At 62.3% G+C, this 53,326-nt stretch carries 65 protein-coding genes, 1 tRNA gene and 1 pseudogene (1 of these 67 cut by a window edge); 48 read left to right on the forward strand and 19 right to left on the reverse strand.

The genetic code is table 11. The features are described from left to right. The 28 genes from AAIH46_RS20665 to rplQ form a co-directional block, all read left to right on the forward strand. The coding region (locus AAIH46_RS20665) for an EF-Tu/IF-2/RF-3 family GTPase (RefSeq protein ID WP_430307958.1) at positions 1 to 528 on the forward strand (528 nt) is incomplete at its 5' end. A gap of 317 nt (positions 529 to 845) precedes the next feature. Then, positions 846 to 1,154, forward strand: a complete 309-nt coding sequence (rpsJ, locus tag AAIH46_RS20670) for a 30S ribosomal protein S10 (protein ID WP_003547547.1) — start codon at positions 846 to 848, stop codon at positions 1,152 to 1,154. Between the two features lie 37 nt (positions 1,155 to 1,191). Next, the gene (gene rplC / locus AAIH46_RS20675; RefSeq protein ID WP_430307959.1) at positions 1,192 to 1,833 is read left to right on the forward strand and encodes a 50S ribosomal protein L3; all 642 of its coding nucleotides are present in this window, start codon (positions 1,192 to 1,194) and stop codon (positions 1,831 to 1,833) included. A 13-nt stretch (positions 1,834 to 1,846) separates the two neighbouring features. Beyond that, positions 1,847 to 2,467, forward strand: coding sequence for a 50S ribosomal protein L4 (gene rplD / locus AAIH46_RS20680; RefSeq protein WP_430307960.1), 621 nt, complete (start codon positions 1,847 to 1,849; stop codon positions 2,465 to 2,467). Beyond that, positions 2,464 to 2,757: a 50S ribosomal protein L23 gene (locus tag AAIH46_RS20685; RefSeq protein WP_430307961.1), complete on the forward strand. Its 294-nt coding sequence runs from the start codon at positions 2,464 to 2,466 to the stop codon at positions 2,755 to 2,757. The genes rplD and AAIH46_RS20685 overlap by 4 nt, the downstream gene beginning before the upstream one ends. A gap of 17 nt (positions 2,758 to 2,774) precedes the next feature. Then, a complete protein-coding gene (gene rplB / locus AAIH46_RS20690; RefSeq protein WP_430307962.1) occupies positions 2,775 to 3,611 on the forward strand; it encodes a 50S ribosomal protein L2 in 837 nt (278 codons plus the stop codon). A 15-nt stretch (positions 3,612 to 3,626) separates the two neighbouring features. Beyond that, positions 3,627 to 3,905: a 30S ribosomal protein S19 gene (rpsS, locus tag AAIH46_RS20695; RefSeq protein WP_028735901.1), complete on the forward strand. Its 279-nt coding sequence runs from the start codon at positions 3,627 to 3,629 to the stop codon at positions 3,903 to 3,905. Between the two features lie 2 nt (positions 3,906 to 3,907). After that, positions 3,908 to 4,297: a 50S ribosomal protein L22 gene (gene rplV / locus AAIH46_RS20700; RefSeq protein ID WP_062457763.1), complete on the forward strand. Its 390-nt coding sequence runs from the start codon at positions 3,908 to 3,910 to the stop codon at positions 4,295 to 4,297. Further along, positions 4,297 to 5,031, forward strand: a complete 735-nt coding sequence (gene rpsC, locus AAIH46_RS20705; protein WP_430307963.1) for a 30S ribosomal protein S3 — start codon at positions 4,297 to 4,299, stop codon at positions 5,029 to 5,031. Before rplV ends, rpsC begins: the two co-directional genes overlap by 1 nt. A gap of 38 nt (positions 5,032 to 5,069) precedes the next feature. Further along, on the forward strand, positions 5,070 to 5,483 hold the full coding sequence (gene rplP, locus AAIH46_RS20710) for a 50S ribosomal protein L16 (RefSeq protein WP_165220144.1): 414 nt from the start codon (positions 5,070 to 5,072) through the stop codon (positions 5,481 to 5,483). A gap of 12 nt (positions 5,484 to 5,495) precedes the next feature. Continuing rightward, positions 5,496 to 5,696: a 50S ribosomal protein L29 gene (rpmC, locus tag AAIH46_RS20715; RefSeq protein ID WP_046792688.1), complete on the forward strand. Its 201-nt coding sequence runs from the start codon at positions 5,496 to 5,498 to the stop codon at positions 5,694 to 5,696. 12 nt (positions 5,697 to 5,708) lie between these two features. Further along, positions 5,709 to 5,945 (forward strand): 30S ribosomal protein S17, encoded by a 237-nt coding sequence (gene rpsQ / locus AAIH46_RS20720; RefSeq protein ID WP_430307964.1) that lies wholly within the window; start codon positions 5,709 to 5,711, stop codon positions 5,943 to 5,945. A gap of 235 nt (positions 5,946 to 6,180) precedes the next feature. Further along, a complete protein-coding gene (gene rplN / locus AAIH46_RS20725) occupies positions 6,181 to 6,549 on the forward strand; it encodes a 50S ribosomal protein L14 (protein WP_007770138.1) in 369 nt (122 codons plus the stop codon). Positions 6,550 to 6,562: 13 nt separating this feature from the next. Then, entirely contained in the window at positions 6,563 to 6,871 is a 309-nt protein-coding gene (gene rplX, locus AAIH46_RS20730; protein WP_430307965.1) for a 50S ribosomal protein L24, read from the forward strand. Next, on the forward strand, positions 6,864 to 7,421 hold the full coding sequence (gene rplE / locus AAIH46_RS20735; protein WP_430307966.1) for a 50S ribosomal protein L5: 558 nt from the start codon (positions 6,864 to 6,866) through the stop codon (positions 7,419 to 7,421). The genes rplX and rplE overlap by 8 nt, the downstream gene beginning before the upstream one ends. A 32-nt stretch (positions 7,422 to 7,453) precedes the next feature. Next, a complete protein-coding gene (gene rpsN, locus AAIH46_RS20740; protein ID WP_430307967.1) occupies positions 7,454 to 7,759 on the forward strand; it encodes a 30S ribosomal protein S14 in 306 nt (101 codons plus the stop codon). Positions 7,760 to 7,772: 13 nt separating this feature from the next. Next, positions 7,773 to 8,171: a 30S ribosomal protein S8 gene (gene rpsH, locus AAIH46_RS20745; protein ID WP_430307968.1), complete on the forward strand. Its 399-nt coding sequence runs from the start codon at positions 7,773 to 7,775 to the stop codon at positions 8,169 to 8,171. A 42-nt stretch (positions 8,172 to 8,213) separates the two neighbouring features. Further along, positions 8,214 to 8,747, forward strand: a complete 534-nt coding sequence (gene rplF, locus AAIH46_RS20750) for a 50S ribosomal protein L6 (protein ID WP_430307969.1) — start codon at positions 8,214 to 8,216, stop codon at positions 8,745 to 8,747. 12 nt (positions 8,748 to 8,759) lie between these two features. Then, complete coding sequence (gene rplR, locus AAIH46_RS20755) at positions 8,760 to 9,122, forward strand: 50S ribosomal protein L18 (RefSeq protein WP_430307970.1); 363 nt, start codon at positions 8,760 to 8,762, stop codon at positions 9,120 to 9,122. Between the two features lie 138 nt (positions 9,123 to 9,260). Continuing rightward, positions 9,261 to 9,830: a 30S ribosomal protein S5 gene (rpsE, locus tag AAIH46_RS20760; protein WP_430307971.1), complete on the forward strand. Its 570-nt coding sequence runs from the start codon at positions 9,261 to 9,263 to the stop codon at positions 9,828 to 9,830. 14 nt (positions 9,831 to 9,844) lie between these two features. Continuing rightward, positions 9,845 to 10,054 (forward strand): 50S ribosomal protein L30, encoded by a 210-nt coding sequence (gene rpmD / locus AAIH46_RS20765; protein ID WP_430307972.1) that lies wholly within the window; start codon positions 9,845 to 9,847, stop codon positions 10,052 to 10,054. Positions 10,055 to 10,070: 16 nt separating this feature from the next. After that, positions 10,071 to 10,544, forward strand: coding sequence for a 50S ribosomal protein L15 (gene rplO, locus AAIH46_RS20770; RefSeq protein ID WP_430307973.1), 474 nt, complete (start codon positions 10,071 to 10,073; stop codon positions 10,542 to 10,544). A 233-nt stretch (positions 10,545 to 10,777) separates the two neighbouring features. Next, entirely contained in the window at positions 10,778 to 12,118 is a 1,341-nt protein-coding gene (gene secY, locus AAIH46_RS20775) for a preprotein translocase subunit SecY (RefSeq protein WP_430307974.1), read from the forward strand. Then, the gene (locus AAIH46_RS20780) at positions 12,115 to 12,765 is read left to right on the forward strand and encodes an adenylate kinase (RefSeq protein WP_430307975.1); all 651 of its coding nucleotides are present in this window, start codon (positions 12,115 to 12,117) and stop codon (positions 12,763 to 12,765) included. Before secY ends, AAIH46_RS20780 begins: the two co-directional genes overlap by 4 nt. A gap of 242 nt (positions 12,766 to 13,007) precedes the next feature. Next, positions 13,008 to 13,376, forward strand: coding sequence for a 30S ribosomal protein S13 (gene rpsM, locus AAIH46_RS20785; RefSeq protein WP_430307976.1), 369 nt, complete (start codon positions 13,008 to 13,010; stop codon positions 13,374 to 13,376). A 129-nt stretch (positions 13,377 to 13,505) separates the two neighbouring features. Beyond that, a complete protein-coding gene (gene rpsK / locus AAIH46_RS20790; RefSeq protein ID WP_430307977.1) occupies positions 13,506 to 13,895 on the forward strand; it encodes a 30S ribosomal protein S11 in 390 nt (129 codons plus the stop codon). A 177-nt stretch (positions 13,896 to 14,072) separates the two neighbouring features. Beyond that, complete coding sequence (locus tag AAIH46_RS20795; RefSeq protein ID WP_430307978.1) at positions 14,073 to 15,083, forward strand: DNA-directed RNA polymerase subunit alpha; 1,011 nt, start codon at positions 14,073 to 14,075, stop codon at positions 15,081 to 15,083. A 45-nt stretch (positions 15,084 to 15,128) separates the two neighbouring features. Further along, positions 15,129 to 15,554, forward strand: a complete 426-nt coding sequence (rplQ, locus tag AAIH46_RS20800; RefSeq protein WP_430307979.1) for a 50S ribosomal protein L17 — start codon at positions 15,129 to 15,131, stop codon at positions 15,552 to 15,554. 120 nt (positions 15,555 to 15,674) lie between these two features. On the opposite strand, the gene msrQ is transcribed toward rplQ, so the two are convergent. Together msrQ and msrP are read right to left on the reverse strand one after the other, a co-directional pair. Continuing rightward, entirely contained in the window at positions 15,675 to 16,340 is a 666-nt protein-coding gene (msrQ, locus tag AAIH46_RS20805; protein WP_430307980.1) for a protein-methionine-sulfoxide reductase heme-binding subunit MsrQ, read from the reverse strand. A 1-nt stretch (position 16,341) separates the two neighbouring features. Next, positions 16,342 to 17,289, reverse strand: a complete 948-nt coding sequence (gene msrP, locus AAIH46_RS20810; protein ID WP_430307981.1) for a protein-methionine-sulfoxide reductase catalytic subunit MsrP — start codon at positions 17,287 to 17,289, stop codon at positions 16,342 to 16,344. Positions 17,290 to 17,528: 239 nt separating this feature from the next. Between msrP and AAIH46_RS20815 the strand changes: the two genes are divergently transcribed. From AAIH46_RS20815 to AAIH46_RS20830, 4 genes are all read left to right on the forward strand, one after another. Then, positions 17,529 to 17,951: a DUF4112 domain-containing protein gene (locus AAIH46_RS20815; protein WP_430307982.1), complete on the forward strand. Its 423-nt coding sequence runs from the start codon at positions 17,529 to 17,531 to the stop codon at positions 17,949 to 17,951. Between the two features lie 173 nt (positions 17,952 to 18,124). Next, a complete protein-coding gene (gene ilvD, locus AAIH46_RS20820; RefSeq protein WP_430307983.1) occupies positions 18,125 to 19,960 on the forward strand; it encodes a dihydroxy-acid dehydratase in 1,836 nt (611 codons plus the stop codon). A 99-nt stretch (positions 19,961 to 20,059) separates the two neighbouring features. Next, the gene (locus AAIH46_RS20825; RefSeq protein WP_430307984.1) at positions 20,060 to 20,284 is read left to right on the forward strand and encodes a DUF433 domain-containing protein; all 225 of its coding nucleotides are present in this window, start codon (positions 20,060 to 20,062) and stop codon (positions 20,282 to 20,284) included. Then, on the forward strand, positions 20,284 to 20,613 hold the full coding sequence (locus AAIH46_RS20830; RefSeq protein ID WP_430307985.1) for a DUF5615 family PIN-like protein: 330 nt from the start codon (positions 20,284 to 20,286) through the stop codon (positions 20,611 to 20,613). Before AAIH46_RS20825 ends, AAIH46_RS20830 begins: the two co-directional genes overlap by 1 nt. Positions 20,614 to 20,628: 15 nt before the next feature. On the opposite strand, the gene AAIH46_RS20835 is transcribed toward AAIH46_RS20830, so the two are convergent. Beyond that, positions 20,629 to 20,994: a lysozyme inhibitor LprI family protein gene (locus AAIH46_RS20835; RefSeq protein ID WP_430307986.1), complete on the reverse strand. Its 366-nt coding sequence runs from the start codon at positions 20,992 to 20,994 to the stop codon at positions 20,629 to 20,631. 288 nt (positions 20,995 to 21,282) lie between these two features. Between AAIH46_RS20835 and AAIH46_RS20840 the strand changes: the two genes are divergently transcribed. Continuing rightward, a complete protein-coding gene (locus tag AAIH46_RS20840; RefSeq protein ID WP_430307987.1) occupies positions 21,283 to 22,683 on the forward strand; it encodes a DegQ family serine endoprotease in 1,401 nt (466 codons plus the stop codon). Continuing rightward, on the forward strand, positions 22,680 to 23,996 hold the full coding sequence (locus AAIH46_RS20845; protein WP_430307988.1) for a replication-associated recombination protein A: 1,317 nt from the start codon (positions 22,680 to 22,682) through the stop codon (positions 23,994 to 23,996). Before AAIH46_RS20840 ends, AAIH46_RS20845 begins: the two co-directional genes overlap by 4 nt. On the opposite strand, the gene AAIH46_RS20850 is transcribed toward AAIH46_RS20845, so the two are convergent. Continuing rightward, on the reverse strand, positions 23,997 to 24,317 hold the full coding sequence (locus tag AAIH46_RS20850) for a DUF1883 domain-containing protein (protein WP_430307989.1): 321 nt from the start codon (positions 24,315 to 24,317) through the stop codon (positions 23,997 to 23,999). 266 nt (positions 24,318 to 24,583) lie between these two features. Further along, entirely contained in the window at positions 24,584 to 25,672 is a 1,089-nt protein-coding gene (locus AAIH46_RS20855; protein WP_430307990.1) for an acyltransferase family protein, read from the reverse strand. A gap of 264 nt (positions 25,673 to 25,936) precedes the next feature. Between AAIH46_RS20855 and AAIH46_RS20860 the strand changes: the two genes are divergently transcribed. The 4 genes from AAIH46_RS20860 to AAIH46_RS20875 all read left to right on the forward strand — a co-directional run bounded on the left by AAIH46_RS20860 (position 25,937) and on the right by AAIH46_RS20875 (position 29,798). Then, positions 25,937 to 26,626: a superoxide dismutase gene (locus AAIH46_RS20860; protein ID WP_430307991.1), complete on the forward strand. Its 690-nt coding sequence runs from the start codon at positions 25,937 to 25,939 to the stop codon at positions 26,624 to 26,626. A gap of 135 nt (positions 26,627 to 26,761) precedes the next feature. After that, positions 26,762 to 27,190 carry a c-type cytochrome gene (locus AAIH46_RS20865; protein WP_430307992.1) on the forward strand — a complete coding sequence of 143 codons (429 nt, stop codon included), beginning with the start codon at positions 26,762 to 26,764 and terminating at the stop codon, positions 27,188 to 27,190. 246 nt (positions 27,191 to 27,436) lie between these two features. Continuing rightward, positions 27,437 to 28,075: an outer membrane protein gene (locus AAIH46_RS20870; protein WP_430307993.1), complete on the forward strand. Its 639-nt coding sequence runs from the start codon at positions 27,437 to 27,439 to the stop codon at positions 28,073 to 28,075. Between the two features lie 910 nt (positions 28,076 to 28,985). Next, a complete protein-coding gene (locus tag AAIH46_RS20875; protein ID WP_430307994.1) occupies positions 28,986 to 29,798 on the forward strand; it encodes an SDR family oxidoreductase in 813 nt (270 codons plus the stop codon). A 56-nt stretch (positions 29,799 to 29,854) separates the two neighbouring features. On the opposite strand, the gene AAIH46_RS20880 is transcribed toward AAIH46_RS20875, so the two are convergent. The 4 genes and pseudogenes from AAIH46_RS20880 to AAIH46_RS20895 all read right to left on the reverse strand — a co-directional run bounded on the left by AAIH46_RS20880 (position 29,855) and on the right by AAIH46_RS20895 (position 35,644). Next, positions 29,855 to 30,253 carry a hypothetical protein gene (locus AAIH46_RS20880; RefSeq protein ID WP_430307995.1) on the reverse strand — a complete coding sequence of 133 codons (399 nt, stop codon included), beginning with the start codon at positions 30,251 to 30,253 and terminating at the stop codon, positions 29,855 to 29,857. A gap of 34 nt (positions 30,254 to 30,287) precedes the next feature. Then, positions 30,288 to 30,636: pseudogene (locus AAIH46_RS20885) on the reverse strand (helix-turn-helix domain-containing protein). Between the two features lie 69 nt (positions 30,637 to 30,705). Next, positions 30,706 to 31,875 carry a hypothetical protein gene (locus AAIH46_RS20890; protein ID WP_430307996.1) on the reverse strand — a complete coding sequence of 390 codons (1,170 nt, stop codon included), beginning with the start codon at positions 31,873 to 31,875 and terminating at the stop codon, positions 30,706 to 30,708. Then, positions 31,832 to 35,644: a vitamin B12-dependent ribonucleotide reductase gene (locus AAIH46_RS20895; RefSeq protein WP_430307997.1), complete on the reverse strand. Its 3,813-nt coding sequence runs from the start codon at positions 35,642 to 35,644 to the stop codon at positions 31,832 to 31,834. Before AAIH46_RS20895 ends, AAIH46_RS20890 begins: the two co-directional genes overlap by 44 nt. Before the next feature lie 665 nt (positions 35,645 to 36,309). Here AAIH46_RS20895 and AAIH46_RS20900 point away from each other — a divergent pair. Further along, positions 36,310 to 38,217 (forward strand): methyl-accepting chemotaxis protein, encoded by a 1,908-nt coding sequence (locus AAIH46_RS20900; protein WP_430307998.1) that lies wholly within the window; start codon positions 36,310 to 36,312, stop codon positions 38,215 to 38,217. A gap of 141 nt (positions 38,218 to 38,358) precedes the next feature. Next, positions 38,359 to 38,949 (forward strand): DUF1349 domain-containing protein, encoded by a 591-nt coding sequence (locus AAIH46_RS20905; protein WP_430307999.1) that lies wholly within the window; start codon positions 38,359 to 38,361, stop codon positions 38,947 to 38,949. Between the two features lie 112 nt (positions 38,950 to 39,061). On the opposite strand, the gene gpt is transcribed toward AAIH46_RS20905, so the two are convergent. The 3 genes from gpt to AAIH46_RS20920 form a co-directional block, all read right to left on the reverse strand. Continuing rightward, positions 39,062 to 39,559, reverse strand: coding sequence for a xanthine phosphoribosyltransferase (gpt, locus tag AAIH46_RS20910; protein ID WP_430308000.1), 498 nt, complete (start codon positions 39,557 to 39,559; stop codon positions 39,062 to 39,064). Positions 39,560 to 39,837: 278 nt separating this feature from the next. Then, positions 39,838 to 40,692 (reverse strand): universal stress protein, encoded by an 855-nt coding sequence (locus tag AAIH46_RS20915; RefSeq protein WP_430308001.1) that lies wholly within the window; start codon positions 40,690 to 40,692, stop codon positions 39,838 to 39,840. A gap of 114 nt (positions 40,693 to 40,806) precedes the next feature. Then, complete coding sequence (locus tag AAIH46_RS20920) at positions 40,807 to 41,577, reverse strand: competence/damage-inducible protein A (RefSeq protein WP_430308002.1); 771 nt, start codon at positions 41,575 to 41,577, stop codon at positions 40,807 to 40,809. Between the two features lie 229 nt (positions 41,578 to 41,806). Between AAIH46_RS20920 and wrbA the strand changes: the two genes are divergently transcribed. After that, positions 41,807 to 42,406 carry an NAD(P)H:quinone oxidoreductase gene (wrbA, locus tag AAIH46_RS20925; protein WP_430308003.1) on the forward strand — a complete coding sequence of 200 codons (600 nt, stop codon included), beginning with the start codon at positions 41,807 to 41,809 and terminating at the stop codon, positions 42,404 to 42,406. Between the two features lie 104 nt (positions 42,407 to 42,510). On the opposite strand, the gene AAIH46_RS20930 is transcribed toward wrbA, so the two are convergent. Together AAIH46_RS20930 and AAIH46_RS20935 are read right to left on the reverse strand one after the other, a co-directional pair. Beyond that, a complete protein-coding gene (locus tag AAIH46_RS20930) occupies positions 42,511 to 42,966 on the reverse strand; it encodes a response regulator (RefSeq protein ID WP_430308004.1) in 456 nt (151 codons plus the stop codon). Between the two features lie 78 nt (positions 42,967 to 43,044). Beyond that, positions 43,045 to 43,320 carry a hypothetical protein gene (locus AAIH46_RS20935; protein WP_430308005.1) on the reverse strand — a complete coding sequence of 92 codons (276 nt, stop codon included), beginning with the start codon at positions 43,318 to 43,320 and terminating at the stop codon, positions 43,045 to 43,047. A gap of 198 nt (positions 43,321 to 43,518) precedes the next feature. On the opposite strand from AAIH46_RS20935, the gene AAIH46_RS20940 reads away from it, so the two are divergent. Beyond that, a tRNA-Leu gene (locus tag AAIH46_RS20940) sits at positions 43,519 to 43,603 on the forward strand. Between the two features lie 82 nt (positions 43,604 to 43,685). Here AAIH46_RS20940 and AAIH46_RS20945 read toward each other — a convergent pair. Beyond that, a complete protein-coding gene (locus AAIH46_RS20945; RefSeq protein ID WP_430308006.1) occupies positions 43,686 to 45,140 on the reverse strand; it encodes a TrkH family potassium uptake protein in 1,455 nt (484 codons plus the stop codon). A gap of 122 nt (positions 45,141 to 45,262) precedes the next feature. Here AAIH46_RS20945 and ilvA point away from each other — a divergent pair, with 122 nt between their 5' ends. Beyond that, positions 45,263 to 46,513 carry a threonine ammonia-lyase gene (ilvA, locus tag AAIH46_RS20950; RefSeq protein ID WP_430308007.1) on the forward strand — a complete coding sequence of 417 codons (1,251 nt, stop codon included), beginning with the start codon at positions 45,263 to 45,265 and terminating at the stop codon, positions 46,511 to 46,513. A 92-nt stretch (positions 46,514 to 46,605) separates the two neighbouring features. After that, positions 46,606 to 46,932, forward strand: a complete 327-nt coding sequence (locus AAIH46_RS20955; RefSeq protein WP_430308008.1) for an HlyU family transcriptional regulator — start codon at positions 46,606 to 46,608, stop codon at positions 46,930 to 46,932. 212 nt (positions 46,933 to 47,144) lie between these two features. Here AAIH46_RS20955 and AAIH46_RS20960 read toward each other — a convergent pair whose 3' ends face one another. Further along, on the reverse strand, positions 47,145 to 47,759 hold the full coding sequence (locus tag AAIH46_RS20960) for an FMN-dependent NADH-azoreductase (protein ID WP_430308009.1): 615 nt from the start codon (positions 47,757 to 47,759) through the stop codon (positions 47,145 to 47,147). Positions 47,760 to 47,946: 187 nt separating this feature from the next. Here AAIH46_RS20960 and AAIH46_RS20965 point away from each other — a divergent pair, with 187 nt between their 5' ends. Together AAIH46_RS20965 and AAIH46_RS20970 are read left to right on the forward strand one after the other, a co-directional pair. After that, on the forward strand, positions 47,947 to 48,915 hold the full coding sequence (locus AAIH46_RS20965) for a LysR family transcriptional regulator (protein WP_430308010.1): 969 nt from the start codon (positions 47,947 to 47,949) through the stop codon (positions 48,913 to 48,915). A 90-nt stretch (positions 48,916 to 49,005) separates the two neighbouring features. Beyond that, positions 49,006 to 49,371, forward strand: a complete 366-nt coding sequence (locus AAIH46_RS20970) for a hypothetical protein (protein WP_430308011.1) — start codon at positions 49,006 to 49,008, stop codon at positions 49,369 to 49,371. 5 nt (positions 49,372 to 49,376) lie between these two features. Here the strand turns inward: AAIH46_RS20970 and AAIH46_RS20975 are convergent, their stop codons facing one another. Continuing rightward, positions 49,377 to 49,658, reverse strand: a complete 282-nt coding sequence (locus AAIH46_RS20975) for a hypothetical protein (RefSeq protein WP_430308012.1) — start codon at positions 49,656 to 49,658, stop codon at positions 49,377 to 49,379. Between the two features lie 185 nt (positions 49,659 to 49,843). On the opposite strand from AAIH46_RS20975, the gene AAIH46_RS20980 reads away from it, so the two are divergent. Further along, positions 49,844 to 50,599, forward strand: coding sequence for a Crp/Fnr family transcriptional regulator (locus AAIH46_RS20980; protein ID WP_430308013.1), 756 nt, complete (start codon positions 49,844 to 49,846; stop codon positions 50,597 to 50,599). A gap of 19 nt (positions 50,600 to 50,618) precedes the next feature. On the opposite strand, the gene AAIH46_RS20985 is transcribed toward AAIH46_RS20980, so the two are convergent. Then, on the reverse strand, positions 50,619 to 51,317 hold the full coding sequence (locus AAIH46_RS20985; RefSeq protein WP_430308014.1) for a Crp/Fnr family transcriptional regulator: 699 nt from the start codon (positions 51,315 to 51,317) through the stop codon (positions 50,619 to 50,621). Between the two features lie 194 nt (positions 51,318 to 51,511). Between AAIH46_RS20985 and AAIH46_RS20990 the strand changes: the two genes are divergently transcribed. Next, positions 51,512 to 51,895, forward strand: coding sequence for a response regulator (locus AAIH46_RS20990; protein WP_430308015.1), 384 nt, complete (start codon positions 51,512 to 51,514; stop codon positions 51,893 to 51,895). 115 nt (positions 51,896 to 52,010) lie between these two features. On the opposite strand, the gene AAIH46_RS20995 is transcribed toward AAIH46_RS20990, so the two are convergent. Then, positions 52,011 to 53,326 carry the 3' portion of a bifunctional 2',3'-cyclic-nucleotide 2'-phosphodiesterase/3'-nucleotidase gene (locus AAIH46_RS20995; RefSeq protein ID WP_430308085.1) on the reverse strand. It continues 658 nt past the right edge of the window, so 1,316 of the gene's 1,974 nt are visible here — the last part of the coding sequence; its start codon lies beyond the right edge, outside the window; its stop codon occupies positions 52,011 to 52,013.

Consider the following 53,326-nt stretch of genomic DNA (forward strand, 5'->3'; position numbering starts at 1 on the left):
TCGATCTCGGGTCGCGGCACGGTCGTGACCGGCCGCGTCGAGCGTGGCATCGTCAAGGTTGGTGAAGAAGTCGAGATTGTCGGCATCCGCGCCACGTCGAAGACGACGGTTACCGGCGTTGAAATGTTCCGCAAGCTGCTCGACCAGGGCCAGGCCGGCGACAACATCGGCGCACTGGTTCGCGGTGTGAACCGTGACGGCGTCGAGCGTGGCCAGATCCTGTGCAAGCCGGGTTCGGTCAAGCCGCACAAGAAGTTCAATGCCGAAGCCTACATCCTGACGAAGGAAGAAGGCGGCCGTCATACGCCGTTCTTCACCAACTACCGTCCGCAGTTCTACTTCCGCACGACGGACGTGACGGGTATCGTCACGCTTCCGGAAGGCACGGAAATGGTTATGCCGGGCGATAACGTCACGGTTGTCGTCGAGCTGATCGTTCCGATCGCCATGGAAGAAAAGCTGCGCTTCGCTATCCGCGAAGGCGGCCGTACCGTCGGCGCCGGCATCGTCGCCTCGATCATCGAGTAATCTGGCATCGGGGAGGGCGGCTTTCGCTGCCCACCCCGATGTGCTTGATGGCACAAGAAATTTCTAGCAGGTGCCGTCTGGCCCTTGCTTATGACACGAAAATGTAGCAAATGGCGCGCGAGCGCGATTTGCCGCCTGCTTCGCTTTTGTGGTGCAGGCTGAACAATCCAAAAGGTGGGCCTCAGGCCCGAAGAATGGATGGGAACGCCGTCAAGGTGTTCCCCTCGATCTTTGAAACCGGTGGTCCGCCTTTAGAGAGAACAACCCCCAATGCCGTGATGTTGGCATCGGGTAAAAGACAACAAGGATAACGTCGAATGAACGGCCAAAATATCCGCATTCGCCTGAAGGCGTTCGATCACCGGATTCTCGATGCTTCTACGCGTGAGATCGTGTCGACGGCGAAGCGCACCGGAGCTAGCGTCCGGGGCCCCGTTCCGCTTCCGACTCGAATCGAGAAGTTTACGGTAAACCGGTCCCCTCACATCGATAAGAAGAGCCGCGAGCAGTTCGAAATGCGCACGCACAAGCGTTTGCTCGACATCGTGGATCCCACCCCGCAGACGGTAGACGCGCTGATGAAGCTCGATCTGGCCGCCGGCGTCGACGTGGAAATCAAGCTCTGAGGCGCCTGTCTCGGGCTGAGTGAGAAGGATTGAACCGATGCGTTCAGGTGTAATTGCACAAAAGGTGGGAATGACCCGCGTCTACAACGACGCCGGCGAGCATGTACCGGTCACGGTACTGCGCGTCGAAAACTGCCAGGTCGTCGCACACCGTACGGAAGAAAAGAACGGCTACACGGCTGTTCAGCTTGGCGCAGGCCAGGCAAAGGTCAAGAATACGAGCAAGGCAATGCGCGGCCACTTCGCCGTCGCTGAAGTCGAGCCGAAGGCGAAGGTCGTGGAGTTCCGCGTCGATGCCGACAACCTCGTTGATGTCGGTTCCGCGCTGACCCCGAGCCACTTTACCGCTGGTCAGCTGGTCGACGTGACCGGTACCAGCATCGGTAAGGGCTTCGCCGGCGCCATGAAGCGTCACAACTTCGGTGGTCTTCGCGCCACGCACGGCGTGTCCGTCTCGCACCGTTCGCACGGTTCGACGGGTTCCAACCAGGATCCGGGTAAGGTCTGGAAGGGCAAGCGCATGGCTGGTCACATGGGCCAGACGCGCGTCACCACCCAGAACCTCGAAGTCGTCTCGACCGACGAAGACCGTGGTCTCATCCTAGTAAAGGGAGCTGTTCCCGGATCGAAGGGTGCCTGGATCATCGTCCGCGACGCCGTCAAGTCGGCCGCGAAGTAAGGGAGCCAAGCACATGGAATTCAACGTCAAGACCCTCGAGGGTAAAGACGCCGGCCAGGTTTCCCTGTCGGACGAGATCTTCGGCCTCGACCCCCGCCAGGACATCCTGGCACGCATGGTTCGTTGGCAGCTTGCCAAGAAGCAGCAGGGCACGCACAAGACCAAGACCCGCGCCGAAGTATCGCGCACGGGTGCCAAGATGTACAAGCAGAAGGGTACGGGCCGCGCTCGTCACCATTCGGCGCGCGCTCCGCAGTTCCGCGGCGGCGGCAAGGCCCACGGCCCGGTCGTTCGCAGCCACGAGCATGATCTTCCCAAGAAGGTTCGCGCTCTTGCCCTGCGTCACGCTCTGTCTGCCAAGCTGAAGGCTGAAGACCTGATCATCGTCGATCAGCTCACCGCTGCTGAAGCAAAGACCAAGGCGCTTGCCGGCACGTTTGCCTCGCTCGGCCTGACCAACGTTCTGGTCATCGGCGGTTCGGAGATCGATGCGAACTTCAAGCTCGCTGCTCAGAACATCCCGAACGTCGACGTTCTGCCGGTTCAGGGCATCAATGTTTACGACATCCTGCGTCGCGGTAAGCTCGTGCTGTCCAAGGCTGCGGTTGAAGCTCTAGAGGAGCGTTTCAAGTGACCGATCTTCGCCACTACGATGTGATCGTATCTCCTTCGATCACCGAAAAGTCGACGCTGGTCTCCGAACAGAACCAGGTCGTCTTCAACGTCGCCAAGGACGCTTCCAAGCCGGAAATCAAGGCTGCCGTGGAAGCTCTCTTCGGCGTCAAGGTCAAGGCCGTCAATACGCTGGTCCGCAAGGGCAAGGTAAAGCGTTTCCGCGGCTTCATCGGCAAGCAGAAGGACGTCAAGAAGGCGATCGTCACGCTTGCCGAAGGTCAGTCCATCGACGTGTCGACGGGCGTCTGAGGTAGGGAACAAGAACAATGGCACTGAAAAGCTACAACCCGACGACCCCGAGCCAGCGTCAGCTGGTCATCGTCGACCGTTCGGGCCTCCACAAGGGCAAGCCGGTCAAGGCGCTGACGCAAGGCCTCTCGAAGAGCGGCGGCCGTAACAACCTCGGTCGCATCACCGCCCGCTTCATCGGTGGTGGTCACAAGCGCACCTACCGTCTGGTCGATTTCAAGCGTCGCAAGTTTGAAGTCGAAGGCACGGTAGAGCGTCTGGAATACGACCCCAACCGTTCCGCCTTCATCGCCCTCATCAGCTATGCTGACGGCGAGCAGGCCTACATCATCGCTCCGCAGCGCCTTGCTGCCGGCGACAAGGTTATCGCCTCCGACAAGGCCGTCGACGTCAAGCCCGGCAACACCATGCCGCTGCAGTACATCCCGGTCGGCTCGATCGTTCACAACGTCGAAATGAAGCCCGGCAAGGGTGGTCAGATCGCACGTTCGGCTGGCACCTATGTGCAGCTGGTCGGTCGTGACGCAGGCATGGCGATCCTTCGCCTGAACTCCGGCGAACAGCGCCTCGTGCACGGCTCCTGCCTTGCTTCGATCGGTGCGGTGTCGAACCCGGATCACGGCAACACCAACGACGGCAAGGCTGGTCGCACCCGCTGGCGCGGCAAGACCCCGCATAACCGCGGTGTCGTCATGAACCCGGTCGACCACCCCCACGGTGGTGGTGAAGGCCGTACATCCGGTGGTCGCCACCCGGTTTCCCCCTGGGGCAAGCCGACCAAGGGCAAGCGGACTCGTTCGAACAAGTCTACGGACAAGTTCATCATGCGCTCGCGCCACCTGAAGAAGAAGTAAGAGAGGTAGTCAGAAATGGCTCGTTCAGTATGGAAAGGCCCGTTCGTTGACGGCTATCTTCTCAAGAAGGCTGAGAAGGTTCGTGAAGGCGGCCGCAGCGAAGTGATCAAGATCTGGAGCCGTCGCTCCACGATCCTGCCGCAGTTCGTCGGTCTCACTTTCGGCGTCTACAACGGCAGCAAGCATGTTCCGGTCAGCGTCAACGAAGACATGGTCGGCCACAAGTTTGGCGAATTCTCTCCGACCCGGACCTACTACGGTCACGGCGCGGACAAGAAGGCTAAGAGGAAGTAATCATGGCGAAGGCAAAGACCGAACGCCGGCTGAAGGACAACGAAGCGCAGGCAGTCGCCCGCACGCTTCGCGTCAGCCCGCAGAAGCTGAACCTGGTTGCCGCCATGATCCGCGGCAAGAAGGTTGAACGCGCCCTGGCAGAACTGGAGTTCTCCCGCAAGCGCATCGCAGGCACGGTGAAGAAGACCCTCGAGTCGGCTATCGCCAACGCCGAGAACAACCACGACCTCGACGTTGACACGCTGATCGTCGCGGAAGCCTATGTCGGCAAGTCCATCACCATGAAGCGTTTCCACGCTCGTGGCCGTGGCCGTGCTTCCCGCATCGAAAAGCCTTTCGCGCACCTCACGATCGTTGTGCGCGAAGTCGAGGAAAAAGGGGAGGCCGCATAATGGGTCAGAAAATCAATCCAATCGGTTTCCGCCTCGGCATTAACCGTACCTGGGACAGCCGTTGGTTCGCCGACAACGCCGAATACGGCCAGCTGCTCCACGAAGACCTGAAGATCCGCGCCTATCTGATGTCCGAGCTGAAGCAGGCCGGCATCGCCAAGGTGGTGATCGAGCGTCCGCACAAGAAGTGCCGCGTCACGATCCACTCGGCTCGCCCGGGTCTGATCATCGGCAAGAAGGGCGCCGACATCGAGAAGCTTCGCAAGAAGATCGCTTCGATGACCTCGTCCGAAACGCACCTCAACATCGTTGAAGTGCGCAAGCCGGAAGTTGATGCCACGCTGGTCGCTCAGTCGATCGCCCAGCAGCTGGAACGCCGCGTTGCGTTCCGTCGTGCCATGAAGCGTGCCGTTCAGTCGGCCATGCGTCTTGGCGCTGAAGGCATCAAGATCACCTGCGCAGGCCGTCTCGGTGGCGCCGAAATCGCTCGTACCGAATGGTACCGCGAAGGTCGGGTTCCGCTTCACACGCTGCGTGCCGACATCGATTACGGTACGGCGGAAGCCGAAACCGCATTCGGTATCTGCGGCATCAAGGTCTGGATCTTCAAGGGTGAAATCCTTGAACACGATCCGATGGCTTCTGAACGCCGCGCTCTCGAAGGTGACGCTCAGGGACCCGCTAGCCGCGGCGACCGCGGCGATCGTGGCGACCGTCGCCGCGAAAACGCTTGATCAGCGCTGGCGAAAGATAAGCTCGGAGAAGTAAGAAAATGTTGCAGCCAAAGCGTACCAAGTACCGCAAGCAGTTCAAGGGCCGCATCAAGGGCGTAGCCAAGGGTGGCTTCGACCTGGCATTCGGTGAATTCGGCCTCAAGGCTCTCGAACCCAACCGCGTCAATGCACGCGAGATCGAAGCGGCTCGCCGCGCGATCACGCGTTACATGAAGCGCGCTGGTCGCGTGTGGATCCGTGTGTTCCCTGACGTTCCGGTCACGGCAAAGCCGACCGAAGTCCGTATGGGTAAGGGCAAGGGTTCCGTTGAATACTGGGCTTGCAAGGTCAAGCCTGGTCGTATGATGTTCGAGATCGACGGCGTGTCCGAGGACATTGCCCGCGAGGCGCTCCGTCTCGGTTCCGCCAAGCTCTCGGTCAAGACGCGCTTCGTTCAGCGCATCGCAGAGTAAGGGGTGAGGCACATGAAAGCCGAAGACGTACGCGGCCTCACGGCCGATCAGCTCAAGGACAAGCTTGCGGAGCTCAAGAAGGAGCAGTTCAACCTGCGCTTCCAGAAGGCCACCGGTCAGCTTGAAAAGTCCTCGCGCATCAACGAAGTCCGCAAGGACATCGCTCGCGTGAAAACCATTGCCCGCCAGAAGGCGGCAGAAGCAAAGGCCTAAGGGAAAAACAATATGCCGAAGCGCATTCTGCAGGGCGTCGTGGTCAGCGACAAGAACGACAAGACGGTAGTGGTTCGGGTTGAGCGTCGTTTCGCTCACCCGCTGCTCCAGAAGACGGTTCGTCGTTCCAAGAAGTACAAGGCCCACGACGAGAACAATCAGTACAAGACCGGTGACTTCGTTTCCATCCAGGAATGCGCACCGATCTCGAAGGATAAGACCTGGACGGTTATCGCCGCCCAGGCTTAATACGCAGGTTATTGCGTTCGGGCCTTGTGTTCGGCGCAGAAATCTGTATGAAGCAGCGCATTGGCGCAGAACGCCCGGTCACGGGCGTTCTTTTGCTTTGCAGCGCAGGGAAGGTCCGATCTCGGAAACCACCTTGGCAAGACCCCACCCGCGCGAACAATGAAAATATGTCCATGAGCCGGAAAAGGGGGCTTTGCGCCCAACCGTTCCGGTCTTTACGAAAAGGCGACCTGACATGATTCAGATGCAAACAAACCTCGACGTTGCCGATAATTCCGGCGCGCGTCGTGTCATGTGCATCAAGGTGCTGGGCGGCTCCAAGCGCAAGTACGCTTCCATCGGCGACATCATCGTCGTTTCGATCAAGGAAGCGATCCCGCGCGGCCGCGTCAAGAAGGGCGACGTTATGAAGGCTGTCGTCGTTCGCACCGCCAAGGACATCCGCCGTCCCGACGGCAGCGTCATCCGCTTCGACAACAACGCAGCGGTCCTCATCGACAATAAGAAAGAGCCGATCGGCACCCGTATCTTCGGACCGGTTCCGCGCGAACTTCGCGCCAAGAACCATATGAAGATCATTTCGCTGGCTCCGGAAGTACTCTAAGGGAGCGGTAGCCATGCAGAAGATTCGCAAGGGCGACAACGTCGTCGTACTCACCGGCAAGGACAAGGGCCGTACCGGTGAAGTCATTCAAGTGATGCCGAAGGAAGATCGCGCCGTTGTTCGCGGTCTCAATATGGTCAAGCGCCACCAGCGCCAGACCCAGAGCCAGGAAGCCGGCATCATCAACAAAGAAGCTTCGATCCACCTGTCGAACATCGCGATCGTCGCGAAAGACGGCAAGGCGACCCGCGTTGGGTTCTCCGTAGTGGATGGCAAGAAGGTCCGTGTGGCCAAGCGTACGGGAGATGTCATCGATGGCTGAGGCAAAGTACGAACCGCGTCTGAAGGCTGAATTCAACGCGCGTATCCGTGCGGCGATGCAGGAGCAGTTCTCCTACGCCAACGAGATGCAGATCCCGAAGATCGACAAGATCGTGATCAACATGGGTGTTGGTGAAGCGACTGCCGATTCGAAGAAGCCCACCGTGGCGGCAGCTGACCTGGCGGCAATCGCCGGCCAGAAGCCGGTCATCACCCACGCTCGCAACTCCATCGCCGGCTTCAAGGTCCGCGAAGGAATGCCGATCGGTGCCAAGGTGACGCTCCGCGGCGCCCGCATGTATGAATTCCTGGATCGCCTGATCAACATCGCGCTTCCGCGCGTTCGCGACTTTCGCGGCCTGAATCCGAAGAGCTTTGACGGCCGTGGCAACTTCGCCATGGGCATCAAGGAGCACATTGTGTTCCCGGAGATCAACTACGATAAGGTTGATCAGATGTGGGGCATGGACATCATCGTTTGCACGACGGCAAACACGGACGACGAAGCACGGGCTCTTCTGAAAGAGTTCAACTTCCCGTTCCGTCAGTAACCGTAACGACGAGCGTAGAGAAGGAACTCGATATGGCGAAGACAAGCGCAGTCGAAAAGAACAAGCGCCGCCGCAAGACGGTTGCCAATCAGGCTGCGAAGCGCGCAGCGCTGAAGGCCACCATCATGAACCAGGAGCTCGCAATTGAAGAGCGTTTTCAGGCTACCCTGAAGCTCGCTTCGATGTCGCGCGACGGTTCCAAGACACGTATCCGTAACCGCTGCGAAGTGACGGGGCGTCCGCGCGCCTTCTATCGCAAGCTCAAGATGTCCCGTATCGCGCTGCGCGAACTGGGCAACCTGGGCAAGGTGCCCGGCATCGTGAAGTCCAGCTGGTAAGGAGACGGTTTCCATGACCATGACTGATCCTCTGGGCGATATGCTCACCCGCATCCGCAACGGCGCTGCCCGCCGCAAGTCGACCGTGTCCACGCCTGCTTCCAAGCTGCGCGTCCGCGTTCTCGACGTGCTGCAGTCGGAAGGCTACATCCGCGGTTACACCCAGGTCGACTACGGCAACGGCAAGTCCGAGATCGAAATCGAACTGAAATACTACGAAGGCGCTTCGGTCATCCGTGAGATCGGCCGCGTGTCCAAGCCGGGCCGCCGGGTCTATGTCTCGGTAAAGTCCATTCCGCAGGTCGCGAACGGCCTCGGCATCACCATCCTTTCGACTCCGAAGGGTGTGATGGCCGATCACCAGGCTCGCGAACAGAACGTTGGTGGCGAGGTTCTTTGCTCGGTCTTCTAAGACCGGGCAAGGATCTCCAGAACGAACAGACAGGATTGAAACATGTCTCGTATCGGTAAAAAGCCCGTTCAGGTCCCTGCAGGAATTACGGCTGCCGTTGACGGCCAGACGGTAACTGCCAAGGGCCCGAAGGGCGAACTCGTCTTCGTCGCCAATGACGAAGTGAAGCTTGCCTTGGAAGACAATGCTGTGTCGGTAACCCCGGCGTCCAACAGCAAGGATGCTCGTTCGAAGTGGGGCATGTCCCGCACGATGATCGAGAACATCTTCAAGGGCGTGAAGGACGGTTTTGAGCGCAAGCTTGAAATCAACGGCGTCGGTTACCGCGCAGCCATGCAGGGCAAGAACCTGCAGCTGTCGCTCGGCTTCAGCCACGACGTTGTCTACGAGCCCCCGCAGGGTATCTCGATTGCCGTGCCGAAGCCGACGGAAATCGTCGTCACCGGCATCAATAAGCAGCAGGTCGGTCAGGTTGCCGCGGAAATCCGCGAATACCGCGGTCCGGAGCCCTACAAGGGCAAAGGCGTCAAGTACGCCGAGGAACGGATCGTCCGCAAGGAAGGCAAGAAGAAGTAAGGGTGACGCGAAATGGCTAGCAGGAAAGAAGCGCTTTCGAAGCGCGCGAGCCGCGTGCGCCGCCAGATCAAGGCGGTTGCCAATGGCCGCCCGCGTCTGTCGGTTCATCGCTCGTCGAAGAACATCTACGCCCAGATCATCGATGATGTGGCCGGCCGCACGCTGGCTGCTGCATCGACGCTCGATACGGGCCTCCGTACGTCTCTGAAGACGGGCGCCGACACTGCAGCTGCTGCTGCCGTCGGCAAGCTCGTTGCTGAGCGCGCCACGGCGGCCGGCGTGAAGGAAGTCGTGTTCGATCGCGGCGCCTTCATCTTCCACGGCCGCATCAAGGCACTCGCCGATGCTGCCCGCGAAGGCGGTCTGAGCTTCTAAGAATTTTCGCCCGGCTGCCTCGATAAGGGGAGGTCGGGCGAAAGGCGGTCACTCCGCCATCATCAGTCGTTCCGCCTGTTTGGCGGTTGGCTCCCAGAAATCGCCCGTTGCACCCGGAAAAGAAAAAGGAAAAGGACAATGGCACAAGATAGAAGAGGTTCGGGCAACGATCGCCAGAACCGCGAAGAACGCGATAGCGAATTCGTCGACAAGCTGGTCGCGATCAACCGCGTTGCCAAGGTCGTCAAGGGCGGCCGTCGTTTCGGCTTTGCTGCTCTCGTCGTCGTCGGCGACCAGAAGGGTCGCGTAGGTTTCGGTCATGGCAAGGCACGCGAAGTGCCGGAAGCCATCCGCAAGGCAACCGAAGCTGCCAAGCGCGACCTGGTATTCGTACCGCTGCGCGATGGCCGCACGCTTCACCACGACGTCAACGGCCGTCACGGCGCCGGCAAGGTTCTGCTGCGCTCTGCCAAGGCTGGTACCGGCATTATCGCCGGTGGTCCGATGCGCGCCGTCTTCGAAACGCTCGGCGTTCATGACGTCGTTGCCAAGTCGACCGGTTCGTCGAACCCCTACAACATGGTTCGCGCCACGTTCGACGCCCTGAAGCATCAGGTGCACCCGAAGGACATCGCAGCTCAGCGCGGCCTCAAGTACGCCACGCTTCAGGCTCGCCGTGCCGCTTCCGGCAACGCGTCTGAAGAATAAGAGGAGTCTGATCCATGGCCAAGGCTACGCAGAAGACTGAAGCAAAGACGGTTACGATCGAACAGATCGGCAGCCCCATTCGCCGTCCGGCCGTACAGCGCGCAACGCTCGTCGGTCTGGGCCTCAACAAGATGCACCGGGTTAGCACGCTGGAAGATACGCCTTCTGTTCGTGGCATGATCCGGGCTGTCCAGCATCTCGTTCGCGTCGTCGACGAGAAGTGAGACGGGAGTAGAGATCATGAAACTCAACGAGATCAAAGATAACGAAGGCTCCAGCAAGGACCGCATCCGCGTAGGTCGCGGTATCGGCTCGGGCAAGGGCAAGACCGGTGGTCGCGGCGTCAAGGGTCAGAAGGCCCGTTCCGGCGTGTCGATCAACGGCTTCGAAGGCGGTCAGATGCCCATCTACCGTCGCCTGCCGAAGCGCGGCTTCACCAACATCTTCCGTTCGGAATTTGCTGTTGTGTCGCTCGGCCGCATCCAGACCGCCATCGATGCCAAGAAGCTCGACGGCTCGGTCACCATCGATGCTGCTGCGCTCAAGGCTGCCGGCGTGATTCGTCGCCTGAAGGATGGCGTTCGCATCCTCGCTGACGGTGAACTGACGGCCAAGGTTTCGATCGAAGCCGCCGGCGCCTCCAAGGCCGCCGTCGAGAAGATCGAAAAGGCTGGCGGCTCGATCAAGCTGCCGGAAGTCGCTTCGGCCGAATAATATATCTCTTGAAATCGCCCGGGGTTCTTCACACCGGGCGATTTTGCTCTCATATGTGAGCCTCACGTGCCCGGGCCGCATTGGCGGCGCTCAGCCGGGCCATCGCGGAAAATGGGGTGAGGCATTGGTTGCGCTGCAGCCCTTCCGTCTCCCGGTTTTCTGAACCTGAATATGGACTGCCTTCCGGATGGGGCTCCCTGCATCCCGTCGGAATTGGTCAGGCGGAGAAATGCATGGCTTCTGCAGCTGAACAACTGGCCTCAAATCTCAATTTTTCGACCTTCTCGAAGGCAACCGACCTGAAGAAGCGCCTCTGGTTTACGCTGGCTGCACTTCTGGTCTACCGCCTCGGCACCCACATTCCGCTCCCCGGCCTCAATCCGGAAGCCTATGCGCAGGCCTTCCGCGGCCAGGCCGGCGGCATCCTCGGGCTGTTCAACATGTTCGCCGGCGGCGCTGTCCAGCGCATGGCGATCTTTGCCCTCGGCATCATGCCGTATATTTCCGCCTCCATCATCGTCCAGCTGATGACCTCGGTCGTTCCCTCGCTTGAGAACCTCAAGAAGGAAGGCGAACAGGGCCGCAAGATCATCAACCAGTACACGCGCTACGGCACCGTGCTGCTCGGCACGCTGCAGGCCTACGGCATCGCCGTCGGGCTTGAGAGCGGCAACGGCATCGTCCTTGATCCGGGCTGGTTCTTCCGTATCTCGACGGTCGTCTCGCTGCTTGGCGGCACGATGTTCCTGATGTGGCTCGGTGAGCAGATCACCTCGCGCGGCATCGGCAACGGCATCTCGCTGATCATCTTTGCCGGCATTGCCGCAGGCCTGCCGACAGCTCTCGCCAGCACGCTCGAGCTTGGTCGTACCGGCGCTCTGTCGACGGCGCTGATTCTCCTCGTCGTCGTGGTAGCCATCGGCGTCATTGCTCTCATCGTCTTCGTCGAGCGTGCCCAGCGACGCCTGCTGATCCAGTATCCGAAGCGCCAGGTTGGCAACCGGATGTTCCAGGGCGATACCTCGCACCTGCCGCTGAAGCTGAACACCTCTGGCGTCATCCCGGCGATCTTCGCGTCGTCGCTGCTGCTCCTGCCGGCAACGGCTGCGGGCTTTGCCGGCAACACGAGCCTGCCGACCTGGGCGACGAGCATCATTGCCGCCCTGCAGCACGGCCAGCCGCTGTTCATGGTGTTCTATGGTGCGCTGATCGCCTTCTTCGCCTTCTTCTACACGGCTATCGTCTTCAATCCGAAGGATACGGCCGACAACCTGAAGAAGCACGGTGGCTTCATCCCGGGTATCCGTCCGGGCGACCGTACCGCTGAGTACATCGATTACGTTCTGACGCGGATCACCGTCGTCGGTGCGATCTATCTGGTGTTCGTCTGCATTCTTCCAGAAACACTGATTGCGCGCACGGGTATCCCGTTAGCCCTTGGTGGTACTTCGCTTTTGATCGTTGTCAGTGTAACCCTCGATACGGTAGCACAGATCCAGGGTCACCTCATTGCCCAGCAATACGAGGGTCTGATCAAGAAGTCGAAGTTGCGTGGAGGAAAGAGGGGACGATGAGACTGATTCTTTTGGGGCCGCCGGGCGCGGGTAAGGGGACCCAGGCCCAGCGGATTGTGGAGAAATACGGGATTCCGCAGCTCTCCACCGGTGATATGCTGCGTGCCGCGGTAGCGGCCGAGACGGAAGTCGGGAAGCGCGCCAAGGCGGTCATGGATGCCGGCAAGCTGGTATCCGACGATATCGTCATTGCCATCGTCTCCGAGCGAATCGATCAGCCGGACTGCGCCAAGGGCTTCATTCTCGATGGTTTTCCACGCACCCTGGTGCAGGCGGACGCGACAGAATCGATGCTGCATGCCAAGGGTCTCGACCTGTCTGTGGTGATCGAACTGAAGGTCGACGACAAGGAACTGGTGCGCCGTGTTTCCGGCCGCTATTCCTGCGCCCAGTGCGGCAGCGTCTATCACGACACCGACCACAAGCCGGCAAGCGAGGGCGTCTGCGACAAGTGCGGCTCGACCCACTTCAAGCGCCGCCCGGACGACAATGCCGAGACCATGATCCAGCGCCTTGAGGTCTACTACAAGGAAACCTCGCCGCTGATCGGCTACTACTACGCCAAGGGCCGGCTTAAGACAGTCGACGGCATGGCCGACATGGATGTGGTGACGAGAGACATTGAGGCGATCCTGGCGTCCCTCTGAGGGGTGCTTCGCCTTGTGAATAAGAATCTTGGCGGGAACGGTTGCAATTTTTCGCCGATTCCGTTAAAGACCGCGCCAACTCGCTTCAATTCATTGCGATCGGCGCGGATCTCCCGAAAGGGATCCGTAGCGGTCGCTTTGACTTGTATCGGATGAGATTGACCGGGTGGCCCTTGTTGAAGGCCGCTCTCATGGAAGAAGTACCACTTGCCGGATGGCAACTGGAACCAAGGAGAATAGGCGTGGCACGTATCGCTGGCGTCAACATCCCGACCGCGAAGCGCGTCGTTATCGCGCTGACCTACATTCACGGGATCGGCCCTAAATTCGCTCAGGCAATCGTCGAGAAGGTCGGTATTCCGGCTGATCGTCGCGTACATCAGCTGACGGACGCTGAAGTCCTGCAGATCCGCGAAACCATCGACCGCGACTATCAGGTCGAGGGTGACCTTCGTCGCGATACCGCGATGAACATCAAGCGTCTGATGGACCTCGGCTGCTACCGTGGCCTGCGTCACCGTCGTGGCCTTCCGGTCCGCGGTCAGCGCACGCACACCAACGCCCGCACCCGCAAGGGTCCGGCGAAGGCGATCGCCGGTAAGAAGAAGTAATTTCCGGTTATCCGGGAAGAGGGGCCGGCGCTTCGTCGCTGGCCTCTTTTTGAGTTTGGGTAGGGCCTCGGTCTTGCCCGGTGGAGCCGCTGGCACTACGGCGGTGACGATATCAACGAAAGGAAAGACATGGCCAAGGAAGCCACTCGCGTCCGCCGTCGCGAACGCAAGAACATCTCGTCGGGCGTTGCCCACGTGAACTCGACGTTCAACAACACCATGATCACCATCACCGACGCGCAGGGCAATGCAATTGCCTGGTCTTCGGCTGGTGCAAAGGGTTTCAAGGGTTCGCGTAAGTCGACCCCGTTCGCCGCTCAGATCGCTGCTGAAGATGCTGCCAAAAAGGCGCAGGAACACGGCATGAAGACGCTCGAAGTCGAAGTCACCGGTCCGGGTTCCGGCCGTGAATCGGCTCTTCGCGCTCTGCAGGCTGCCGGCTTCATGATCACCTCCATCCGTGACGTGACGCCGATCCCGCACAACGGCTGCCGTCCGCGCAAGAAGCGTCGCGTCTGACGCGTCTTCGCAGGCCTTCCGCTGGGAGGCCTCGGTCTGAATTTCGGTGATGCCGCCTTATCTCGCATTCGAGGTATGGCGGCTTTGCCGTAACGCCGAAGAAGAAGTCTCTTTCTTGGCGCTTCTCATGCTCGGTTGCCACGATTGGATAGTGGCAGCGAACGGAAGGTGAAACACATGATCCAGAAGAACTGGCAGGAACTGATCAAGCCGAACAAGGTGGAGTTCACCTCGTCCGGCCGCACGAAGGTGACGCTCGTCGCCGAGCCGCTGGAACGCGGCTTTGGTCTGACGCTCGGCAACGCCCTTCGTCGCGTTCTGTTGTCGTCGCTGCGCGGTGCAGCAGTGACTGCAGTGCAGATCGACGGCGTACTGCACGAATTCTCCTCCATCCCCGGTGTGCGCGAGGATGTGACGGACATCGTGCTGAACATCAAGGAAATCGCCATCAAGATGGATGGCGACGATGCAAAGCGCATGGTCGTGCGCAAGCAGGGCCCGGGCTCGGTAACCGCCGGCGACATCCAGACTGTCGGCGACATCGAGATCCTGAACCCCGACCACATCATCTGCACGCTCGACGAGGGCGCGGAGATCCGCATGGAGTTCACGGTCAACAACGGCAAGGGATATGTTCCTGCCGATCGTAACCGTGCAGAAGACGCACCGATCGGTCTCATCCCGGTCGACAGCCTCTACTCCCCGGTCAAGAAAGTGTCCTACAAGGTGGAAAACACCCGTGAAGGCCAGGTTCTCGACTACGACAAGCTGACCATGGCCATCGAAACCGATGGCTCGGTTACTGGCGAGGACGCCGTTGCCTTCGCCGCTCGCATCCTTCAGGACCAGCTGTCGGTCTTCGTCAACTTCGACGAACCGCAGAAGGAAGCCGAAGAGGAAGCCGTTACCGAACTCGCGTTCAACCCGGCGCTCCTCAAGAAGGTCGACGAACTGGAACTTTCCGTCCGTTCGGCGAACTGCCTGAAGAACGACAACATCGTCTACATCGGCGACCTGATCCAGAAGACCGAGGCGGAAATGCTCCGTACCCCGAACTTCGGTCGCAAGTCGCTGAACGAGATCAAGGAAGTTCTCGCCTCCATGGGCCTGCATTTGGGCATGGAAGTTCCGGCCTGGCCGCCGGAGAACATCGAAGATCTCGCCAAGCGCTACGAAGACCAGTACTAACCATTTAGACTGCAGGCGGATGCCTGCAAGTAAAGGAGACCAGAGATGCGCCACCAGAAAGCCGGCCGCAAGCTCAACCGCACCGCCAGCCACCGCAAGGCCATGTTTGCCAACATGGCAGCCTCGCTGATCACGCATGAGCAGATCGTAACCACCCTGCCGAAGGCGAAGGAAATTCGCCCGATCGTAGAAAAGCTGGTTACCCTCGGCAAGCGCGGCGACCTGCATGCTCGTCGTCAGGCGATCTCGCAGATCCAGGATCAGGATGCCGTCAAGAAGCTCTTCGACGCCATCGCGACCCGTTACGCAACCCGCAACGGCGGCTACCTTCGCATCATGAAGGCCGGCTACCGCCAGGGCGACAACGCCGCTCTCGCCGTCATCGAGTTCGTCGAGCGTGACGTCAACGCCAAGGGCGCAGCCGACAAGGCCCGCGTTGCTGCTGAAGCAGAAGCTGCCGAAGCCGCTTGAGGCATTTACCCGACGCGGGCCGCTTGAGCGGCTCGCTGAAGGCCGGAACGACAAAAGGCCGGAGGAGAAATCCTCCGGCCTTTTCTGCGTTCATGGTCAAAGCTTCGCTTGTCTGGCTGTTCAGTTGGGCCGCGGTTGAGCCACCCGACCGACCCCTTGCATTGCGGCTGCCTTCTTCTGACGTCGGCGCTCCATCAGCTTCGGCCTGATCACCCGGTAGCCGAGCAGCAGCGCGACGATGGCGATGTAGATTGCAGGCTCGAGCGTCAGGCTCTTGCGCGACAGGACGAAGTGCAGAAGCGCTGCCAGCACCAGGGGATAGGCGAGCTTGTGCAACTCGTTCCACCGGCTTCCGAGCCGTCGGATCGACCAACGGTTGGAGGTCAGCGCCATCGGGATCAGGATCAGCAGGCCGACCATGCCGAGCATGATGTAGGGCCGCTTGAGGATGTCGCCGGCGATCGAGGACAGCACCAGGCCGCGGTCGAGCGTCAGATAGACCGTGAAATGCGCCAGCACGTAGTAGAAGGCGAGGAGGCCGAGTGCCCGCCGATAGGCGATCAGATTGACCGAGAACAGGTCGCGGATCGGCGTCACCGTCAGGCCGAGACACAGGAAGCGCAGCGCCCAGATGCCCAGGCGATGCTCGAACTCGCGGACCGGATCCGCGCCCAGACCGCCATAGATGCCGAGGTAGAAGGCGTAGAGGCCGGGTAGCAGGCCGATGGCATAAAGCGCCCAGACGGAGGCGGGGCGGAACCGGGGTGGAAGGGAGAAGCCGGCCATCTCAGAACGACTTCTTCAGGTCCATGCCCGAATACAGGCTGGCGACCTGGTCGGCGTAGCCGTTGAAGGGAAGCGTATCCAGCCGGCGCCCGCCGAACAGGCCGTCGCCCTCTCCGATGCGACGCTCGGTCGCCTGGCTCCATCGCGGATGGTCGACCAGCGGATTGACGTTGGCGTAGAAACCGTATTCCTTCGGCGCCGACAGGTTCCAGGTGGACGGCGGCTCCTTCTCGGTGAGGGTGATCTTGACGATCGACTTGATCCCCTTGAAGCCGTATTTCCAGGGCACTACCAGCCGGATCGGCGCGCCGTTCTGGTTCGGCAGCGTTTCGCCATAGAGACCGGTCGCGAGGATGGCGAGCGGATTGCGTGCCTCGTCAAGCCTCAAGCCCTCCACATAGGGCCAATCGAGCGCCTGGAAGAAGCCTCCCTGGCCTGGCATTTCCTCCGGCCGGACGACGGTCTGGAAGGCGACGTATTTCGCCGAGCCCAGCGGCTCCACCCGGTCGAGAAGGGCGGAGATGGGAAAGCCGATCCACGGAATGACCATCGACCAGGCTTCGACGCAGCGCATCCGGTAGATGCGCTCCTCCATGGCGAATTCCTTCATCACCGTCTCGATGTCGATGACCTGCGGCTTGGCCACCAGTCCACCGACCTCGATCGTCCAGGGCCGCGGCTTGAACTCGCCGCTGTTCTGGGCGGGGTCCGCCTTGCCGACTCCGAATTCGTAGAAATTGTTGTAGGTCGTGACGTCCTTCTGTGGCGTCAGCTTGTCGTCGACCTTGTAGGATGTCGGCTTGCCGACGAGGGGTGCGGCCAAGGCGCTGCCAGCGCCCGAAAGCGCAAGGCCGGCTGCGGCGCCGGCCATGAAGGTCCGCCGGGACAGGTAGACCTGGTGGGGCGTGATCTCGGATGAAGCAATCGACGGCGGACGGTAGGCGGCCATGAACATCTCCTCGGCAGCTCGATGCGGCGTTTCCTCCTCTCATACGTAGAGAAAACCGCGGCGGTTTCACAGGCGGCGAAATCTTCTGGCGACCACTTTTGTGTGAAAGATCAGCGATACGGTCAATCTGCACCTGACCGAAGCAAAGCGGCTTGTTTCCTTGCACTGCCTCACCGTTGAACTCTCGGCAAGGGTTCACCATCTAGAGCCTGTCAGATTATCGCTCGGGGAGAAGCCGGATGGTCGCCAGAAGCTGGAATGATACGCAGGGTGCAGCGTTCGCGGATCAGATCGATCCTATCGAGCGGCTTCGGCGTCTGCGCCGTCTTGCAGGGATCGCCCGCGTGATGGATACGGCGATCCGTATTCCGGGCACGGGCATCCGGTTTGGCGCCGACTCGATCATGGGCCTTGTCCCGCTGGTCGGCGATGCAGGCGGCGCTATGGTTGGCCTCTATATCGTCAACGAAGCTCGGCGCCTCGGCATCCCGCCATCCAAGCTTGCGCAGATGGTCGGCAACATCGCACTGGACGGCGTCGTCGGCAGCGTACCGATGGTCGGCGACCTCTTCGATGTGTTCTTCAAGTCGCATCGTCGCAACCTGCAGATCATCCTCGATCACTTCGGCGTCCATCCCGACGAGTTGCACCAGCAGCGCTGACGCTGGATGCGACCGGCAAGCGAGGACAGTGGCCGCCCGCTTGCCAACCGTACCGCTTTGGCCTCTGCTGATAGTGACAGTTTTCGGTGTTTGGAGTAGGACTGCGGCCAAACCGGACAGTCCCTGCCGCGCCGATATGGAGGCAGTCCCGCTATCATACCGAGGATGACACCATGCCTGCTTACCGTTCCAGAACGACGACCCATGGCCGCAACATGGCCGGCGCCCGCGGTCTGTGGCGCGCCACCGGAATGAAGGACAGCGATTTCGGCAAGCCGATCATCGCCGTCGTCAATTCCTTCACACAGTTCGTGCCCGGCCATGTCCACCTGAAGGATCTCGGCCAACTGGTTGCCCGCGAGATCGAGGCGGCCGGCGGCGTGGCCAAGGAATTCAACACCATCGCCGTCGATGACGGTATCGCCATGGGCCATGACGGCATGCTCTATTCGCTGCCGTCGCGCGAGATCATCGCCGACTCGGTCGAGTACATGGTCAATGCCCACTGCGCCGATGCCATGGTCTGCATCTCCAACTGCGACAAGATCACGCCCGGCATGCTGAATGCCGCCATGCGTCTCAACATTCCTGCGGTCTTCGTCTCGGGCGGCCCGATGGAAGCCGGCAAGGTCGTCATGCACGGCAAGACGGTGGCCCTCGATCTCGTCGATGCAATGGTGGCCGCAGCCGACGACCGGATTTCCGATGAGGATGTCTCGGTTATCGAGCGTTCCGCCTGTCCCACCTGCGGCTCCTGCTCGGGCATGTTCACCGCCAACTCGATGAACTGCCTCACCGAAGCACTTGGCCTGTCGCTACCGGGCAACGGCTCGACGCTTGCAACCCATGGCGATCGCAAGCGCCTGTTCGTCGAGGCCGGCCACCTGATCGTCGATCTCGCCCGCCGCTATTACGAGCAGGAAGACGAAGGCGTCCTGCCGCGCTCGATCGCCACCAAGCAAGCCTTCGAGAACGCCATGACGCTCGACATCGCCATGGGCGGCTCGACGAATACGGTGCTGCACATCCTGGCGGCCGCCTATGAGGGCGGCGTCGACTTCACCATGGACGACATCGACCGACTGTCGCGCCGCGTGCCCTGCCTGTCGAAGGTCGCACCTGCCAAGCAGGACGTGCACATGGAAGACGTCCACCGCGCCGGCGGCATCATGCGCATCCTCGGCGAACTCGAACGCGGCGGATTGCTCAACACCGAGTGCAAGACCGTGCACGAGGCAACGCTGGGCGACGCCATCAACCGCTGGGACATCACCCGCACCAATTCGGAAAGTGTCCGGACCTTCTTCAAGGCAGCCCCCGGGGGCGTGCCCACCCAGGTCGCCTTTTCTCAGTCGTCCCGCTGGGACGAGCTGGACACTGACAGCGAAAACGGCGTCATCCGCTCGGTCGAGAAGCCGTTCTCCAAGGATGGCGGCCTGGCAGTTCTTTACGGCAACATCGCGCTCGACGGCTGCATCGTGAAGACCGCCGGCGTCGACGAATCGATCCTGAAGTTTTCTGGTCCGGCGCGCGTTTTCGAGAGCCAGGACGCGTCCGTGAAGGCGATCCTCAACAACGAAGTCAAGGCCGGTGACGTCGTGGTCATCCGCTATGAAGGCCCGAAGGGCGGTCCTGGCATGCAGGAAATGCTCTATCCGACGAGCTATCTGAAGTCGAAGGGTCTCGGCAAAGCCTGTGCGCTGGTGACTGACGGCCGCTTCTCCGGCGGCACATCGGGCCTGTCCATCGGCCATGCCTCGCCGGAAGCGGCACAGGGCGGCATGATCGGGCTGGTGCGCGAGGACGATCTGATCGAGATCGACATTCCCAACCGGACTATCCACCTGGCGGTTTCGGACGCGGAACTGGCATCGCGTCGTGCCGAACAGGACAAGCTCGGCTGGAAGCCGGCGGCACCGCGCAAGCGCAACGTGACGACCGCGCTCAAGGCCTATGCAGCCTTTGCCTCCAGCGCCGACAAGGGCGCAGTGCGGATCCTGCCGGAGTAACGGCTGGGCCAGAGGCAGGGGTCAGAAAAACCTCAGCCCCAAGGTTTCTCCAGGAGGGCGCTCTGCTATAGTGGCGTCAGCCGCCGCGGAGATTTCACGATGTCGGAATTAGGTCGCATCACGTTCGATCCGCAGATCTGTGCGGGTCGCCCGACAATCCGCAGGCTACGCCTCCGGGTCAAGGACGTCCTGGACTTGCTCGCTGCGGGAGCAAGCCACCAAGAGATACTTGAGGATCTCCCGCTTCTGGAGCCTCTGGACATCGTCGCGGTGCTTGAATATGCGGCGCGCCAGAATGATCATCCGGTGCTTCGGGTTGCGTGATGCGCTTTCTGGTGGATGCTCAGTTGCCGCCTGCGCTGGCTGAGTGGCTTCTGGACCGAGGTCATCAAGCTGAGCACGTCGTCGACTGCAATCTCCAGTCAGCGTCCGATCGCGTGATTTGGGAATTCGCTGAACGTGTGCGCGCAATCATCATTACGAAAGATGAAGACTTCGCACAGAGGCGTGCCGTCCTTGATGATGGTCCCACGATCATCTGGATCCGCCTGCGCAACAGCCGCCGCCGGGACATCCTGATCTGGTTCGATCAGGTCTTCCCCGCGATACTGGACGCATTGCAACGCGGCGAGACCCTGATCGAGATCGCCTAAATCGATACGGTAGTTTCAGAGCGGCTTGATCAAGCCCTTGTAGGCTTCCTCAAGCTCCTTCATGCGCGTCTCGTAGGCGGTGCGGATGCAGCTCGCATCGGCGTCGCAGGCCTGTCGCTTCTTCAGCCAGGCCAGTTGATCCTCACGCAGGACATCGCGGTTGCCCATCGGCATCAGGCCGGCCAGCAGATCGAAGGTGGTCACCATCTTCACGTCCAGGTCGTTCAGCGAAAGATCCTCGCAGATCGCCTTCTCGTCGGCGGCAAGGTCGCTTTTCTTGCAGTTGAAGCTGGCAGCATCAGCCGGTCGGGTGGCGATGCCGGTAGCCCCGAGGGCAAGGCCTGCGAGAAGGAGGCTGGTGTAAAGGCGCGTGGTCATCATGTCGGTCTCCGTGAACCCCGACTACGGGGCTGGAAGCGATTGGTTCCATGACCGGGCAATGTCGGGGGCGAAGCTCGGCTGGTGCCACTGTCTCGAAAGCCGGGCGGCGCGCGGAGGATTGCCGGGGATAGGCGAGGGGTCGCTTGGCAGGCGGGGCGATCGGCCCTATCTGTTCAACGACTGCTGCATGCTGGCGCCGTTGCCTTCCGTCATCCTTGCTGGAATGGCGGCTACCCTTTCCCGCATGCGGCACTACAAGTTCATGACGTGCAATCAATGAGGAATCACATGCCGAGCATGCCGAAAAGCGCCTCGATCACTCTCCTGGCGTTGACGATGCTGCTGCCGCTCCAGGCCGCCGCGCAGGACAAGGTGCTGCCGGAGAGCCGCACCGAGATGCAGCTGTCGTTTGCGCCGCTGGTCAAGCAGACCGCCGGCGCCGTCGTCAACGTCTATGCTGAGCGCGTCGTGCAGCGTCAGAACCCGTTTGCCGGCGACCCCTTCTTCGAGCAGTTCTTCGGCCAGCGCATGCCGAACCGCTCGGAAAAGCAGTCGTCGCTCGGCTCCGGCGTCATCTTGTCCCACAACGGTCTGGTGGTCACCAACAACCACGTCGTCCAGGGCGCGGACGATATCAAGATCGCCCTGCCGGACGGCCGCGAGTTTCCGTGCGAGGTCCTGCTGAAGGATGAGAGCGTCGATCTCGCCGTCTTGAAGATCAAGGCCAAGGAGGAGTTCCCGGTTCTCGGGCTCGCCAACTCCGATGCGGTCGAAGTCGGCGATCTGGTGCTCGCCATCGGCAATCCCTTCGGCGTCGGCCAGACGGTCACCAGCGGCATCGTCTCGGCGCTCGCCCGCAACCAGGTGAGCGATGGTGATGTGGGCTTCTTCATCCAGACCGATGCCTCGATCAATCCGGGTAATTCCGGCGGCGCGCTGATGAACATGAAGGGCGAGCTGATCGGCATCAACACGGCGATCTTCTCGCGCGGCGGCGGCTCGAACGGCATCGGCTTTGCCATTCCTGCCAACCTGGTGAAGGTGTTCCTCGCTGCTGCCGAAGAGGGCAAGCAGTCGTTCGAGCGTCCCTATGTCGGTGCCACCTTCCAGCCGGTGACGTCCGAAGTCGCCGAAGCGCTGGGCCTGAAGACGGCCCGGGGCGCGCTGATCGTCAGCGTCGTCGAGGGCGGGCCGATCGACAAGTCGGGCCTGAAGCCGGGAGAAGTCATCAGCGCGGTGAACGGCATTCCGGTCGAGCATCCGGATGCGCTCTGGTACCGCCTGACCACGGCCGGTCTTGGCCAGACCGTCACGCTGACGGCCCAGCAGAACGGCAGCAGCCGCGAGATCCAGATGACGCTGAGCTCCGCTCCGGAGACGGTGCCGCGTGACGAGCGCCTGATCGACGGACGCAATCCGTTTGCCGGCGTGCGCGTCGCCAACCTTTCGCCGCGCCTTGCAACCGAGCTGCGGCTGACGACCGACAAGACCGGCGTTGTCGTCACCGAAGTGGTGCGCAACTCGCCAGCGGCACGTCTCGGTTTCCAGGCGGGTGACATCCTGATTTCCGTCAATGGCGATCCCGTTCCCTCGACCAAGGGGCTGGAGGCTCTGGTGGAAGAGAACCCCGGCGTCTGGCGGGTCGAGATCGAGCGTGGCGGCAAGCGGATCCGCCAGTTCTTCCGATGAGCGAGGACCTCTTCGCGCCACGGATCCCGGAAGCGGTCGCCAATCGGCGGCCGCTTGCCGATCGGCTGCGTCCGACATCCTTGTCCGAGGTGACCGGCCAGCCGCACCTGACCGGCGAGGACGGCGTCCTGCGCCGGATGATCGGTTCAGGCTCGCTGGGCTCGATGATCTTCTGGGGACCGCCGGGGACCGGCAAGACGACCGTTGCGCGGCTGCTGTCGGGTGAGGCGGGTCTGGCCTTCGAGCAGATCTCGGCGATCTTCTCCGGTGTCGCAGATCTCAAGAAGGTGTTCGAGACGGCGCGCCTGCGCCGCATGGATGGACGGCAGACCCTGCTGTTCGTCGACGAGATCCATCGGTTCAACCGCGCCCAGCAGGACAGCTTCCTGCCGGTGATGGAAGACGGCACCGTGATCCTCGTCGGTGCCACGACCGAAAACCCCAGCTTCGAACTCAATGCCGCTCTTTTGTCACGCGCCCGCGTCCTGACGTTCCGGTCGCATGACGAGGAAAGCCTCACTGAACTGCTCCAACGTGCCGAACAGGTGGAGGAGAAACCACTCCCGTTGACCGAGGACGCACGGGCCATGCTGATCCGCATGGCGGATGGAGACGGACGCGCCGTGCTGACGCTTGCCGAGGAGGTTTGGCGTGCGGCCCGCGAGGGCGAGATCTTCGAAGGCGAGGGACTGACGCAGATCGTCCAGCGGCGCGCGCCGGTCTATGACAAGGCGCAGGACGGCCACTACAATCTGATCTCGGCGTTGCATAAATCGGTGCGCGGCTCCGATCCGGATGCGGCCCTCTACTATCTGGCGCGGATGTTCGATGCCGGCGAAGATCCGCTTTACCTGGGGCGGCGGCTGGTGCGCATGGCGGTCGAGGATATCGGGCTTGCCGATCCGCAGGCGTTGGTCGTCTGCAACGCCGCCAAGGATGCCTATGACTATCTCGGCTCGCCGGAGGGTGAGCTGGCGCTGGCGCAGGCCTGCGTCTACCTGGCGACCGCGCCGAAATCAAACGCCGTCTACATGGCCTTCAAGGCGGCGACGCGGGCGGCCAAGGAGCATGGTTCGCTGCTGCCGCCGAAACACATCCTCAACGCGCCGACCAAGCTGATGAAGGGCGAGGGGTACGGCGACGGCTACCGCTACGATCACGACGAGCCTGATGCCTTTTCCGGCCAGGACTATTTTCCGGAAAAGCTCGGGCGGCAGACCTTCTACGATCCCCCGGAACGCGGCTTCGAGCGCGATATCAGGAAGCGGCTCGACTGGTGGTCGAAGCTGCGGCGCGAGCGCGGCGGAAGCTGATCAGGATGCCTTCTGCTGCCGGGGCGCTGATGCCACGCCGGCCGCCGTCACCATCTTGACCGAGGATTCGGCCAGCCCGTGGTGCCCCTCGGCATCGACGAGCAGATGCCAGTGGCCGCTTTCCGGGATGACGATCTTCACCGGCGACTTCTTGGCGACGCCACCGACATACTTGAAGTCCAGCTTCTCGGTGAACCGCTTGAAATTCCCAGCCGTCATCAGCCGCACATTGTTCACGGCCGACAGCGTCACCTCGATCGTGGTTCCGGCGCGCAGTTCCTTGAGGTCGTAATGCGTGAATCGGAAGAGCGGTACCGACATGCGTTGCTCCATGGACAGGATTGGCGACAGGAGACCGTACGGCAACCTTCTTAACGAAATGTGGAACCAAGCGGCAGGTCGGTCGTTATTTAGGCGAAGCGAAGAGGGAAAGAGCTTTTCTTCCTCCCGCGATAAAAGGCGATGTTCCCCTGCAATCGCCGCACAACAAAACGTAAATGATCTCCAGTCAAGCTTGGCCCTCTACCGTCTCCCCTGCGGTAGAGGGCCTCTCCTTTTCTGCGGATCGCACTCTCCCACAAACAAGTCTAGAACGCCGTCGCCTGCCGCGTCCGTCGCCGCCGCAACCGGCGCTGCAGCGGCTGGTCGAGCCCGACGGTCAGCAGCCAGCTGATCAGCACCGTGGCGGTGATGAACGCGACACCTGCATAGGGAGCGATGGCGGGCTCGGTCATCGACGGCCACACCACCAGTGCCCAGTCGAGAAGCGGCACGTGCAGCACGTAGACCGCATAGGAGGCGGTGCCGAGGAAGCTTACGATCGCCGCGATGCGCGGGCCCGGAACGATGCTGCTCGCCGCATAGAGGAGTGCTGGCCAGACAAGCACCACCACCACCAGATCGAAGGGCGCCTTCATCGGCTTCGGTGTAGGAAAGGCCAGCACCGCCGCCACCACCAGCAGGCAGGCAATTGCCGCGACGGGACGGAACGTCATCGGCGTGCGGCGAAACCGGTAGATCAGCACGCCGACGAAGAACGAGAAGAACACCCGCGCCATGCCCGCATACATTTCGTGCCACCGGAACCCGGCATGCAGCCGGTCGAACTGGATGGCGGCAATCGCCAGGCCAATCAGGCTGATGGCGATGACGACGAGGATCTGCCGCAGCGACGCCCGCGCACCCTTCCAGGCATAGGCGAGGTTGGCGACCAGCTCGTTGAACAGCGACCAGGCCGGATGGACGAGGAACAGCGCGGCATTGAAGGATATGGTGACCGGCGAGGGGAGGAACAGCAGCCCGGTGACGATGCCTATCGCCAGCTCATGGCCGATCACGTACTGGCCGAAGAACACCGGCCGGCCGACGGCAAGGCTGTAGGCGTAGTAGGCGATGACCAGAGCCAGTGCCAGGGCGTAGAGCGGATAGAGCCGCAGCAGCCTGGCCTTCATGAAGGCGGCCGGCGTCATGGCTCCGTCCCGCAGGATCTGCCCGTAGGCATGCGCCAGCACGAAGCCGCTCAGCCCGAAGAACAGGTCGACGCCGAGATAGCTCGAGGGTAGCGCATCGCCCAGCAGCTCCTCGGTATGCCGCTGGATGATGAACACGGCGGCGATGCCGCGCAGCCCATCGAGGAGCACGAAGCGCTGCGGCTTGGGTCGGTTGGTCGGGGTCATCGGGGCTTTCGGTGGCAGAGGCAAGGAGGGGCGCACTGTAGGATCATCAGGCAGGCGAGGCGAGGCCGGAACAAGCCCGGCGACAAGAATGGCGCAGCCGCCGCACTTGTCGAGATGTGTCTGCCAATTCTGCCGCGCTTGTGATCCGGCATCCACACTTCACGGGCCGCTGACGCAGACTTGACGAAACCATCCACCGCCGGCCGGGTTGTTCCCGCTTCGGACGTTGCCCGGGAGCTGCCGGGGACAATCTTGGAGGAACCGATGCAACTCACCCGCCGCACCCTGCTTGCCGCAACCACCGTTACCGCCGCTGCCGCCACCTTCGCCAGCCCGCATATTGCCCGCGCCGCGCTGCCTATCGCCCAGCCCAAGCTGCCGTTTGGCGACGACGCGCTGGCCCCGAGCATTTCCGCCCGCACCGTCGGTCTGCACTATGGCAAGCACCACAAGGCCTATTTCGACAAGCTGAACCAGTTGGCCGCCGGCACCCGGTATGCCGACATGGATCTGGCCGGCATCGTCACGGCTTCGGCCAAGTCCGAGGCGGATGCGAAGATCTTCAACAACGCCGCGCAGGCCTGGAACCACGTTGCCTACTGGGACCAGTTCGTGCCCGGCGGACCGAACCGGCCGGAAGGCGAGCTCGGCGCGATGATCGGCGAAACCTTCGGCGGCTATGACGGCTTCGTTGATCGTGTCGTATCGGTCTCCGACGAGGTGTTCGGCACTGGCTGGGTGTGGCTGACCCGCAATGACGACAACCAGCTGGCGCTGATCGGCTACGAGGATGGCAACAACCCGGTCGCCGTCGGGCGCCCCGCCTATCTCGGCATCGACATCTGGGAGCATGCCTATTACCTCGACTACGAGAACCGCAAGCCGGAACACATCCGCGCCGTGCTCGACAAGCTGGTCAATTGGCGTGTCGTCGCCGATCGCATGGCCGTCTGACTGCATCGGCATGCACCGAGGTTCATGGTGACCGGCGCACAACGCCGGTTGTCGCTTGCGTCGCGCCTTATCGCAGATCGTCGGGCGGATACCGGCGATTGCGCCGCGGGCCGACGCGGACTAGAAGTGCCGGCCATGTATTCCCCTCTCTTGTCGATGTGTCGATCCCGCTGCGCCGCCCGTGCGGCAGCGCTTGTTGCCACCTGCCTGCTGGTCGCCGCCTTCTGCCTTCCCGCCCAAGGGCTCGCCGCCGATCCGGAGGCCGGGCGTCGCACCTTCCAGTCCTCCTGCGCCTCCTGCCATGCGGTGGCGAGCGCCAGCAACGGCTTCGGTCCGCATCTGAAGGGCGTCTTGGGTCGTCCGGCCGCCAGCCTGCCGGACTATGCCTATTCGCCGGCGATGGCCGATGCCGGCGAGAAGGGGCTGGTCTGGGACGAGCCGGCGCTGTCCGAATTCCTGTCCAGCCCGTCGAGCAAGGTGCCGGGCACCAAGATGCGCTTCTTCGGCTTCTGGACCCAGTCGAGCATCGACGACGTCATCGCCTACCTCAGGAACAACCCGTGATCTGTCGCGGTCGCGGCCCCTCCACCGTCAATTACAGGCCGTGAGCACTCGGGGCAAAACAAGGCAGGCTCTGCCACATTCGGTTAATCGAGTGTTTACGGATTCATGAAAATGAATGGCAGCTGGTGCGGGGGTTGCTCGTGCGATGAGGGGTCCGGGCCGGGCCGCATGATCGCTCCCGTGGTGTGGAAGCCGGATGTATCGCCTGCGCATCGCCGCATGCAGGCTGTGTATGGAGTTTGAGACATGACCATGAAGCGCTTTGCCCTGGCGATTGCCACCCTTTCCGCTGCGCCCCTGTTGGCGACTGCTGCCGGCGCAGCAGACCTGACCTCCGCTTACGAGGCCCCCACCTACAGCGAGCCGGCTGCCGCCTCGTCCGATTGGAACGGCGCCTATGTCGGCGTGCACGGCGGGCTTGCCTCGCCGAAGTTCAACCCGTTCGCCAGCGGCAAGGGCGTCGCGGCCGGTGCCCATGCCGGCTACAATGCCGATGTCGGCGGCGCCATCCTCGGCGGCGAAGTCGAAGCGTCCTACATGGGCGACACCGAAATCAAGGTGAACGGCGGCGAGCTGAAGGAACGTCACCGCCTGGCCGCCAAGGTCAAGGCCGGCGCACCTCTCGGCCAGACGCTCGTCTACGGCACGGCCGGTCTCGCCATGACCAACTTCCGCGACAATGACGGCGTATCCGGCCCGGATGGCTGGAAGCCCGGCTTCCTGGTCGGCGCCGGCGTCGAGCATAAGCTGACCGGCAACATTTCGGCGCGCGTCGAGTACAACTACACGGCCACCAACGAGGTCCGCAGCTTCTCCAACGGCATCGCCTCGGAAAAGGACCTGCACGACCACTCGGTCAAGGCCGGCCTGAACTACAAGTTCTAGTCGCCGGGCCTCCAGTCCCCGGTCTTAGAGACGAGCCCTCTCCCCGTGAACCGGGGTGGGGGCTTGTTGCGTTTCATGCTGTTCGCCGGCCACCGCTCGCTAGTAGGCAATAGGCAGTAGCCAGCAGGCAGTGGGCAGCAGGCATCCGGCAGTGGGCGCTCCCGCCCTGAGCCGTCATCCTCGGGCCTGTCCCGAGGATCTACTGCCGATCGCTCTGTCTTCGACGCCCAGGGATTTCGCCCTCATGGACGACACCGACCTTTCCCGTATCTGCGGTCGCGGATCCTCGGGACAGGCCCGAGGATGACGGAGTGTGTGGTGCGGGCTGTGCCAGACGAGCGGTTGAGGAGACGCGCAGCCGTTGTCGCGACGCAACCCGGCACCTTGGCTTGACGCGCCTGCCCGCGCATCTCTGACGCTATCCAGTGCGTTCGCCAGCATCACGCCATCAGCGGACGCATCACCGCAATAGTCGCCTCCTCCAGGGGACGTGGGAGTTCGGAGCAGCTCTCGCTCTCTGACCCGTCATCCTGTGGTCGAAGAACACTGCTCACCGTCGCCCGTGGACTGGCATCCTGCCCTGAGCCGTCATCCTCGGGCCTGTCCCGAGGATCTACTGCCGATCGCTCTGCCTTCGACGCCCACGGATTTCGCTCCCACGGACGACACCGACCTTTCCAGTATCTGCGGTCGCGGATCCTCGGGACAGGCCCGAGGATGACGGAGGTTGTGGTGCGGGCTGTGCCAGACGAGCGGGTGACGAGACGCGCGACCGATGTCGCGACGCAACCCGGCAACTCGGGCTACCGGGCACGCACGCGCATCGCTCAGACGGATGGCTACCGGCTATGCAACCGGCACGTCCTTGTCTAACGATGTCGGGGGGCAGGATCATCTCGGGAGGAGACCCATGAGCAGGATCGACCAAAAGATTGTCGTCGTCACCGGCGGCAGCCAAGGGCTGGGCGCCGCCATCGCCTTGCAATTTGCGCAAGCCGGTGCCGGCGGCATCGTCATCGTTGGCCGCGACCTGGAGAAGGGCCGGGCAGTAGCGGCCCGCATCACCGAGGCGACCGGCGTGCGCGTGGAATGCGTCGCCGCCGAGCTTGCCGATATCGAGGCGGTGCGCAGCATCATCCCGGCCGCCGATCGCCTGTTCGGCCGCGTCGATATCCTGGTCAATGCGGCAGGCCTCACCGATCGCGGCAATATCCTCACCACCACGCCCGAGCTGTTCGACCGGATGTTTGCGGTCAATACGCGGGCGCCGTTCTTCCTCATCCAGGACGCGGTAAAGCTGATGATCCGCGACGGCATCGAGGGGCGGATCGTCAATATCGGCTCGATGTCGAGCCTTGCCGGGCAGCCGTTTCTGGCGCCCTATTCGGCCTCTAAGGGGGCGCTCGCCACCGTCACCCGCAATTCAGCCTTCGCGCTGATGCGCCACCGCATCCACGTCAACCAGTTGGACATCGGCTGGATGAATTCCGACCACGAGCGCCAGCTTATCCTGTCGGAGACCGGCGACCCCGATTTCATCGACCGGAAGGCGGCGGCAAAACCCTTCGGCCGCATCCTCGATCCGAAAGAGGTGGCGCGCACCGTGCTGTGGATGGCATCGGATGAAAGCGGCATGATGACCGGCGCCGTCATCCCCTTCGACCAGTCCGTCTATGGCGGCTACGACGACGCGCCGGTGCCGGCGGATAGGCTGGAGGGGTAGCACACGGCCGCGCTCGTTCGGCGTCGGACGGTTGATCTCGGTGAGGACGGCGCATGCTATAGATGCGCGATCCGCCTCTCCACAACTGCCAAACGCAGGTTGACCTCCTCTGCGAGGCGAAAGGCGTGCGACGCATCCCGCAGCGCGGTCAGGACATCGTTGTACTGGCCGACGATATCGATTTGATTGTTCTTGAGGTCGCGCGCCCGATCATCCAGCAAGCGCTCCGTTTCCTCGAAACGTCCAGATACCGCGTCAAGCCTTGCCGACGTCTCGCTGTGCTGACGCAAGGCAAGCTCGTGCAAGCCATTCATTTTTCGATTGAGCTTGCTGATCTCGGTTTCCACTGCGCTGAATTTGTCGATCGCGGCTTCCACCATGCCCAGGGTGCGCTTCTGGCCACTGAACATGGCTTCCATCGATGCCAGCAGTTTGCCTTGTTCGCTATCGCTCATGGCAACTCATTCTCTCTTTGGGATCAGTATGGCATCATGACCTGCCGAGAACAAGAAATGCGCCGCATCTTGCGCAGTCGTGGGAAGGACGCAACACGAGGTCGCCGTTGCATTTCTCTGCAGCACTTCTCGATAGCGCCCTAGCCGTGCCATCGGGCTTGGTGGCACACGCCGTCTGGTCGGGCACGGAGCGTCCCTGTTCCCAATCGCGCAGGGTGCTGAGCGGGGATCTGGTAACGGGCGGCAAACTCTTCCTGCGTCAGGCCAAAGGCCGGCGGATGACCTTGACCTGCGGCATCCGGCGGGCCGCGCAACTGTTCCTGCGTCATCGGCGGGTTGTCGGGATCGGCAAGCGCATTGGCTTCCGCTTCCTCGTCGGTCATTGCGTCGACGCGCTTCCATTCTGAAGTCTGAGGTCACACAACCGGTTGAAGTCATTGCTGCTCATTCCATCAATGATCTGCGTCGCGCAGAAATAGCCGCTCGTACTCCGATGGAAATTTTCGCTCTTTCTCAATTATATTGAGCTTGCCAGATCTTAGGAGATAGGTCAGCGGAGTATGGCTAAGGCGCCGACACTCGGTGCAGAAAATCTGATCGCGCAAGTAAAAGTCGGCGGAGAAGGCTTTGCGTATCTTGGCGTTTCCTTCAACGCACCATTCACACTTGAAAAAGCCTTTGAGGGCAACATTCATATAACGGGAAAGAGAATCTAGCCTACCCTCGTAGATATTCGTGTAAATTCCTGAAGCTCTCACCAGAATTTCATTGGTACTTTTCTCACTTACAGCCAAATATCTAGAAAACATGTATAGAACAATTTGCAGTATAAAGAAAATTATAACAGGCAGAGAATCGTACGCGCTGAAATTTTCGTCCCCGTATTGGTTCGAAAAAATGCGATTAATATCTAATTTTGGAGTGAGAAGTGAAGGGTGATGACTAGTAATTAGATGGGTTGCTTGCTGCATGCGGATCTGCAGACCGTTTGGCATGTTTTTATTAAAAATTATATCATTGATCAATGCGCCAGAAAAAGGGGACTGAATTGGAAGCTTTGAGATGGCCGATTCGAACAGTTCTACCCGCTTAGATGCGTCGATGTTCGTGATTTGCTTTTGTTGCAATGAGCCGTCGGCAAAGGAACTGATAAAATCGTCATCATTGGCAGCTAGTCGCGCTAAGATTATCAAATTTTCACTAAAAGGCTTTCGCAAAAGAGAAAATGCAACGTTAAATTTTCTCTTCTCCAAGGCCCTCAGCGCCTCGTAAACAAAGTGAAGAGTATCGGAAAGTACTGCTGACAATATGTCAATCTTCATGGGAATGCTTATGATCCCCCCGGCCTCGGCTATGGCGATCAGCACATTGTCCGGGTGTATTGCATCCGGAATGCCTTGAAGCGCGTCTGAAACAGCTTCATTCCAGTCGTCGATTTGGCCGCAATGTGAGGCCTCAACAAGAAGTCTAGCTATTTGATCGTGCAGCCAAAAGCAGAACTCATGCCGTGGAATAACGCTCCGCGGCATGAGTTGAAGTCTCTCATCGGGGATAATCCCTAGAGGACCAATTGGCATCTCAGCTGCAGCCGCTGGTCGCGCCGCACGTGTCGCACTTCTCACAAGTCCCGTTCCGCACCATCGTGAAATTCTGGCACTCGGAGCACATGTTGCCGGTGTAGCCCTGCATGATCGACTTCATGCGGCGGTCGGCTTCCTTCTTCTTGGCTTCCGTCTTGGCGGCGGCGGCGTCTGCCTCGGCCTTGTCGGAGAAGAGGGCGGTGGCCGCCTGCTGGCCTTCGTCGGCGATCGTCTCGTCGGCAATCTCTTCCGTCAGTTCCTTGGCGCGCTCCTCGTAGTCGCGCTTGAAGGAGACGACTTCCGAAGTCGAGATGGCCAGTGTCGTTTCCAGCTTGCGGGCAGCCGAGCCGGCAAACGAGGTGACGTTGGTCGATGAGGCCCGGGCAGGGGCGGCGGTGGCCGATCCCTTCGGCTCGCCGGAGGCCAGGCGGTCGGAACCGCCCGAGACCAGCGTCGGCTTGTAGCCGCGCGTCCAGCCGGTGGAGACGAGGTTGGTCTTGCCTTCCTCGATGCCCTTGCCGAGTGCGGTCTGCGAGAAGTCCGACGTGTCCACATGCGCCAGATCATGGCGGCTGAGGTAGGAGACGGCGAGCTCGCGGAACACGTAGTCGAGGATCGACGTGGCGTTCTTGATCGCGTCGTTGCCGGTGACGATGCCGGCCGGTTCGAACTTGGTGAAGGTGAAGGCCTCCACGTATTCTTCGAGCGGCACGCCGTACTGGAGACCCAGCGAGATAGCGATGGCAAAGTTGTTCATCATCGCCCGGAAGGCGGCACCTTCCTTGTGCATGTCGATGAAGATCTCGCCGATCCGGCCATCGCCGAATTCGCCGGTGCGCAGATATACCTTGTGGCCGCCGACATTGGCCTTCTGGGTATAGCCCTGGCGGCGGTTCGGCAGCTTTTCACGCTCGCGCGTGACGCGCTCCACCACCCGCTCGATGATCTTCTCGGTGATCGTGACCGCCTGGGCGGCCGCCGGCTGCTGGATCAGATCCTCCAGCGCATCCTCGTCGTCCTCGTCCTCGATCAGCGAGGCATTGAGCGGCTGGGAGAGCTTGGAGCCATCGCGGTAGAGCGCATTGGCCTTCAGCGCCAGCTTCCAGGACAGCATGTAGGCAGCGCCACAATCCTCGACGGTCGCCTCGTTCGGCATGTTGATCGTCTTGGAGATGGCGCCCGAGATGAACGGCTGGGCGGCCGCCATCATGCGGATGTGGCTTTCCACCGACAGGTAGCGCTTGCCGATCTTGCCGCACGGATTGGCGCAATCGAAAACCGCCAGATGCTCAGACTTCAGGAAGGGCGCGCCTTCCAGCGTCATCGCACCGCAGACGTGGATGTTGGCAGCCTCGATGTCCTTCTTCGAGAAGCCGATATGCTCCAGAAGGTTGAAGCTCATGTCGGCGAGCTGCGCGTCGGAAACCTTCAGCGTGTCCTTCAGGAAGTCGATGCCCAAAGTCCACTGGTTGAACACGAACTTGATGTCGAAGGCGGCCTTCGTCGCACCGTTGATCGCCTCGATCTTGTCGTCGGTAAAGCCCTTGGCGCGCAGCGAACCGGGGTTGATGCCGGGTGCCTGGTTGATGTTGCCGTGGCCGACGGCATAGGCCTCGATCTCGGCCAGCTGGCTTTCCGAGTAGCCCAGCGTGCGCAAGGCTTCCGGAACGGCGCCGTTGATGATCTTGAAGTAGCCGCCGCCGGCGAGCTTCTTGAACTTCACCAGGGCGAAGTCGGGCTCGATGCCGGTTGTGTCGCAGTCCATGACGAGACCGATCGTGCCGGTCGGCGCGATCACGGTCGTCTGGGCGTTGCGGTAGCCATGCTTTTCGCCGAGCTCCAGCGCCTTGTCCCAGGCAGCCTTGGCATGGGCGACGAGATCCTGGTCCGGGTTGTCGGCATCGATCAGCGGCACCGGGTTGACCGACAGGCCTTCATAACCGGTCTGTTCACCGTAGGCGGCGCGGCGATGGTTGCGGATGACGCGCAGCATGTTGTCGCGGTTCGGCGCAAAGCCCGGGAAGGGGCCGAGTTCCGAGGCCATCTCGGCAGATGTGGCGTAGGAGACGCCGGTCATGATCGCCGTCAGCGAGCCGGCGATGGCGCGGCCTTCAGTCGAGTCGTAGGGGATGCCGGACGACATCAGCAGACCGCCGATATTGGCGTAGCCGAGGCCGAGCGTGCGGTATTCGTAGGAGCGCTCGGCAATCTGGCGCGACGGGAACTGCGCCATCATGACCGAGACTTCGAGCACGACGGTCCACAGGCGCACCGCATGTTCGTAATCGGCGATGTCGATGTTCTTGGTCGTCGCGTCCTTGAACCGCAGAAGGTTCAGCGAGGCGAGGTTGCAGGCCGTGTCGTCGAGGAACATGTATTCCGAGCACGGGTTCGAAGCGCGGATAGGACCTGCGGCAGGTGACGTGTGCCAGTCGTTCATCGTCGTGTTGAAGTGCAGGCCCGGATCGGCAGACGCCCAGGCGGCGTAGGAGATCTTTTCCCACAGGTCGCGCGCCTTCAGCGTCTTCATCACCTTGCCGTCCTTGCGGGCGGTGAGGTTCCAGTCGCCATCGTTCTCGACGGCGCGCAGGAAGTCATCCTTCAGCGAGACGGAGTTGTTGGAGTTCTGGCCGGAGACCGTCAGATAGGCTTCCGAATCCCAGTCCGTGTCATAGGTCTTGAACTCCATGTCCTTGTAGCCCTGGCGGGCGAACTGGATGACGCGCTTGACGTAGTTTTCCGGAACCTGGTCCTTCTTGGCAGCCTTGATCTCACGCTTCAGGGCAGGATTCTGGTTCGGATCGTAGCAGGCCTCGTTGTCGCCTTCGCAGTTGACGCAGGCCTTCATGATCGCCTTCAGGTGCTGGGCGACGATCTTCGAACCGGTGACGAGGGCGGCAACCTTCTGCTCTTCCTTCACCTTCCAGTCGATATAGGCTTCGATATCCGGGTGATCGATGTCGACGACGACCATCTTGGCGGCACGACGCGTGGTGCCACCTGACTTGATGGCGCCGGCAGCCCGGTCACCGATCTTCAGGAACGACATGAGGCCGGACGAGCGGCCGCCGCCCGACAGCTTTTCGCCTTCGCCGCGCAGATAGGAGAAGTTGGAGCCGGTGCCGGAGCCGTATTTGAACAGGCGCGCCTCGCGCACCCAGAGATCCATGATGCCGCCTTCGTTGACCAGATCGTCCTCGACGGACTGGATGAAGCAGGCATGCGGCTGCGGGTGCTCATAGGCCGACTTCGATTTCGTCAGCTTGCCGGTGAAGGGGTCGACGTAGAAGTGGCCCTGGCCGGGACCATCGATGCCATAGGCCCAGTGCAGGCCGGTGTTGAACCACTGCGGCGAGTTCGGGGCGACGCGCTGGGTGGCCAGCATGTAGGCGAGTTCGTCCTTGAAGGCGGCCGCATCTTCTTCCGAGGTGAAGTACTTGCCCTTCCAGCCCCAGTAGGTCCAGGTTCCGGCGAGACGGTCGAACACCTGGCGGGCGTCGGTCTCCGAGCCGTACTGCTCTTCCTTCGGCAGGTTCTTCATTGCCTCGAGGTCGGCAACCGAACGCCAGAGGAACGACGGCACGTCGTTTTCCTCGACCTTCTTCAGCATCTTCGGGACGCCGGCCTTGCGGAAATACTTCTGCGCCAGAACGTCGGTTGCCACCTGGCTGAACTGCGTCGGCACATCGATGTCGGCAAGCCGGAAGACGATCGAACCGTCGGGATTGCGGATCTCGCTCACCGCCTTGCGGAATTCGATCTCCCCATAGGCACCTGTCTCAGGCCTGGTGAAACGACGTTCGATGCGCATTGCCTTATCCCTCGTCAGTTCGGCGCCGCGTTTCGGGCGCACGTGTCCGTCCGGCCGCTCGCCATCATGGGCAGCCGGTAAAAATTCCATCATCCGTGAATCATCTTGGATGTCTAACTGTATCTTGTGACGGATGGTGCCTGCAAACACTAAATATGGTATTAACAGTTTCTTTGCGCCAGTGCCAATCACAGTTTAAGCGACTTCCGCCAGGCACGCGACCGCGATTGCAGAAACGGGTGTAAAGCCGCCTAAGCACGTCGTCAGTCTGTCCATTCTGAAAGAGAACCGGCCTCGTATCTCCGGTCCAGTCGCCGCCGCAACATGAAATCCAATCTCGTTCGAATGCGTGATTCCGTCAAGGCATAGATCGCAATCATCTCTTAACCACAAGATATTGTGGGTCTGCCCTGTGGAAAACGGGGACAGGCGAATCACTCAAGAAACTCAATGGCTTGCCGGAAGAGGCTGGTGAGGGAGGGAAGAAACCGGGTTCGGCCGAGATGGCGGTGACCGAAGCTACGACCGGTTGTAAAATCCGATACTTCGCCCACTTTTTTAACTTTCGATCCTTAGAAGGTGTGGACGAGCGGCTGGCCTGTCGATCCATGCGGGCCAGCGGTGGCTGCCCGTCGCATGAGATCCCTTTGGTCGGAGTCCGTACCGTGAGCATCAAGAATCTATCCATTTTAAAGAAGGTCAGCCTTGTCGTCGTGCTCATGGGCGCGGCGGCGGCCGCAATTGCCGCGGTCGGTGCACAAGGTCTGTTTTCCCTGGGGTCAGCGCTGAAGGATACCGGCGCCCGCGAGGAGGTGGCTCGCGAAGCCATGGACCTGCGCGTTGACGTCATCGCCATCAGCCGCATGACCTATCAGCTGGCATTCGCACCGGAAAAGGCCGCAGATTTTGCCGCCGAGACCGAGAAGCGCGCCAAGGAAATGCTGGAGCGCCTGCCCAAGATCGCCGCCACGGCCGATGCCGAGGAAGCCAAGCAGCTGGCCGACATCCGCACCAGCCTCGGGTCATACTTCGACAGCATCCGCGCCATGGTGAAGATCGCCGGCAGTGACGCCGGCAAAGATCCAAAGGTCATGGCCGATGCGCTGTCCAAGGCGCTCGACGGCCAGAAGGCGGTCACCGCCGCCGTCAAGGTCTACAGCACCTACTCCGCCAACACGCTGTCCAATTCGCGCGCCTATGCCATCGGCGAATCGCAGTTCACCGTCATGGTGCTCGGCATCACCGCCGCGGTCTGCATCGCAGCCGGCGTCGCCCTCAGCCTGTTGATCGCCCGCCGCGGCATCGCCGGCCCGATCCGCCGCATGACCGGCGTCATGAGCGAGATGGCCAAGGGCCGCACCGATCGTGAAGTCACCGACACCGACCGCCTCGACGAGATCGGCGAGATGGCCCGGGCGCTGGAGATCTTCCGCGCCAACGAAATCCACATGCGCCAGATGGAAGCCCAGGAACAGGCTCTGAACCGTCAGAGCAAGGACCTGCAGGTCTCGATCAGCGGCATCGTCGCCGCCGCTGCCGCCGGCGACTTCAGCCAGCGCATCGAGAAGAGCTACGAAGATCAGGACCTTGAGCGCTTTGCCTCGAGCGTCAACGAACTGGTGGAGAGCGTCGACCGCGGCATCACCGAAGTCCGCCGCGTCGTCGCAGCGCTCGCCGAGCAGGACCTGACGCAGGACATGCGCGGCCAGTTCCAGGGCGCCTTTGCCGAACTGCAGCAGAACGTCAACGCCACCATGGGCACGCTGCGTGCGACGATGGAAAACGTGCGCGGCGCTGCCGGCACGATCTCCGACAATTCCGGCGAACTCTCGTCGGCCTCCAACCAGCTGGCCCGCCGCACCGAGCAGCAGGCCGCATCGCTGGAAGAGACCGCCGCAGCGCTCGAAGAGATCACCTCGACGGTGCGCATGTCGACCGACCGCGCCAATGAAGCGACGCGGATGGTTACGGAAACCAAGCAGAGCACCGGCCGTTCAGGCGGCATCGTCCGCGACGCCATCGACGCCATGGGCCGCATCGAGCAGTCTTCGCAGAAGATCAGCCAGATCATCTCAGTGATCGACGAGATCGCCTTCCAGACCAACCTGCTGGCGCTGAACGCCGGCGTCGAGGCAGCCCGCGCCGGTGAAGCCGGACGTGGTTTCGCCGTCGTCGCCCAGGAAGTCCGCGAACTTGCCCAGCGCTCGGCCAATGCCGCCAAGGAGATCAAGACGCTCATCCACACCTCTGCGGAAGAGGTGAAGGGTGGCGTGACGCTCGTCCTGTCGACCGGCGAAGCGCTGAAGGAGATCGAGGACCTCGTCAACCGCGTCAACGACCACGTGGCATCGATCGCCCGCGCCGCCGGCGAACAGGCCGCGGCACTCGGCGAGATCAATACCTCGGTCAACCATATGGACCAGATGACGCAGCAGAACGCGGCGATGGTGGAAGAGACGACGGCGGCAAGCCAGGTGCTTGCTTCGGAAAGCCGCCAGCTCACCGAGATCCTCGCTAAGTTCCGCCTCAACGGCTCGGCTGGTGCCCAGCAGGGGTACCGCGCCGCCGCCTGAGCGACCGAACACCGAGCTTGAAAAGGCGCCGGAGCGATCCGGCGCCTTTTTCGTATGCGGTATCCAGGGGCGCGTCGGTGGTGGACCTTGGCTGGCAGCCGTGCAGAATGCGGCCGGTATGAGAACATCAGGGAGCACGCGATGTCGGGAAAGTCAGGCTGGCAAGCGGGAACGTGGTTGAACCCGCCGCAGCAGCACACCATAGAGGACGGCGACCTTGCCGTGGTCACCGACAAGGCCACCGACTTCTGGCGCGAGACGCATTACGGCTTCGCCCGCGACAGCGGGCACATGCTGGGTTTCGCGACAGGGCCGGATTTCACCGCGCAGCTGCGGATCCGCGCCCGGTTCGACAGCCTCTACGACCAGGCGGGGCTGATGGTACGGCTCGACGAGAGGCGCTGGCTGAAGGCGGGCATCGAGATTTCCGACGGAAGGCCGATGCTGTCGAGCGTGCTGACCGTCGACCGCTCGGACTGGGCGACCGCCCCTCACGCAGGTGACGCCGGCGATTTCTGGATGCGGCTGACGGTGAAGGACGGCGTTGTCCGGGTACAGGCGTCGCAGGATGGCATCCTCTGGCCGCTCGTCCGGCTCGCGCCGTTCCCGCGCGCCGATACCTACCACGTCGGGCCGATGTGCTGCACGCCGGAGCGGGCTGGGCTATCGGTGCGGTTTTCCGACTACAGCCTCGGCCCGGCGCTCGGCAGGGATCTGCACGACCTGAGCTAGGCGAGATGAGCATCCCTCAGCCGCTGTCGTCCAAGTCGATGCGGCTGGCATACAAAAAGCTCGCCGGATCAGAGTGATCCGGCGAGCTTTCCTTAATTCGAAGTGGAGTGTGTCAGGCTTTCGGGCCCTTGGCGATCGGCTCCTGGTAGGTGAAGCCCATGTCCCAGGGAAAATAGATCCAGGTATCCTGCGAGACCTCGGTGATGAAGGTATCGACGGTCGGCACGCCCTTCGGTTTTGCGTAGACGCAGGCGAAATGGGCATTCGGCATCAGGCCGCGCACTTGCGACGCGGTCTTGCCGGTATCGGTAAGATCGTCGACCACCAGGACGCCGCGGCCGCCATCGACCATGAGTTCGGCGGCGATGCCCTTCAGCATGTGCATTTCGCCCTGATTGACGTAGTCGTGGTAGGAGGCGACGCAGACCGTTTCGATCAGCCGGATGTTGAGCTCGCGCGAGATGATCGCCGCCGGCACCAGACCGCCGCGGGTGATGCAGACGATGGCGCGGAACTCCTCGCCGAGGCCGGCAAGCCGCCAGGCTAGCGCCCGGGCATCGCGGTGGAACTGGTCCCAGGAGACGGGGAAGGCTTTTTCAGGCAGAGACATCGTCAGGGGCTCCGAACGGCGCGACAGGGAAAGGCCGCCGCCATTCCGCTGCAGCCCGCTGGGCCGACGCTTTCAGAGTGGCCCGTTGGCCGCTGGTATTAGCGGCAATAGCGAGGGTCTTGCAAGCCGCATGCGGTAGCAGTCGCTCTCTGGTGGCACTTGCCCACAGGCCTTGCCGCCGCATTGGCAGAAAAGCCGCGCCGATGGAAGGCGCGGCCGTCGGTTCTCGCCATGGGCTGAACGCCGATGCAGAAGTGCCGGCCAGGCCGACGTGCGGATCAGCGGGACAGCAGCGTCAAGGCCGTCAGCGAGGTCAGGATGCTGCGGGTTACGCCGCCGAAGAGCATCTCCCACCAGCGTGCATTGCCGTAGCCGCCCATCACCAGCAGATCGACGCTGTCGTCCTGCAGGCGCTTTTCGATGGCGGCGGCGGTCGAGACCTCCGGGTTCTCCTCGGTGCGCAGCGAGACGTTGACGCCGTGGCGCGACAGCGCCGCCGCAAGATCGGAGCCCGCAAGGTCGGAGGCCTGTCCGGCGGCCGGGCCGTTCGCAGCCGGCGGATCGACGCAGAAGATCTCGACGCTTTCGGCGCGCTGCAGGAAGGGCAGGGCATCGAAGGCGGCCCGCGACGCTTCGCGCGAACCGTTCCAGGCGATCAGCACCCGGCGGATCGGCTGCGGCGTGCGCATCACGTGCGGCACGAGGAGCACCGGACGCCCGCTGTCGAAGAGCAGCGTCTCGAGGTCGGCGCGGTTGTCGGCATCGCCGGACGGATCGTTCTGGCAGGCGATGATCAGGTCGCTTGAGCGGACGCATTCCAGCACATGCGACGAACCGTAGCCGGTGGTGGCGACGAAGGTGCGCCATTCATACGAGAGACCCTCGCTTTCGGCGCGGGCGCGAAACACCTCGGCAATCCTGCGGGTTTCGGTGTGTGCCACCTGCTGCAGCACCTGGGTTGCGGTCGGATCGGGGATCTCCATCGGCGCGATCAGCGGCACCGTCGCCAGCACCTCGGCGTGCAGGCCGACCACATGGGAGGAGAATTCGCGCGACAGGGCCGCCGCGAAATCGGTGACGGCGACGGCGTTGCGCTCGTCGTCCAGCACGGCAACAATGGTTCGGTAACTCATGGCGGTTTCACTCCTCTGACGCAATCGGCGGGTCTTTGCGTGCCAGCCTTGCAACAGGACATGGGACGTGCATTGAGGCGGGTCAAGGAGCGGCCGGCCGCCACCGGTTTCGCCTCAGGCTTCGGGTCCCGGATGCGCCTCGGCGCGGGTCTTGTCCAGCGATGCGATCATTGCCACGATTGCATCGGCTGCCGCATCGAGGGCTCCCACATCGCGCGCCCGCACCACCAGTTCGGTCGAGAACCGCTGGCCGTCATACTTCGGATAGGAGCCGATGCTGGTCTGCGGATGCGCCTTCTGCACCGCCGCCAGCAGCGTGCCAATATCACCTTCGCCGTACGGGCAGGCAAGAGCCCGCGTCAGCATCCGCGTGCCCGTTGCAAGCTCCGGCAGGATGTTGTCGACCATCGCCTGGAAGACCTGCGGCACGCCGGCCATCACATAGACGTTCTCGACGATGAAACCCGGCGCGGTGGAGACCGGGTTGGCGATGTGACGGGCGCCGCGCGGCATGCGGGCCATCCGCTGGCGGGCTTCGGTGAATTCCATCTCGCGGCGGGCATACATCTCGCCAAGCAGGCGCATGGCCTCCGCGTCGTGCTCGCAGGGCAGGCCGAAGGCTGCGGCGATCGCGTCGGCCGTGATGTCGTCATGCGTCGGGCCGATGCCGCCCGAGGTGAAGACATAGGTGTAGCGGGCGCGCAGCGCATTCACCGCCTCGACGATCGCCGGCTGTTCGTCGGCAACGATGCGCACTTCCTTGAGGTCGATGCCCGACAGCAGCAGTACGTCGGCGAGATGGCCGATGTTCTTGTCCTTGGTGCGGCCGGACAGAAGTTCGTCGCCGATCGCCAGGATGGCGGCGGTCACGGTCTGAGACGTCATGGGATACCCTCGCGGAAATTGATGCTGCTCTTCTAGGTCAAAACGGGCGCCGGAAAAAGGGTGATCGTGGGCCGCGCGCCGTTCCCATTTGCTGACCGGCTGAGGCTCTGCGTTCACGAATGTCGAACAGTCCGTCCCGGCACGCCGGGCTGGACGGCTGGCGTGGAAAGGCTAAGTTCGGTTGCAACGCGGGTGCCATCGTGGACCGCGACGGACATGGAGAGACGACATGGCGAAGGTTCTGGTGCTGTATCATTCCACCTACGGGCATATCGAGACGATGGCCTATGCGGTTGCAGAGGGTGCCAAGTCGGAAGGCGCGGACGTTACCGTGATGCGCGTTCCGGAACTGGTTCCGGACGAGGTGGCCAAGGCATCGCACTACAAGATGGACCAGGCCGCGCCGATCGCCAAGGTCGATGACCTCGTCGAATACGATGCGATCATCGTCGGCGCCGGCACCCGGTTCGGCACCATGGCATCGCAGATGCGCAATTTCTGGGACCAGACCGGCGGCCTGTGGTTCACCGGCAAGCTGACCGGCAAGATCGGCTCGGCCTTCACCTCGACGGCCACCCAGCATGGCGGCCAGGAATCGACCATCCTGTCCTTCATCCCGACCTTCCTCCACCAGGGCATGGTCGTCGTCGGCCTGCCTTACGCCTTCCAGGGCCAGATGGGCACCGAGGAAGTCAAGGGCGGCTCGCCCTACGGCGCGTCGACCATCACCAATGGCGACGGCTCGCGGATGCCTTCGCAGGTTGAGCTGGATGGCGCCCGCTTCCAGGGTGCGCATGTGGCAAAGCTGGCCGCCAAGCTCTCCGCCTGATCGCGGCGACATGGCCATTTAACAGAAAAGGGTGCCGACCGGCCGGTCGGCACCCTTTTCTGCGTTCGGATGAGCGGGAGATGACGGCGCGGAGGGCGTTGGGCTCAGGCCGTCGACGATGACAGCGGCTGGAACAGCTTGAGGCGCGCCGGCGGGTTGCGCGGCCGGCCATCCTTCCAGTCGACGACGAACTGGATGACGTCGGCTGCCGCCTGATGGGTGAGGGGCTTGGCGATCACGCCCAGCGCTCCGGCATCGCGGCCCTCGACGAGCATCGGATTGCCGGTGACGAATAGCACGGTGAGCCCGCGCTCGACCAGGATGCGGGCGATCTGCGGCCCGGTTTCGCCATCGGCCAGCCGCACGTCGACGAAGGCGATGTCGGCGTCGCCCGCATAGTTCAGCGCCACGGTCATGTCCGGTGCGATGCCGATGACATCGTGGCCGCTGCGGGTGACGGCTTCTTCGAGGTCCATGGCGATGAGGAGGCTGTCTTCGACGATGAGAAAGCGGTACTTCACTGCGCGATCCTTGCACGTATTCTTGCGTTGGCGGAACATAGGGTTGCGTTCCGACCCGGCAAGAGCGCCAAACGTACGAAGCCGGACGGTCCGGCGCAGGCGCAGAAGCCGCAGCGCTCAGTCGTCGCCGAAGCTGATGAGCGCAGGCCGGTAGCGGCGCGTCGCAAGCCTCAGCGACCGGTCCGGCTCGATCACATAGGTCTCGATCACCTGCCGCGATCCGTCGTTGAACTCGTGCTCGACGATGCTGCCGATCGGCGCCTTGGTAAGCTTGGTGCGCGGCTGGCCGCCATAGGTGATGCTGCCGGGAATCGGTTCAAGCGTGCTGGGAGCGGTCGTGCAGCCGGCCAGCATCAGGATGACCGGGGCTGCGATTATGTGTCTGGCGTTCATTGCGGCGTCCTTGGTTTCTCAAGCGCTCAACACTACAGCGCGGCTGCGGTTCCAGCGGATCCTGAGGCAAGACCCGGGCGGCAGCGGTAAGCCGACACGGGCTCACCGTCGGGTCAAGAAGGCAACGTCTGCGGATCGACGATTCCGGTGAAACATGCACTTGCATTTTCGCCGCAACCGGCGGAAGACAGCCCTCACGCGGACGTGGCGAAACTGGTAGACGCAAGAGACTTAAAATCTCTCGCCTTCGGGTATACGGGTTCGATCCCCGTCGTCCGCACCAGCCGTTTCTATCGCGATTTTCCGCAGTTCGGGTGGGCGAGATGGGTTGCTAAAGCTGCTGTCTGCGGCACGATCCGATGGCCTCACCGGCGCCAGAAGACCGGCGTCAGAAGCACCAGCACGGTCAAGACCTCGAGACGGCCGAGCAGCATCATCAGCGACAGCAGGTAGAGCGCCGGATCGGTGATGGTCGAGAAATTGCCGACCGGGCCGATGATGTGGCCAATGCCGGGGCCGGTGTTGGAGAGCGCCGTGACCACCGCCGAGGTAGCCGTCAGGATGTCATAGCCGATGAGCGTCATGCCGAGCGTGCCGGCGACCCAGAGGAAGATGAACAGGATGACGAACAGGAACACGCCGCGCTGCACCTCGACATCGACGGTCGCATTGCCATAGCGCACCGGATAGATGGCATTCGGATAGACCAGCCGCTTCAGCCCGGCCATCACCACATTGAACATGATGACGAAGCGGTACGCCTTGATGCCGCCGGCCGTCGACCCCGAGCAGCCGCCCATGAAGGTGGCAAACAGCGCCAGCGCCACGGCGAATGGTCCCCAGAGCGTATAGTCGTCGCTGGCAAACCCGCCCGTCGACAGGATCGAGGCGATGTTGAAGAAGGAATGGACGAGCGCGCTGTCGATCGGCACGCCGTTGCGCAGGTGGTGGTAGATGCCGAGCGCTATGCCGAAGCTGCAGAGATAGCCGAGGAACACCATGATCTGCGGATCGCGGAGCGTGTCGAGCCGGCCGCGGATCGCCAGCAGGATGAGCACGGAGAAGGGCAGGCTGCAGAGGGCGAGGAAGATCGTCCCGATGACCAGGATCGCTTCGTTGTCGAAGAAGGCAAAGGATGCGTCATGAGTCGAGAAGCCGGCCGTCGCAACCGTCGACATTGCATGGTTCAGCGCGTCGAAGTGGCTCATGCCGGCGATGTCGTAGGCGATCATGCACGACAGCGTCAGCATTAGGTAGACGGCGAGGAAGGCGCGGGTGAAGCTCGCGAGCTTGGCGAAGGGCTTGTCGTTGGTTTCCGATGATTCGAGCTTGAAGATCGACATGCCGCCGACATGCAGCGACGGCAGGATGAACAGCCCGAGTGCGACAATCCCGATGCCGCCCAGCCAGCAGAGCAGCGACCGCCAGACAAGAATGCCAGGCGCCATAGAATCGAGGCCGGGAATGACGGTCGAGCCGGTGGTGGTGATCGCCGAGATCGATTCAAACAGCGACTGGGCGAAGGTGAGATCAAGCGGCGACAGGTACAAGGGCAGGGCGCCGATCAGCGAGAACACCGCCCACAGCAGATTGACGAGGAAGAACCCGAACCGCTTGTTGAACACCGGCGGCGCGCCGCGCGTCGCAAGCGCGGTTGCCAGCGACAGGCCGCCGACAATGGTGCCGGACAGCGCGAACAGGCGCCAGTCGGGGTTGCCGTAGTAGAGATCGACGGCCGCTGGAACGAACATTGCCGCCGCCAGGTACATTCCGCAGAGCGCGGCGATGTAGATCGAAGACCGAAACAGGGTGGCGTTCAAAAGCTGGAGGTCCCGATGTGTTGGCAGCGGCACGACGGGCCGGCTGCGGAAAGAAGCTTTTGTCTCTTCCGACCAGCTATGGCATAGCGGGCCACGCTCCCAAATTCAACGGATGGACGATAATGACGAATGCAGCTGTGGATGACGCAATGCTGGCAATGCGGGAGATCTTTCCCGAGACGCCGCTGCAGCTGAACGAACACCTCAGCCGCCGCTTCGGCGCCGATATCTGGCTGAAGCGGGAGGATCTGTCGCCGGTCCGTTCCTACAAGATCCGCGGTGCCTTCAATTTCCTGCGCAAGGCGATCGCCACGGCTGGCAGCGGACGCGTCTTCGTCTGTGCGTCGGCCGGCAATCATGCCCAGGGCTTTGCCTTCGTCTGCCGTCATTTCGAGGTGCACGGAGTGGTCTTCATGCCGGTGACCACGCCGCAGCAGAAGATCGACAAAACGCGCATGTTCGGCGGAGAGTTCATCACCATTCGTCTCGTCGGCGATATTTTCGACCAGTGCTATGCGGCGGCGCGCACCTATGTCGAAGAGACCGGCGGCATGCTGGTGCCACCCTTCGACCACGCCGACATCATCGAAGGGCAGGCGACGGTGGCAGCCGAGATCGCCGCGCAGCTGCCGGAGGGTGTGACGCCGGACCTGGTGATCATGCCGGTCGGCGGCGGCGGCCTGTCATCCGGCATGACCGGCTATCTTGGCCCGAGGCTCGGCGACGACGCCTTCCTGATGGTCGAGCCGCAGGGCGCGCCAAGCCTCAAGCAGAGCCTGATCGCCGGCCATGCGGTGACGCTCGCCAAGGTCGACAATTTCGTCGACGGTGCCGCGGTGGCGCGCATCGGCGAGCTGAACTTCGCCGCCCTCAGCCGCTTTCCGGAGAGCCAGGTGATGGCGGTGCCGGAGAACGCCATATGCGTGACGATCACCGAGATGCTGAACATCGAGGGCGTCGTGCTGGAGCCTGCCGGCGCCCTGTCGCTCACCGCACTTGCGTCGCTCGACCCGGCGGCGGTGCGCGGCAAGACGGTGGTCGCCGTGGTATCGGGCGGCAACTTCGATTTCGAGCGGCTGCCCGACGTCAAGGAGCGCGCCATGCGCTTTGCCGGCCTGAAGAAATACTTCATCCTGCGGCTGGCCCAGCGGCCCGGCGCGCTGCGTGACTTCCTCAACCTGCTGGGGGACGAGGACGACATCGCCCGGTTCGAATACCTGAAGAAATCGGCGCGCAATTTCGGCTCCATCCTGATCGGCATCGAGACCGCCAGACCGGAGAATTTCGCCGCCCTGCTGCAGCGGTTCGAGACAGCCGGGCTCGGCTACGAGGACATCACCGACAACGAGATCCTCGCCAACCTGATCATCTGACGGTGATCGGGTTGCGCCATTGCGGGCGGGGGCGGGCAGGGCGGCACGGCTCCCGTCTTCCGCTTCGCCGGCCGATGTGCTAGGCAAAAAACATGGCTTCAATCATCTCAAAATTCCTCTCGATGCTCTCCGGTACTGGCGAAAAGCCGACGGCCGGCAGTGCTGCCAAGGTCGATCCGCAGGAGCATGCGGGCTGCACCATCTATGCCGAACCGATCCGCGAGGGCTCGCAGCTGCGGCTTGCCGGACGGATCGAGAAAGAGGTCGGCGGACAGTGGCTGGTGCGCACCTTCGTGCGTGCCGACATGTTCACCTCGATGGACGACGCGGTGGATTGCACCTTCCGCAAGGCGCGCCAGATCATCGACCAGAACGGACAGTCGCTGTTTGGCGACGGCGTCGAAGAACGGCCGGCCTGACGGCCTGAGGCGCAAGTCGATCGGCCGCTCGGGCAGCAAGGAGCTGCTGGGAGTGCGTATGCCTGTACAGGCTGGACGCGGTTGACCCGACGGTGGTGAGCGCACGCGCCGGCTCGCGGTGATGGCGCCCGCTCTGAGCGGCCGCAGGAGCGCAACGAAAAAGGCCGCGGCGGGTGCCACGGCCTTTGCGTCAGTCACCAAGCGTCTGAGGATCAGGCAGCGATTGCCAGTTCGCGGGTACGGCTTTCGGCAGCGGCCAGCGCCTTGGCGACGGCTTCCGGACCGAAGGCGAGGCCTTCGACATAGATCACTTCCACATCCGTCATGCCCATGAAGCCGAGGACCGTCTTCAGATAGGGCACCGCATGGTCGAGCGAGGCGGCCGGACCGGCCGAGTAGACGCCGGCGGCGGCCAGCACGATGTAGACCTTCTTGCCCGTGACCAGGCCTTCCGGACCTTCGGCCGAGTAGCGGAAGGTCATGCCCGCACGGGCAATGGCGTCGATCCAGCTCTTCAGCGCCGAATAGATGTTGAAGTTGATGAGGCCGGTGCCGATGACGATCTGATCGGCGGCGAAGAGTTCGGCGACCATCTGGTCGGAGATCGCGGCGGCAGCGGCTTCCTGCGGATCGCGATCGGCGGGAGCCTTGCGGATGGCCGATGTCGTCACCGTGTCGAGATGCGCGATCGGCGAGGTGCCGAGGTCGCGATGCACGATGGTGCCGCCGGTGCTCTGCGACAGGGCCTGCGCCAGATCGCCGGCGATCTTGTTGGAGACCGATTCGGCGCCGCGCGGGCTCGAGGTGACGAGGAGGATGTTGGACATGGGAGCACTTTCCAGATGTTGACGTTCGAGACTGTAACGGGAACCGGTCCGGCAGCTTTCGCCGCGGCCCTGAGGACAAGGCAGGTCGGGGTGGCATGCCTTCTTCGTCACCACACATAGAAATAGACAGCCATCGAGAAAATGCCGATAATGTAGAACCAACCCATCTAGGATCTCGATAGAACTCATGGATGCCAATCCCACTCTCGACCAGCTTCAGGTATTCCTCGCAGTGGCCGAAGCCGGCAGCTTCTCGGCCGCCTCGCGGCAGCTGAACCGCGCCCAGTCGGTGATCAGCTATACGATCGGCAATCTGGAGGCGCAGCTGGAGATGGCGCTGTTCGACCGCAGCGGATCCCGCCAGACGCGGCTGACGGAGGCCGGCAAGGCGCTGCTTGCCGATTCGCGGCGCATCATGGCCGACCTGCAGGTAATGCGGGCACGGGCGAAGGCCTTGAAGCAGGGCCTGGAAGCCGAGGTGTCGCTGGCCATCAGCAACATGGTGCCGATCCACGCCATCGTCGATTCGCTCACCGAGTTCGGCAAGCGCTATCCGTCGGTGGCGCTGCACCTCAACTCCGGGGAACTGGGAATGGTAATGGACATGGTGTCGAGCGGCCGTGCTTCTGTCGGCATCGGCGGTCCGCTGCTGAAGGAAGACGACACGCTGATGGTCGACAGGATCGGTCACTCCTACATGGTGCCGGTGGTTGCCAGCATCCATCCGCTGGCGCAGTTGCGCCGTCCGCTCACCCGCTTCGATGTGCGCGAGGAGGTGCAGCTGGTGGTGACCGATGCTTCGGGCATCACCCGGGGCCGCGATTTCAATGTGCTGTCCTACAAGACCTGGCGCGTCGGCGACATCGCAACGAAGCACCAGCTGATCCGCGGCGGACTTGGCTGGGGCGGGCTGCCGGCGTCGCTGATCCACGAGGATCTGGCGAGCGGCCGGCTGGTGGCGCTGGAGATCGATGCCTACGAAAGCACGCTCTATCCACTTTATGCCGTCAGGCGGACTGCCAACCCGCCCGGGCCCGCCACGCAGTGGCTGCTCGACAATTTGGCCGCACGGCTGGCCCAGTGCCCGGGGCAGGATCAGATGGCAGCGATGATCCACCGCCAACCGCCCGACGAGGAGCGCCTGGCAGCTGAATAGCCACCCGGTGCCGGGATTTTTGCGTCGCCGCTGAACCAGTTGCCCCGTGGAACGTAATGACGTGCGTGAGTTCAAACCCCGGGCATCCGCGTGCAGACATACGAAATCATTGTTGTGGCCGATGCCGGCTTCGTTCCGGACACAGTGAGGGCGGCATGGCGTCGTTCAGGCGTCAAGCTGAGCGGGCCATTCCGGCCAGAAGAGGCGGATGAAGCGGCGCTGATCCGCTCGGGAGGCGTCGTGATCGACGTGTCGCTCGAAGCCTCCGAGCTGTTTGGCCTGTCCGAACGCCTGCTGCAACTCGACGTGCCGTTTCTCTTCGTCGTTGGATCGAACGCCCGCTCTTCTGCCAGTGGTCTACCCTACAGGCTCACGGAGCGACAGGCCGATATTGCCGCCATACTGAACGGGCTCACCCACGAGCATTTCGACAAGACGACCGCGCAATTGCACTGAGGCGTTTAGCCGACGTTGCGCGTATCCTGGCAAAGGAGTTCCTGGACGTGCTGGTGCTGGATGCGGAACAGCAGTGCGCGCATGTCGCTTTCCGTTTCAATCTCGGCAGGATCGCGCCGGATTGCCTCGCGCGCCCTCATGAGCGTTCTGGCCGTCAGCATGGCAATCTCTTCCGATGACCGGAAATAGCGACCGGCCATGCGCTCTACATCCGGCAACGCTGTCTTGAGCAGTTGCAGGGCGCGCGCCGTGTCGGCGGATAGCAGGTCTGGATTGCCGGTGGTCATCATCGTCTCCATCATGCTCGCAGGTTAATGTCCGTGCGCCACGAGAGTTCCGGTACGCTAAAAGACAGAGAAGTCTCGACGGCAGGGAACTTTCCTCCTGATTTGCGGTTTGTCCCTGCCAAGCACGCGCCACGGTTGACGAGGCCGCCCCTGAGGGAGCCGCCGACAACCAGGAAGGATGTTCCGTGAATGTTTCCCTGCGTCTGAGCGCCGGAAATCTTCTGCTCGCCCGGCTGCCGGACCGCGAGGCGCAACAACTGGGCCCGGATCTGGAGCGGGTGGAGCTGATAAAAGGCGACAAGCTCGCTACGCCGGCGTCGGCTGCGACCCACGTCTACTTCCCGACATCCGGCATCGCTTCCGTCATTGCTGTCTCGCCGAAAGGCAAGGTCGCCGAGGCCGGCCTGATCGGCGCCGAAGGGTTTCTTCCCGTGGCCGCTGCGGCGGGACCGGTTGGACGGTTCGGAGATATCACCATTCAGCTTGCGGGCGAAGCATGCCGCATGCCGCTGGACACCTTCTCGCACCATGTCGCCGAATGCCCCGTGCTGCAGCAACTGCTGCTGCGAGCGATCATCGGATTTACGGCGCAGCTGGCGGAGACCGCTCTGGCGAACGCCGTCCACAGCGTCGAGGAGCGGCTCGCGCGCTGGTTGCTTCTGTGTCATGACAGGGTCAAAGGCGACGAGATCGCCCTCACTCACGAGTTCATAGCCCTGATGCTGTCGGTGCGCCGTCCGAGCGTCACCTCGTCTCTGCATCTTCTCGAAGGTCGGGGACTGATCCGCGCCGAACGCGGGCTGATCACCATGCGCAACCGTGCGGCAATGGAGACGTTTGCCATCGACACCTACGGCCGGGCCGATGAAGAATATCACCGGCTGATGGCGCTTCCGCTCGAAGGCGATGTATCAGAGCAGGCAGGCCGCCTGCGCGGCTGAGGCTGGAAGCGCGGGCGTCCTACAGTTCGCCGATCAGGCGTCGATATTCCTCTTCCGGCTTGCCGTAAACGTCCCCGGCAAACGATTCGAGGCCAGCCCGGTCCCGCACACTGATGCGGCCACGCTCGGCACGGATCAGCTTCTTTCCCTCGAGGATATGCAGAGCTGTCGTGACGCTTGGCCGACGGACGGCGAGCATCAGCGAAATGAACTCGTGGGTGAGCAGGATCTCGTTGCCGTCCACCCGGTCGTGGCACATCAGCAGCCATCGGGCCAGCCGCTCGTCGATGTTGTGCACGGCATTGGAGAGCGCCGTAAACGAGATCTGAGAGCCGAAGGCGTGGATGAAGCGGGCGAGCAGGTTTGCCAGAACCGGGCAGCCGGCGAGCACAGACGTCAATTCGGCGAAGGAAATCCGGTATCCGGCGCCTTCAACCTGGATCACCACCTCGTGGATGCTGATGTTGCCGCCGACGCCGGCAGGCGTCGGGGAAAACCCCTCGCGGCCGAACATGCCGGCCTCGGCCCGGTGGCCTTCCGGCGATACCGTAACGACGGAGCCGATGCCCGATGTCGGAAAGTAGACGAAATCGATCGGCTGGTCCGGCTTGACGATGACGAAGCCTTTGGGAAGCTCGATGGGCGAGAGCGCTGAACCGACTTTTTCCAGTTCGATAGGTGGTAGCAGGGCAAGCAGTCGGTTGCGGATCTGGCTCAATTCTGTAGCGCCCATAGCTATGGCTGGCGTGAGGCGAGAACTGAGATCTCGGCCGATCTGCCCCTGTATTTTCAGACAGTTGCCCGTATAGCATCATGTTCTTACAGGTGGCGTTGCGTACGCTGGCAGACGGAACCAGACATGCCCCGGCATTTGTCTAAACTGACAGGCAACCTTCTCGTACGGGAGAACCGATGCACGTCGATCTGGAAGAAGGAGAGGTTCTCCTTCTGGAGGATCAAGCCTTGATCGCCATCTATGTGGAAGAACTGCTGGAACAGGAGGGTTGCGGTCCGATCGTTACCGTAACCTCCTGCGCCGATGCGTTGGCATGGTTGGTCGATCACCATCCGCGACTGGCCGTCATCGAAACCCGCGTCCAAGACGGCGATTCGACCGAGATCGCCGAGATCCTGACGCAACGGCGCATCCCGTTCATCGTCCACACATCCCGCACGAAAGAGGCAGGAGACACCGATCCTGACGTTCCGCAGGTGGTACGGCTCTGGCTGTCCAAGCCTTGCCCGCCCGAAGACTTCCTTGACGCTATCCGCGCCTGCAGAACCGCCGTCGCCTGACGCTGCCTGAGGTGGTGTTCCAACGCCGCGCCGCACCTTCATCCATGATCGAAAAAGCCGCCGGCACCTATGAGGGGCCGACGGCTTTGCTGCGTTTGCCGAATGACGATGTGCCTCAGAGCACCAGGCGGAACTTGGCGAAGCCCTCGGCGCCGTCACCGGCATCCTCGATTGTCGCGCCCTTCACCTGGCCCGCGTACTGGCGTCCCTTGGGGCCGCTCTCGAACACGGCCGTGGTGCCGGCCTGTGGCTTGAACGACCAGTTGGCATCGGCGGTTGGATTGATCGTGCCCTGCTCGATGATGTAGCGCACCACCACGTCGCGATTGGTATCGGGTGCCACGAGGATCACCTTGTCGGCGCCGATCTCGGGGAACTTGCCGCCGCCGCCGGCCCGGTAGTTGTTCGTCGCGACGACGAATTTCTGCGCCGGGTCGATCGGCTTGCCGTCGAACTTCAACTCGACGATGCGGTGCGCGTCCGGATTAATCAGCTTGCCGTCCTTGTCGAAACGCGTCGGCTGCGACAGGTCGATCTGGTAGGTGACGCCGTCGATCACGTCGTAATTGTAGGAGGGGAAGCCGGTGTTCAGGAGCGGTGCATCCTTGGCGCCGGCGGTCACCTGATTGAACATGCCGGCCGACATTTCCAGCCAGTTCTTCACCTGCTCGCCGGTGATAAGCACCGCCTGAACGGTGTTCGGATAAAGATAGAGGTCCGCGACGTTCTTGATGGCGATGTCGCCGGCCGGCACATCGGTAAAGTAATCGGCGCCACCGCGGCCACCCGCCTTGAATGGAGCGGCGGCCGAAAGCACGGGGAAGTCCTTGTATTTGCCGTCCTTCAGCAGGTTCTTCACGTACCAGGTCTGGGCATTGGAGACGATCTGCACCGACGGGTCGTCGGCAACGAGCGCGAAGTACGAATAGAGCGGCGCGGATGTCTTGCCGACCGGGCGGCGGACATAGGCAAGCGTCGCTTCGTGCTCTTCCTTCACCGCCGCAACGATCTCCGGCTTGTCCTTGACGTCGGCGACGACCTTGCGGCTGTCGTCGCGATGGAAGATCGGCCGTGCCTCGGAGGTGAAGTCGACGACCTTCCAGCTCGAACCATCCTTTTCCAGCAGCAGGTCGATGAGGCCCATATGCGAGCCCCAGAAGCCGGCCATGACGGCGGGCTTGCCCATCAGCGTGCCCTTCTTGGCATCGGCGCCGGTGATGCCCTCGAAGTCCTTGGGGCCGGGGAAGACCAGGTGCTGGTGGCCGGTGAAGATCGCATCGATGCCTTCCACGCCTGCGAGGTAGAGCGAAGCGTTCTCCATCCGCTCGCTCTGGCCGTTGCCGTCGATACCGGAATGCGACAGCGCCACGACGATATCGCAGCCTTCTTCCTTCATCGCCGGCACCCAGGCCTTGGCGGCCTCGACGATGT

This window comes from Rhizobium sp. 0TCS1.26, assembly GCF_050455525.1.
Classification (GTDB): domain Bacteria; phylum Pseudomonadota; class Alphaproteobacteria; order Rhizobiales; family Rhizobiaceae; genus Neorhizobium.

Excerpts from the sequence above, each read along its gene's own strand:
- rplD (WP_430307960.1), top strand. The coding sequence starts at position 1,847 with ATGGAATTCAACGTCAAGACCCTCGAGGGTAAAGACGCCGGCCAGGTT.
- AAIH46_RS20865 (WP_430307992.1), top strand. The coding sequence starts at position 26,762 with ATGTATTCCCCTCTCTTGTCGATGTGTCGATCCCGCTGCGCCGCCCGT.
- rplC (WP_430307959.1), top strand. The coding sequence starts at position 1,192 with ATGCGTTCAGGTGTAATTGCACAAAAGGTGGGAATGACCCGCGTCTAC.
- AAIH46_RS20955 (WP_430308008.1), top strand. The coding sequence starts at position 46,606 with ATGGCTTCAATCATCTCAAAATTCCTCTCGATGCTCTCCGGTACTGGC.
- gpt (WP_430308000.1), bottom strand. The coding sequence starts at position 39,559 with ATGTCTCTGCCTGAAAAAGCCTTCCCCGTCTCCTGGGACCAGTTCCAC.
- AAIH46_RS20920 (WP_430308002.1), bottom strand. The coding sequence starts at position 41,577 with ATGACGTCTCAGACCGTGACCGCCGCCATCCTGGCGATCGGCGACGAA.
- AAIH46_RS20895 (WP_430307997.1), bottom strand. The coding sequence starts at position 35,644 with ATGCGCATCGAACGTCGTTTCACCAGGCCTGAGACAGGTGCCTATGGG.
- rpsK (WP_430307977.1), top strand. The coding sequence starts at position 13,506 with ATGGCCAAGGAAGCCACTCGCGTCCGCCGTCGCGAACGCAAGAACATC.
- AAIH46_RS20930 (WP_430308004.1), bottom strand. The coding sequence starts at position 42,966 with ATGTTCCGCCAACGCAAGAATACGTGCAAGGATCGCGCAGTGAAGTAC.
- AAIH46_RS20860 (WP_430307991.1), top strand. The coding sequence starts at position 25,937 with ATGCAACTCACCCGCCGCACCCTGCTTGCCGCAACCACCGTTACCGCC.
- rplO (WP_430307973.1), top strand. The coding sequence starts at position 10,071 with ATGAAACTCAACGAGATCAAAGATAACGAAGGCTCCAGCAAGGACCGC.
- wrbA (WP_430308003.1), top strand. The coding sequence starts at position 41,807 with ATGGCGAAGGTTCTGGTGCTGTATCATTCCACCTACGGGCATATCGAG.
- rplE (WP_430307966.1), top strand. The coding sequence starts at position 6,864 with ATGGCTGAGGCAAAGTACGAACCGCGTCTGAAGGCTGAATTCAACGCG.
- rpsN (WP_430307967.1), top strand. The coding sequence starts at position 7,454 with ATGGCGAAGACAAGCGCAGTCGAAAAGAACAAGCGCCGCCGCAAGACG.
- AAIH46_RS20780 (WP_430307975.1), top strand. The coding sequence starts at position 12,115 with ATGAGACTGATTCTTTTGGGGCCGCCGGGCGCGGGTAAGGGGACCCAG.
- rpsE (WP_430307971.1), top strand. The coding sequence starts at position 9,261 with ATGGCACAAGATAGAAGAGGTTCGGGCAACGATCGCCAGAACCGCGAA.
- rplV (WP_062457763.1), top strand. The coding sequence starts at position 3,908 with ATGGCGAAGGCAAAGACCGAACGCCGGCTGAAGGACAACGAAGCGCAG.
- ilvD (WP_430307983.1), top strand. The coding sequence starts at position 18,125 with ATGCCTGCTTACCGTTCCAGAACGACGACCCATGGCCGCAACATGGCC.
- rpmD (WP_430307972.1), top strand. The coding sequence starts at position 9,845 with ATGGCCAAGGCTACGCAGAAGACTGAAGCAAAGACGGTTACGATCGAA.
- ilvA (WP_430308007.1), top strand. The coding sequence starts at position 45,263 with ATGACGAATGCAGCTGTGGATGACGCAATGCTGGCAATGCGGGAGATC.
- AAIH46_RS20935 (WP_430308005.1), bottom strand. The coding sequence starts at position 43,320 with ATGAACGCCAGACACATAATCGCAGCCCCGGTCATCCTGATGCTGGCC.
- rplQ (WP_430307979.1), top strand. The coding sequence starts at position 15,129 with ATGCGCCACCAGAAAGCCGGCCGCAAGCTCAACCGCACCGCCAGCCAC.
- rplP (WP_165220144.1), top strand. The coding sequence starts at position 5,070 with ATGTTGCAGCCAAAGCGTACCAAGTACCGCAAGCAGTTCAAGGGCCGC.
- msrP (WP_430307981.1), bottom strand. The coding sequence starts at position 17,289 with ATGGCCGCCTACCGTCCGCCGTCGATTGCTTCATCCGAGATCACGCCC.
- AAIH46_RS20870 (WP_430307993.1), top strand. The coding sequence starts at position 27,437 with ATGACCATGAAGCGCTTTGCCCTGGCGATTGCCACCCTTTCCGCTGCG.
- rplX (WP_430307965.1), top strand. The coding sequence starts at position 6,563 with ATGCAGAAGATTCGCAAGGGCGACAACGTCGTCGTACTCACCGGCAAG.
- secY (WP_430307974.1), top strand. The coding sequence starts at position 10,778 with ATGGCTTCTGCAGCTGAACAACTGGCCTCAAATCTCAATTTTTCGACC.
- AAIH46_RS20850 (WP_430307989.1), bottom strand. The coding sequence starts at position 24,317 with ATGTCGGTACCGCTCTTCCGATTCACGCATTACGACCTCAAGGAACTG.
- AAIH46_RS20835 (WP_430307986.1), bottom strand. The coding sequence starts at position 20,994 with ATGATGACCACGCGCCTTTACACCAGCCTCCTTCTCGCAGGCCTTGCC.
- AAIH46_RS20990 (WP_430308015.1), top strand. The coding sequence starts at position 51,512 with ATGCACGTCGATCTGGAAGAAGGAGAGGTTCTCCTTCTGGAGGATCAA.
- rplR (WP_430307970.1), top strand. The coding sequence starts at position 8,760 with ATGGCTAGCAGGAAAGAAGCGCTTTCGAAGCGCGCGAGCCGCGTGCGC.
- msrQ (WP_430307980.1), bottom strand. The coding sequence starts at position 16,340 with ATGGCCGGCTTCTCCCTTCCACCCCGGTTCCGCCCCGCCTCCGTCTGG.
- AAIH46_RS20795 (WP_430307978.1), top strand. The coding sequence starts at position 14,073 with ATGATCCAGAAGAACTGGCAGGAACTGATCAAGCCGAACAAGGTGGAG.
- AAIH46_RS20825 (WP_430307984.1), top strand. The coding sequence starts at position 20,060 with ATGTCGGAATTAGGTCGCATCACGTTCGATCCGCAGATCTGTGCGGGT.
- rplN (WP_007770138.1), top strand. The coding sequence starts at position 6,181 with ATGATTCAGATGCAAACAAACCTCGACGTTGCCGATAATTCCGGCGCG.
- AAIH46_RS20960 (WP_430308009.1), bottom strand. The coding sequence starts at position 47,759 with ATGTCCAACATCCTCCTCGTCACCTCGAGCCCGCGCGGCGCCGAATCG.
- AAIH46_RS20875 (WP_430307994.1), top strand. The coding sequence starts at position 28,986 with ATGAGCAGGATCGACCAAAAGATTGTCGTCGTCACCGGCGGCAGCCAA.
- AAIH46_RS20915 (WP_430308001.1), bottom strand. The coding sequence starts at position 40,692 with ATGAGTTACCGAACCATTGTTGCCGTGCTGGACGACGAGCGCAACGCC.
- rpsQ (WP_430307964.1), top strand. The coding sequence starts at position 5,709 with ATGCCGAAGCGCATTCTGCAGGGCGTCGTGGTCAGCGACAAGAACGAC.
- rpmC (WP_046792688.1), top strand. The coding sequence starts at position 5,496 with ATGAAAGCCGAAGACGTACGCGGCCTCACGGCCGATCAGCTCAAGGAC.
- AAIH46_RS20845 (WP_430307988.1), top strand. The coding sequence starts at position 22,680 with ATGAGCGAGGACCTCTTCGCGCCACGGATCCCGGAAGCGGTCGCCAAT.
- rplB (WP_430307962.1), top strand. The coding sequence starts at position 2,775 with ATGGCACTGAAAAGCTACAACCCGACGACCCCGAGCCAGCGTCAGCTG.
- rplF (WP_430307969.1), top strand. The coding sequence starts at position 8,214 with ATGTCTCGTATCGGTAAAAAGCCCGTTCAGGTCCCTGCAGGAATTACG.
- rpsJ (WP_003547547.1), top strand. The coding sequence starts at position 846 with ATGAACGGCCAAAATATCCGCATTCGCCTGAAGGCGTTCGATCACCGG.
- AAIH46_RS20815 (WP_430307982.1), top strand. The coding sequence starts at position 17,529 with ATGGTCGCCAGAAGCTGGAATGATACGCAGGGTGCAGCGTTCGCGGAT.
- AAIH46_RS20905 (WP_430307999.1), top strand. The coding sequence starts at position 38,359 with ATGTCGGGAAAGTCAGGCTGGCAAGCGGGAACGTGGTTGAACCCGCCG.
- AAIH46_RS20975 (WP_430308012.1), bottom strand. The coding sequence starts at position 49,658 with ATGACCACCGGCAATCCAGACCTGCTATCCGCCGACACGGCGCGCGCC.
- AAIH46_RS20840 (WP_430307987.1), top strand. The coding sequence starts at position 21,283 with ATGCCGAGCATGCCGAAAAGCGCCTCGATCACTCTCCTGGCGTTGACG.
- rpsS (WP_028735901.1), top strand. The coding sequence starts at position 3,627 with ATGGCTCGTTCAGTATGGAAAGGCCCGTTCGTTGACGGCTATCTTCTC.
- rpsC (WP_430307963.1), top strand. The coding sequence starts at position 4,297 with ATGGGTCAGAAAATCAATCCAATCGGTTTCCGCCTCGGCATTAACCGT.
- AAIH46_RS20855 (WP_430307990.1), bottom strand. The coding sequence starts at position 25,672 with ATGACCCCGACCAACCGACCCAAGCCGCAGCGCTTCGTGCTCCTCGAT.
- AAIH46_RS20965 (WP_430308010.1), top strand. The coding sequence starts at position 47,947 with ATGGATGCCAATCCCACTCTCGACCAGCTTCAGGTATTCCTCGCAGTG.
- AAIH46_RS20880 (WP_430307995.1), bottom strand. The coding sequence starts at position 30,253 with ATGAGCGATAGCGAACAAGGCAAACTGCTGGCATCGATGGAAGCCATG.
- AAIH46_RS20830 (WP_430307985.1), top strand. The coding sequence starts at position 20,284 with ATGCGCTTTCTGGTGGATGCTCAGTTGCCGCCTGCGCTGGCTGAGTGG.
- rpsH (WP_430307968.1), top strand. The coding sequence starts at position 7,773 with ATGACCATGACTGATCCTCTGGGCGATATGCTCACCCGCATCCGCAAC.